Source organism: Dyadobacter sp. SG02, assembly GCF_900109045.1.
Lineage (GTDB): Bacteria > Bacteroidota > Bacteroidia > Cytophagales > Spirosomataceae > Dyadobacter.
This window is the reverse complement of record NZ_FNYL01000009.1, coordinates 115343-173013: the sequence shown is the minus strand read 5'-3', so window position 1 is coordinate 173013 and position 57671 is coordinate 115343. Positions and strand designations below refer to the sequence as shown.

Annotated in this window: 48 protein-coding genes and 1 pseudogene (2 of these 49 running past the window's edge); 21 read left to right on the top strand and 28 right to left on the bottom strand. The window is 51.2% G+C overall.

Annotated features, from left to right (window positions below; genetic code table 11):
* Positions 1 to 419 carry the 5' portion of a response regulator transcription factor gene (locus BMW93_RS21505; protein ID WP_090381149.1) on the bottom strand. It extends 229 nt beyond the left edge of the window, so 419 of the gene's 648 nt are visible here — the first part of the coding sequence; its start codon is at positions 417 to 419; its stop codon lies off the left edge, out of view.
* 242 nt (positions 420 to 661) lie between these two features.
* Between BMW93_RS21505 and BMW93_RS21495 the strand changes: the two genes are divergently transcribed.
* The 4 genes from BMW93_RS21495 (at position 662) to BMW93_RS21480 (ending at position 8512) form a co-directional block, all read left to right on the top strand.
* Positions 662 to 1051 (top strand): response regulator transcription factor, encoded by a 390-nt coding sequence (locus BMW93_RS21495; protein ID WP_090381145.1) that lies wholly within the window; start codon positions 662 to 664, stop codon positions 1049 to 1051.
* A gap of 58 nt (positions 1052 to 1109) precedes the next feature.
* Complete coding sequence (locus tag BMW93_RS21490; protein WP_143061697.1) at positions 1110 to 4403, top strand: hypothetical protein; 3294 nt, start codon at positions 1110 to 1112, stop codon at positions 4401 to 4403.
* A 12-nt stretch (positions 4404 to 4415) separates the two neighbouring features.
* Positions 4416 to 5477 (top strand): T9SS type A sorting domain-containing protein, encoded by a 1062-nt coding sequence (locus tag BMW93_RS21485; RefSeq protein ID WP_090381140.1) that lies wholly within the window; start codon positions 4416 to 4418, stop codon positions 5475 to 5477.
* A gap of 419 nt (positions 5478 to 5896) precedes the next feature.
* Positions 5897 to 8512 (top strand): CshA/CshB family fibrillar adhesin-related protein, encoded by a 2616-nt coding sequence (locus BMW93_RS21480; RefSeq protein WP_090381137.1) that lies wholly within the window; start codon positions 5897 to 5899, stop codon positions 8510 to 8512.
* Between the two features lie 56 nt (positions 8513 to 8568).
* Here BMW93_RS21480 and BMW93_RS21475 read toward each other — a convergent pair whose 3' ends face one another.
* From BMW93_RS21475 to BMW93_RS21415, 13 genes are all read right to left on the bottom strand, one after another.
* A complete protein-coding gene (locus BMW93_RS21475; protein WP_177194160.1) occupies positions 8569 to 9030 on the bottom strand; it encodes a WD40 repeat domain-containing protein in 462 nt (153 codons plus the stop codon).
* Between the two features lie 258 nt (positions 9031 to 9288).
* Positions 9289 to 9918, bottom strand: a complete 630-nt coding sequence (locus BMW93_RS21470; protein ID WP_090381133.1) for a response regulator transcription factor — start codon at positions 9916 to 9918, stop codon at positions 9289 to 9291.
* Between the two features lie 120 nt (positions 9919 to 10038).
* A complete protein-coding gene (locus BMW93_RS21465) occupies positions 10039 to 18132 on the bottom strand; it encodes a T9SS type A sorting domain-containing protein (protein WP_090381130.1) in 8094 nt (2697 codons plus the stop codon).
* A gap of 13 nt (positions 18133 to 18145) precedes the next feature.
* Complete coding sequence (locus BMW93_RS21460; RefSeq protein ID WP_143061696.1) at positions 18146 to 18499, bottom strand: hypothetical protein; 354 nt, start codon at positions 18497 to 18499, stop codon at positions 18146 to 18148.
* A 229-nt stretch (positions 18500 to 18728) separates the two neighbouring features.
* On the bottom strand, positions 18729 to 19358 hold the full coding sequence (locus BMW93_RS21455) for a response regulator transcription factor (RefSeq protein ID WP_229240661.1): 630 nt from the start codon (positions 19356 to 19358) through the stop codon (positions 18729 to 18731).
* Between the two features lie 46 nt (positions 19359 to 19404).
* On the bottom strand, positions 19405 to 20034 hold the full coding sequence (locus BMW93_RS21450; RefSeq protein ID WP_090381123.1) for a response regulator transcription factor: 630 nt from the start codon (positions 20032 to 20034) through the stop codon (positions 19405 to 19407).
* 135 nt (positions 20035 to 20169) lie between these two features.
* Positions 20170 to 21492, bottom strand: a complete 1323-nt coding sequence (locus tag BMW93_RS21445) for a T9SS type A sorting domain-containing protein (RefSeq protein ID WP_090381120.1) — start codon at positions 21490 to 21492, stop codon at positions 20170 to 20172.
* 30 nt (positions 21493 to 21522) lie between these two features.
* Positions 21523 to 22248: a hypothetical protein gene (locus BMW93_RS21440; protein WP_143061695.1), complete on the bottom strand. Its 726-nt coding sequence runs from the start codon at positions 22246 to 22248 to the stop codon at positions 21523 to 21525.
* An 88-nt stretch (positions 22249 to 22336) separates the two neighbouring features.
* Positions 22337 to 23662 (bottom strand): T9SS type A sorting domain-containing protein, encoded by a 1326-nt coding sequence (locus BMW93_RS21435; RefSeq protein ID WP_090381116.1) that lies wholly within the window; start codon positions 23660 to 23662, stop codon positions 22337 to 22339.
* A gap of 87 nt (positions 23663 to 23749) precedes the next feature.
* Positions 23750 to 24427, bottom strand: coding sequence for a hypothetical protein (locus BMW93_RS21430; RefSeq protein ID WP_090381113.1), 678 nt, complete (start codon positions 24425 to 24427; stop codon positions 23750 to 23752).
* Positions 24428 to 24453: 26 nt separating this feature from the next.
* The gene (locus tag BMW93_RS21425) at positions 24454 to 25341 is read right to left on the bottom strand and encodes a tail fiber domain-containing protein (RefSeq protein WP_090381111.1); all 888 of its coding nucleotides are present in this window, start codon (positions 25339 to 25341) and stop codon (positions 24454 to 24456) included.
* Positions 25342 to 25409: 68 nt separating this feature from the next.
* Positions 25410 to 26135: a hypothetical protein gene (locus tag BMW93_RS21420; RefSeq protein WP_090381108.1), complete on the bottom strand. Its 726-nt coding sequence runs from the start codon at positions 26133 to 26135 to the stop codon at positions 25410 to 25412.
* A gap of 596 nt (positions 26136 to 26731) precedes the next feature.
* A complete protein-coding gene (locus tag BMW93_RS21415; protein WP_090381106.1) occupies positions 26732 to 27172 on the bottom strand; it encodes a DUF5990 family protein in 441 nt (146 codons plus the stop codon).
* A 177-nt stretch (positions 27173 to 27349) separates the two neighbouring features.
* Here BMW93_RS21415 and BMW93_RS21410 point away from each other — a divergent pair, with 177 nt between their 5' ends.
* From BMW93_RS21410 to xth, 3 genes are all read left to right on the top strand, one after another.
* Positions 27350 to 27775 carry a response regulator gene (locus tag BMW93_RS21410; protein ID WP_090381103.1) on the top strand — a complete coding sequence of 142 codons (426 nt, stop codon included), beginning with the start codon at positions 27350 to 27352 and terminating at the stop codon, positions 27773 to 27775.
* A 118-nt stretch (positions 27776 to 27893) separates the two neighbouring features.
* The gene (locus tag BMW93_RS21405) at positions 27894 to 28349 is read left to right on the top strand and encodes a PA2169 family four-helix-bundle protein (RefSeq protein WP_090381101.1); all 456 of its coding nucleotides are present in this window, start codon (positions 27894 to 27896) and stop codon (positions 28347 to 28349) included.
* 101 nt (positions 28350 to 28450) lie between these two features.
* Positions 28451 to 29227, top strand: coding sequence for an exodeoxyribonuclease III (gene xth / locus BMW93_RS21400; protein ID WP_090381098.1), 777 nt, complete (start codon positions 28451 to 28453; stop codon positions 29225 to 29227).
* A gap of 34 nt (positions 29228 to 29261) precedes the next feature.
* Here the strand turns inward: xth and BMW93_RS21395 are convergent, their stop codons facing one another.
* Both BMW93_RS21395 and BMW93_RS21390 read right to left on the bottom strand, forming a co-directional pair.
* Positions 29262 to 29609 carry a nuclear transport factor 2 family protein gene (locus tag BMW93_RS21395; protein ID WP_090381096.1) on the bottom strand — a complete coding sequence of 116 codons (348 nt, stop codon included), beginning with the start codon at positions 29607 to 29609 and terminating at the stop codon, positions 29262 to 29264.
* Between the two features lie 110 nt (positions 29610 to 29719).
* Positions 29720 to 32095 carry an ABC transporter permease gene (locus BMW93_RS21390; protein WP_090381093.1) on the bottom strand — a complete coding sequence of 792 codons (2376 nt, stop codon included), beginning with the start codon at positions 32093 to 32095 and terminating at the stop codon, positions 29720 to 29722.
* 160 nt (positions 32096 to 32255) lie between these two features.
* Between BMW93_RS21390 and BMW93_RS21385 the strand changes: the two genes are divergently transcribed.
* Positions 32256 to 33371 (top strand): NAD(P)-binding domain-containing protein, encoded by a 1116-nt coding sequence (locus BMW93_RS21385; protein ID WP_090381091.1) that lies wholly within the window; start codon positions 32256 to 32258, stop codon positions 33369 to 33371.
* A 12-nt stretch (positions 33372 to 33383) separates the two neighbouring features.
* Here BMW93_RS21385 and BMW93_RS21380 read toward each other — a convergent pair whose 3' ends face one another.
* The 3 genes from BMW93_RS21380 to BMW93_RS21370 all read right to left on the bottom strand — a co-directional run bounded on the left by BMW93_RS21380 (position 33384) and on the right by BMW93_RS21370 (position 34805).
* The gene (locus tag BMW93_RS21380; RefSeq protein ID WP_090381088.1) at positions 33384 to 33776 is read right to left on the bottom strand and encodes a RidA family protein; all 393 of its coding nucleotides are present in this window, start codon (positions 33774 to 33776) and stop codon (positions 33384 to 33386) included.
* Positions 33777 to 33864: 88 nt separating this feature from the next.
* Positions 33865 to 34425, bottom strand: coding sequence for a Crp/Fnr family transcriptional regulator (locus BMW93_RS21375; protein ID WP_090381087.1), 561 nt, complete (start codon positions 34423 to 34425; stop codon positions 33865 to 33867).
* 26 nt (positions 34426 to 34451) lie between these two features.
* Positions 34452 to 34805: a helix-turn-helix domain-containing protein gene (locus BMW93_RS21370; RefSeq protein WP_090381084.1), complete on the bottom strand. Its 354-nt coding sequence runs from the start codon at positions 34803 to 34805 to the stop codon at positions 34452 to 34454.
* Between the two features lie 105 nt (positions 34806 to 34910).
* Between BMW93_RS21370 and BMW93_RS21365 the strand changes: the two genes are divergently transcribed.
* The gene (locus BMW93_RS21365; RefSeq protein WP_090381496.1) at positions 34911 to 35666 is read left to right on the top strand and encodes an SDR family NAD(P)-dependent oxidoreductase; all 756 of its coding nucleotides are present in this window, start codon (positions 34911 to 34913) and stop codon (positions 35664 to 35666) included.
* A 41-nt stretch (positions 35667 to 35707) separates the two neighbouring features.
* Entirely contained in the window at positions 35708 to 36478 is a 771-nt protein-coding gene (locus BMW93_RS21360; RefSeq protein ID WP_090381082.1) for an SDR family oxidoreductase, read from the top strand.
* Between the two features lie 96 nt (positions 36479 to 36574).
* Here BMW93_RS21360 and BMW93_RS21355 read toward each other — a convergent pair whose 3' ends face one another.
* The 4 genes from BMW93_RS21355 to BMW93_RS21340 form a co-directional block, all read right to left on the bottom strand.
* Positions 36575 to 37543, bottom strand: a complete 969-nt coding sequence (locus tag BMW93_RS21355; RefSeq protein WP_090381079.1) for a zinc-dependent alcohol dehydrogenase family protein — start codon at positions 37541 to 37543, stop codon at positions 36575 to 36577.
* A 47-nt stretch (positions 37544 to 37590) separates the two neighbouring features.
* Positions 37591 to 37896 carry a helix-turn-helix transcriptional regulator gene (locus tag BMW93_RS21350; RefSeq protein WP_090381077.1) on the bottom strand — a complete coding sequence of 102 codons (306 nt, stop codon included), beginning with the start codon at positions 37894 to 37896 and terminating at the stop codon, positions 37591 to 37593.
* A 140-nt stretch (positions 37897 to 38036) separates the two neighbouring features.
* Positions 38037 to 38426, bottom strand: a complete 390-nt coding sequence (locus BMW93_RS21345) for a tautomerase family protein (protein WP_090381075.1) — start codon at positions 38424 to 38426, stop codon at positions 38037 to 38039.
* 52 nt (positions 38427 to 38478) lie between these two features.
* A complete protein-coding gene (locus tag BMW93_RS21340; RefSeq protein ID WP_090381073.1) occupies positions 38479 to 39297 on the bottom strand; it encodes an APH(3'') family aminoglycoside O-phosphotransferase in 819 nt (272 codons plus the stop codon).
* Positions 39298 to 39537: 240 nt separating this feature from the next.
* On the opposite strand from BMW93_RS21340, the gene BMW93_RS21335 reads away from it, so the two are divergent.
* The 3 genes from BMW93_RS21335 (at position 39538) to BMW93_RS21325 (ending at position 41541) form a co-directional block, all read left to right on the top strand.
* Positions 39538 to 40113 carry a Crp/Fnr family transcriptional regulator gene (locus BMW93_RS21335; RefSeq protein WP_090381070.1) on the top strand — a complete coding sequence of 192 codons (576 nt, stop codon included), beginning with the start codon at positions 39538 to 39540 and terminating at the stop codon, positions 40111 to 40113.
* Between the two features lie 65 nt (positions 40114 to 40178).
* Complete coding sequence (locus BMW93_RS21330) at positions 40179 to 40664, top strand: hypothetical protein (RefSeq protein ID WP_090381068.1); 486 nt, start codon at positions 40179 to 40181, stop codon at positions 40662 to 40664.
* 106 nt (positions 40665 to 40770) lie between these two features.
* Entirely contained in the window at positions 40771 to 41541 is a 771-nt protein-coding gene (locus BMW93_RS21325; protein WP_090381065.1) for an SDR family oxidoreductase, read from the top strand.
* 72 nt (positions 41542 to 41613) lie between these two features.
* Here BMW93_RS21325 and BMW93_RS21320 read toward each other — a convergent pair whose 3' ends face one another.
* Both BMW93_RS21320 and BMW93_RS21315 read right to left on the bottom strand, forming a co-directional pair.
* The gene (locus tag BMW93_RS21320) at positions 41614 to 43755 is read right to left on the bottom strand and encodes a GH92 family glycosyl hydrolase (protein WP_090381063.1); all 2142 of its coding nucleotides are present in this window, start codon (positions 43753 to 43755) and stop codon (positions 41614 to 41616) included.
* Between the two features lie 36 nt (positions 43756 to 43791).
* Positions 43792 to 47970 (bottom strand): two-component regulator propeller domain-containing protein, encoded by a 4179-nt coding sequence (locus tag BMW93_RS21315; protein WP_090381060.1) that lies wholly within the window; start codon positions 47968 to 47970, stop codon positions 43792 to 43794.
* A gap of 419 nt (positions 47971 to 48389) precedes the next feature.
* Here BMW93_RS21315 and BMW93_RS21310 point away from each other — a divergent pair, with 419 nt between their 5' ends.
* The 7 genes and pseudogenes from BMW93_RS21310 (at position 48390) to BMW93_RS21275 (ending at position 53373) form a co-directional block, all read left to right on the top strand.
* Complete coding sequence (locus tag BMW93_RS21310) at positions 48390 to 49760, top strand: Gfo/Idh/MocA family protein (RefSeq protein WP_090381493.1); 1371 nt, start codon at positions 48390 to 48392, stop codon at positions 49758 to 49760.
* Positions 49761 to 49778: 18 nt separating this feature from the next.
* The gene (locus BMW93_RS21305) at positions 49779 to 50186 is read left to right on the top strand and encodes a hypothetical protein (RefSeq protein WP_090381057.1); all 408 of its coding nucleotides are present in this window, start codon (positions 49779 to 49781) and stop codon (positions 50184 to 50186) included.
* 256 nt (positions 50187 to 50442) lie between these two features.
* The gene (locus tag BMW93_RS21300) at positions 50443 to 51312 is read left to right on the top strand and encodes an oxidoreductase (RefSeq protein ID WP_090381054.1); all 870 of its coding nucleotides are present in this window, start codon (positions 50443 to 50445) and stop codon (positions 51310 to 51312) included.
* Between the two features lie 167 nt (positions 51313 to 51479).
* Entirely contained in the window at positions 51480 to 52394 is a 915-nt protein-coding gene (locus BMW93_RS21295) for an AraC family transcriptional regulator (RefSeq protein ID WP_090381051.1), read from the top strand.
* A gap of 99 nt (positions 52395 to 52493) precedes the next feature.
* On the top strand, positions 52494 to 52682 hold the full coding sequence (locus tag BMW93_RS21290) for an SDR family NAD(P)-dependent oxidoreductase (protein WP_090381049.1): 189 nt from the start codon (positions 52494 to 52496) through the stop codon (positions 52680 to 52682).
* A 74-nt stretch (positions 52683 to 52756) separates the two neighbouring features.
* Positions 52757 to 53116 (top strand): annotated as a pseudogene (locus BMW93_RS35895) (SDR family oxidoreductase).
* Entirely contained in the window at positions 53116 to 53373 is a 258-nt protein-coding gene (locus BMW93_RS21275) for a helix-turn-helix domain-containing protein (RefSeq protein WP_310590242.1), read from the top strand. Before BMW93_RS35895 ends, BMW93_RS21275 begins: the two are co-directional and overlap by 1 nt.
* 31 nt (positions 53374 to 53404) lie before the next feature.
* Here the strand turns inward: BMW93_RS21275 and BMW93_RS21270 are convergent, their stop codons facing one another.
* The gene (locus BMW93_RS21270) at positions 53405 to 53734 is read right to left on the bottom strand and encodes a hypothetical protein (RefSeq protein ID WP_090381041.1); all 330 of its coding nucleotides are present in this window, start codon (positions 53732 to 53734) and stop codon (positions 53405 to 53407) included.
* Positions 53735 to 54108: 374 nt separating this feature from the next.
* Here BMW93_RS21270 and BMW93_RS21265 point away from each other — a divergent pair, with 374 nt between their 5' ends.
* Entirely contained in the window at positions 54109 to 56514 is a 2406-nt protein-coding gene (locus BMW93_RS21265; RefSeq protein ID WP_090381038.1) for an ABC transporter permease, read from the top strand.
* A 102-nt stretch (positions 56515 to 56616) separates the two neighbouring features.
* Here BMW93_RS21265 and BMW93_RS21260 read toward each other — a convergent pair whose 3' ends face one another.
* Positions 56617 to 57522: a helix-turn-helix domain-containing protein gene (locus BMW93_RS21260; protein ID WP_229240658.1), complete on the bottom strand. Its 906-nt coding sequence runs from the start codon at positions 57520 to 57522 to the stop codon at positions 56617 to 56619.
* 16 nt (positions 57523 to 57538) lie between these two features.
* A protein-coding gene (locus tag BMW93_RS21255; RefSeq protein WP_090381036.1) for an alpha/beta fold hydrolase crosses the window boundary here: on the bottom strand, positions 57539 to 57671 show its end. 773 nt of this gene lie beyond the right edge of the window; 133 of the gene's 906 nt are visible here — the last part of the coding sequence; its start codon lies off the right edge, out of view; the stop codon is at positions 57539 to 57541.

The following is a 57671-nucleotide window of genomic DNA, read 5'->3' as shown; positions in this document are numbered from 1 at the left end:
CACGTAATGGTTCTTGAAAAGAAAACTTTCTGAGCCGAAATAGCCCGTAACCCGTTGACGACTTCATCCGCATCGTCGATTTTGCTGATAAACCCATCCACTTTGTAGAGCAGCGCCTGTTTCAAAACCACAGGATTCGTAACACTGGTCACGATCACGATACGTGTACCGGGGCAATAACGCCGGATATCCGAGACGAGGAACAATGAATTACAGCCGGGGATGTAGTAGTCAAGGAAAAAGCACACATGACGGAAGGTTGTTTGTATAAAAAAAGAACGTACGTCGGTCTCACTCGTAAATGTGTAGACGGCCGAAAATATGCCCATCCTTTCGAGCAGCATCGAAAAAGATGTAGAAAACAGCTGATGATCGTCAAAAACGACTGCAACGTCGAAATTAAGTAAATTTCTTTCCATGGAAGGGGTGCTTGTGGGTATGGGTATTGACTAGGGACATGCCTGATCGCAGGGCCAAGTACGTAATAACCCGTAAGACCGGCAATACCCTGTTTGAGGTATTAATGGATTTAAAAATACACTTTTTAGCGTATTTCCCGGACTGTTTTTTTGATTGACCTTTGTCTTGCCGGTCACTAATGAAGTGTTGAAATATCAGCCATCCTCTCAATATCTGCCAAGGCAGTGACATCAGCATTAACATGAAACCTACTATTGCAATTATCGATAGATACCCTGTGCTCAGGCAAGGATTGACGTTGTTTCTGGATGGATTACTGGACGACGTTTCGATCACCAGCAGCGACGATTTTCAGAGTTTTTTACAAGATCATCCCGGCCTCAAACCCGACATACTAATCGTTGCCCTCGGGCAGCGCCAATATGAATCCAACGTACCGCTCATCATGATGGTGAAGTTGCTTTTCGACCTTCGTAGAGTGATTTTTTATGACGAAAAAGCCGATTTTGCAATGCTTGCTGATTATATCAGAATCGGTGTTACCAACTATCTCTCAAAGGATTCCGGCGTTGCGGAGCTGAAAAGGGTCGTGCAGGACGTGCTGGACGGAGCATCGACTGTTTCCCGGTAGACACGTGGTTATGCTCCGCGACTGAGTTTTTTCAACTGTTTACCAACTATGTATCTATATGAAAACACTATTCCGATTAATGCTGTTTCTGTCCGCGGTGTCGCCGTCGTTCGGCCAGTCGCCCGGCGGGGTGTCGGCCAACCTGCGGATATGGCTGAAAGCGGACGACGGATTCACGCCGTCGGCCTGGACCGACAAGTCGACTGCCGGTAACACCTACACGCAGACGAATGCAGGGAAGCAACCCACCGCAGTTCCCGCGAGTGCGCTGTTCAATTTCAATCCGGCTGTGGACTTTGGAGGAGAGACCTCTGCGTCGGCAAAGTTCATGGTAGTGCCTACCGGGCGTCCATTCACGGCGGCCAGCACCAATGGGTCTTTTTTTATTATGACCCGGTTCAATTCCGACCAGGTGCCAGCCAATACGGCCGTGTCCCTGGGCCTCGGAGGTACCACTACGACAGCCACCGCAGCTGTCGCCTATAACCCCGTTTTATCCACTTACAACGACAATGCAACCTACAATTACATGACGTGGGTTTATGACGGCGTGAGCGGAAACTTCGGCGTAGCAGCAAGACCGGCCGCAGATAACCTTGACAAGCAGGTTAACCTGGACAGCTACTCGTGGACAGTAGGCAGCAACTATTTCACAGGAGTAAACGGCACCAGCGTTTCCCAGGGACAGTCGGCGGTTCTTGCATCTTCCATAAAAGGGAACCAGGGTTCGCAGCTCGGAGAAAATTTTGGCAGGATAGCCAATGCGACGATACCCGAAGTGATTGGCTATGAAAGGGACCTGACGACAGACGAAAAGCGTAAGGTCAATACTTATCTGGCGATCAAATATGGCGTTACGTTAATCCATGACTACATTTCGCCATCGGGTGCCGTGTTGTACAGCATAGCCGACGTTTACAAAAACCGGGTTACCAGTATCGGATGGGAGTCGTCGGAAGCACTGCAACAGAAGCAGTCGCGCAGCGTACATGCAGGTTACGAGCTGACCATCGGTTTGCAAAACCAGATTGCCGCGAGCAACGCCGCGCATACGGGTACATTCGCGAATGACGGCGCATACGAAATTGTGGGTGATAACGGGCTCGACAGCCTGAACAACATTTTTCCGTCCAATCAGTGCTATACCGAGACGAATATCAATACATTCACGAACCGCGTCTGGAAGCTGACGGAAACGGGGATTGTGGATTCGGTCAAAATCACTTTGCCTGACAGCAGCGAGCACATCGCTGCCTTCCTGGCGAGCGGTGAACCTGTTTTCATGGTGGTAGGGGATGCGGCGGATTTTAACGGAAATGTCAAATATGTCCAAGGCATTAAAATAGGCGCAGATTGGGAGTTCAAATACAACTTTGCATCGTCCGCTACCAGTTACTTCAAGTTCGCGGGCACCGTTACCGCTGGCACATGCATTTCCTGCCTCGGCGGGCCGCAGTTTTCAAGTCCGGGACTTGCGTATGCGTCGCCTTTGTACGGTAACGCCATCCGCACGCAGAATGCCTCGGGCGGTGCCGGGGATATCGTGGTCAACTACGAGCTGAAAGACCCGCACGGCGCGGCTTATTACCCCACGTACTGGCCACTGCCTTTCGGTGACTGGGCTTATGCATACCGCTACGACAATCTTTCAGGCCCCAATTCCGATATGACCTGGGAGATCCGCTTTTCAAAGGGTACCAAACCCAGCTTCCAGATTGCGGGGATCGATGCGTTGTACGAGAACATCGATCAGGTTACCGTCGTCGGCTACTGCGGTGCGCAGCTGATCTTGCCTAAATTGAGTCCCGCAGTCGGTGACAACGCCTACTACACCGCTTCAATGTACAATTCTTATACATTGAATGCCAATACGGCAACGGGGCGGTATTATTACGTTCCCAACAGTCCTTACAGCTTCACCAATGTGAGTTTCGACAAACCGATCGACAGGGTAGAGGTGATTTGGAAAAAGGCGTCCAGCACGTCCGCGAAATACTTCCAGGAGCTTGCAATAGGGAAAATGACCCTGAATTGCCAGAAGCCGGCCACCGCAACCTGTATCAATCCGGATGATATTTACATCGACAGATGGTATGACGCGCCTTCCACCGCGACTTGTGATTCGGTGATCCTGGCAATGAAAATCATCAATAAAAGTTGTTATAACAAAACCATTACGCTCACCGACAACATTGGTGTCCTGGCTTATGTAAAAGGAACCGTGAATGCGCCGGGGCTTACTTATGGATCTATTAATGCATATGACGAAACAGGCACGCTGACCATTACCGACGCGCTGATCACGCCGGGCGAACATATGATTTATGCCAGGGTATATTCGCCCGGCGGGGCCTCGGGTACCTATAACCACCAGACTTCCTTTTCGGTCCAGGGCGGTGGAACAGGCGTTAGCGATGATTTGAGCGACAATGCCGGTTGCCAGCCCACTACCATTACTTTCACACCGTCTGCGCAAACTGTGTTACCGAAAATCACGCAGACCGTCGACAAGCATGTGTATGACGCCGCAACCGGGAACGTGATCCTGACCTACACGGTTCAGTTCGAAAACACCAGTGGCTCGCCCGTCACCGGCGCAACCCTGACCGACTTTGCAGGCGACCAGGCACATTTCGTGGCCGGCTCCCTGAGCTCGTCGATGGGCGGGACCCCTAATAGCTATGGCACCGCGGGAAAGGAAAACGGGATGTTTATTTACGGAATGACCATTCCGACCGGTATTTCAACCATTACTTTCCAGGTGGATACCAAAGCCAGCGCGGATACGATCCGCAATACAGTGATGCTCCAAGGCGATGCGAGCAGCCGGTGTTCGAGCTACGCTTTGACCAGGTCTAACGAGGTAATGTCCATCCCCGGCAGCAACGACCCCGACCTGAAAATCGCCATTCAGCTGGATGCTACCGGTTTCTCCACTGGCCAGGCCCGCGACTTTATTTTACGCCTCGACGAAGTACTGGCCGTAACCACCACATCGGCAGTAACGGTGCGGATCAACAAACTCAGCGGGTGGGACCTTGCAGTGCCTGGGATTACCCTTTCGGCTACCGATCAATCGGGGGTATCCGGCAGCTCGGCAGTGGCCGGAGGAACGGCCAATGAAAACGGAAACTGGAATTTTCGCGAGAATGCGAACTTCATTACCATCACGTTGAAGCCCGGCCTGACTATCGCGGCGAACGGAACGGCGATCCTCGGACTTACGGCCACGCGTAAAGCAGGCACGGCGCCGAGCAGTTCGCAAAACCTTACGGCCACGATTCTCACCGGCTCGGGAGGCGATACTTTTGACGGCAACAACCAAGCGGTTTCCAAAATAACCACCAACTAATCGGAGAAAGACATGGGAAAATATTTCATCAACGTACTCCTGGTAGTCGCTGCGGGTCTTTGGGCAATGCCCCGGGCCGTGGCGCAGGACGTGTCGATCAACATCATTGCGCAGCAAACAGGCATCAACGATGACCTGTGGCCGCTCGATGCAACGGATTGCGCCATTTTGGTAACGGTTTGCAACAACGACGGCGGCACCCGGACATTACCTGCTTATAAGATCCGTCCCGGTATTTCGGTACCGGCGGCCAGCGTGAGCATAAACGGCGTTCAAAACGGGCTGCCGGCCGGCTGGACAATTCTTTCCAATTCAGGGTCTGAGATCCGTCTGTCGAACGGCACCGACGCGCTTCCGGCCGGAGAATGCCGCGAGTTTGCATTGAGCATCACGCCACTGGCCCAAACCATCAGCTCCGAGACCGTTAATTCGGTGATCGAGTTTGCCAGCGGCACAGCGCCGGGAACCGCGATTGGCCCTTCGACAGTGTCTGACATGAGTCCCAACAATACATCCGCAACCGGGGTAACGATTACAGGAGCAATGCCGGTGACGTTAGTGGCCTTCGATGCGCGCGACGAAGGTGGGACAGTGAACCTTGCCTGGTCTACCGCGGAAGAGGTCAATAGCGATCATTTCGAGATTCAGCACAGTGTCGACGGCAGGCGGTGGAAAGCGATCGGTAGTGTTGAGTCCGGCCATAAGAGCGTCACTACCCTGCATTATACCTTTGCACATATTACTCCATCGGACGGCAATAATTACTACCGCCTGAAAATGGTGGATTACGACGGCTCCTTCGCATTCAGTGCGATCCGCAGTGTGCTGACCGACATGGGTATTTCGTTGCTTTTTCCGAACCCGGTTTCGACAGAGCTTTACATTCACGAAGACAAAGTCGCCCCGGTTTCTTCATTGTCGATCATGAATATCGACGGGCGGGTTTTGTTTGAAATAAAACAGGTAAGTAAACCTGCCGTGCATGTCGGGCAACTGGCGAATGGCACTTACCTCCTGCGGATAAAACGGCACGACGGGACCGAGCAAACAGGCAAGTTTGTCGTCGCAAAATAGCATTGAATTACCATTACAGTCTTTATGAGCGGCATGCGGCTGAGTAGCGTCTATCCCCGCAGCGAGTGGGTGTTGCACAAACGGCTTCCGGGTTTCCCGGGAGCCGTTGTTTTTTAGTATTTCAAGCCCTTTGTGCAGCTATTTTTCAGGTAAAAAGTTCGCTTTACGATGCAATTAATTCGATAGGGAAAACCCTGAAAATACCATAAAAGCGGTATTGTGTGAGCCTTCGATTTCCTCCAATTTTGTAAACACAACAGAAGAAGTATCCGCATAATAGTTGAGTAAGGTTAGTTGAAATACCAGGGGGCTACCATGCTGAAAGGGCATGGTGACTAACGCGAAGGTCAGTCTCCCGGGATTCCGGGAGACCTGATTTGAACACTTCATTTTTCCAATCACATTTACTGAATTGATCGATGAAAAAACTTTTACTAGGTTTTTTGACAGGGGGCATTATGTCTTTTGCACAAGTGGCTCACGCACAATACGCCGATGGTACCGGTACCGGGATACATCAGAACAAGATATTCTGGCTGGCCTGGGGAGGGCCTTCGCTGACCAGCTTTCCAGCCGGGTTTACCTCCACCAATATTGTGGCCGGTACGTACATCTGGGACCTCGAACCCGGATTTGTGAGGGTAGTAGGCCAAATGTCGAACATCGAAAGGCCGGTGCTGCCCACGAGCGGCACGCTGACTGTCGCACCTTACACGTCGGGTACCTATGTGGGTAACGGCACTTCCTCGCTCGGCGACGGATTGCAGCTCATGTACCCGGGCGTGAACCCGATTGGTATGGCCACCTACATTTCACCCGACCCGGGGTCCTACAAAGGCGGGGTGATCGAATTTGATATCGATTTGAAATTGCAAATGCAGATCAATGGCGTGTGGACCGACCTGAATTATCCCGGAATGGTGATCGCCGACGCCGAATCCATGGCGTCCGATAATGTGGGTACCGAGTATATTTCGGCCAAAACCAACGGGACCACGGGCTGGCAAATCCTGGACGTGCGGAACGACGCGGCGTCCATTGGACAAAACCCCAACAACTACAAGCTGGAAATTGGCGATGGCGGCAAGTTTTTCAAACTCTATAATAACCTGGTGCGGAACATGGGCGTGCAGGCGGTCATGTATGCCCAGGGAACGAAAACCCTGGCCGACGTCCAGATGCAGGGGCAGGGGAGAACGGCCCTGGCGCTGGGGTTTGTAGCACCTTTTGATTACGGCGATGCGCCCGAGTCTTACGGTGAAGCGATCCATTATATTGATGACCTCGTGCTCAACGGCACGCCTATTACGACGGACGGCGTCTATTCCGTTGCCTCGCAGACTGCGGCCTCTTTGATCACTCCTACCGCCAATGTATACATCAATTTGCTCCCGGATGCGGATGGAGGTCTCAACCATTTCAGTCCAACCGCCGATGTCGACGGCGCGACAACCGTCCCGGATTATGACGGCAGCGGCACTTATACACTCACTATTCCCATAACCAATAATACAGGCCAACCCACCAATCTCGGCGGTTGGATCGACTGGAACCAGAACGGGCTTTTTGATCCGTCGGAAGCAGTGCTGGAAACGCTGCCGGCTTCGGCTACGACGGCTACATTTACCTGGACGGGTCTCTCTACCCATCCAAATCCGTTAAAACCGTTCTTCGTCCGCGTCCGCGTGAGCACCGACACGATCCTGAACCCCAATTCCGGCGCGACCAACGGCGAGGTGGAGGATTACGCATTGTGGGCCACCGCGACGATTTCCGGGAATGTATTCCAAGACGCTAACGGACTCAGCAACGGCACCGTAGATGGCAATGGGACAAATCTGAGTAATGTATTGTATGTCAATCTGGTGGATAACCTGGGCAATGTGGTCGATTCTGCGCCAGTGGGATCGGACGGGCGCTATGCTTTTGGCGGACAGCTGGTGGGCGATTACAACTTACATCTTACCAGTCAGGCGGGTATTCCGGGAACTCCGGCGACTGGTTCGTCACTGCCGGCAAATTTCGTCGCGACAGGGGAAAATCTCGGTGCAGGCGCGGGTAGTGACGGCATTATTAATCAGATATTGCCTGTTACCCTCACTGCCGGACAAATCCTGAGCGAAGCCAATTTCGCGGTTCAACAGCCGCCGGTGAGCGATAGCTATTCATTTGATATCCCGACACCCGCTTTGAATAGCTTGTTACCATTGAACGGAACCGGCGCCGCCGACTCGCCCGGGCCGCTCAGCGCAACCGACCCTGAGGACGGCCAGCTCACGACTGGCAAAATCCTGATAATTAGCGACCTGAGTGGAATGAATGGCAATGAACTCTATTACAATGGAATTGCGCTCGCCGATGGGGATACGATCGCACATTATGATCCGGCGCTTTTGCAGTTAAAATTCACCAGCATTGGTAGTACTTCCCTTGGTTTTGCCTATAATTTCCTTGACAATGCATCGAGCGCCGGCACGGCGGGCAACTATGTCGTCAGATGGATGAAGCCCCTGCCTGTTACACTAATCGGCTTTACGGCAACCCGCGAAGGGGCGACCGTAGACCTGCGTTGGCAGACTACGTCCGAAACCAATAGCGCGCGTTTCGAAGTGTACAGAAGCTACAATGCAAAAAACTGGCAGAAGATCGGTACGGTATCGGCCGCCAGCCAAAGCACGGAGTTGACAAATTATCAACTCACCGATTCCGCACCTTTTTCCGGAGTTAATTACTACCGACTGAAAATAATCGACGCCGACGAAAGCTTTGCATTCAGCCATCTCAGTCAGGTGCGTACATACAGCAGCGTTACCCTGGGCGTATATCCGAATCCGACAAGCGACTTTTTACAAGTGAGTTTGCCGGATGGTGGGGAAATCAAGCGGCTTGTATTGACGAATAGCTCGGGGACGACGGTAAAAGTGACAGCGGGCGACACTATAAGTATCCGGGATTTTGCGGACGGTGTTTACATCCTTCAAGTACTAACCAGGCAGGGAGAATGGGCCAGGAGCACAATTCTGATCAGGCACTGATCAAATTCCATCCGGTAGGTAATCACCGGGATGTGGCGCGGTAACCAACGGTGTAATCACTCTGGAAACCCCTGAAACTTCCACTTCATTAGTCCTCCAAAAGTAGCGGTAGCGATAGTCTGCCCATCGGGCGATATGGCAATGATCCTGGGTGTTTCGTTGCGAAGCTTCATAGGATAATCGTGCGACGCACCGGTTGCCAGCTCCCATGTGCGTACTGCTCCGTATACGCCAGCGGCTATCCATTTGCCGTCGGGTGAAAAGAAAATGCGGCTGGGCGTTTCGTTTTTAAGCTTTGTGAGGTAGTCCCGAAAGTTTTCCGAATCTGCGTCCCAGACCCTTACACCTCCGAAAATGCCTGCTGCAACTAACTTTCCATCGGGAGAGAATACAGGTGACGTGGGTGTCTCATTCACAAGCTTTCCCGGCAACGTTGGCCGCGTACTGCTGCACGAGGCAAAGATTAAATGTAGTGCGAGAGATAATATTAAACTCGTTAGCAATTTGCCGGCTTTCATACGATGTTTCAGGTTATGTAACTTTATGACAACGAATCGTTGGTTTACCCTTATATAGACGGGGATTTTTGTGACGTGTTGAAACCGTAAAGTTTTCATAGCCCGGTGAACCTGAGGGCCTGGTCGGCAATGTGAGCTGCTATTTTCGCCGTGTTGTTGCTATTGAGGCTGCATAGTAGTTTCGTTTTATTAACTTCTATTATTTCGAGCATGCATTTTTCCGGCATTTTCAATATGCGGATTTGACTCAGACGATAATTAAAGGGCGAGAGATTTGTGGAATAATTCAAAGTTATCGGTCACATTCATTTTTTTGTAGATCCGCTTTTTGTAGGTGCTGACGGTGTTGCATTTGAGGTTAAGCGAAAAGGCGATTTCTTTGGTACTTTTCCCTTCCGTAACCTGGGTCATGATAGCCCGTTCGCGTTTGGAGAGCCTGCTGATGGATTCCAGTTCGTCCATATGATGCCCGGCGTCGATCTTGGGTAGCAGCGACGACTGTAATTCCACGCTTATGTATTTGCCGCCGGAGGTTATGATGGTGATCGCCCTGGCCAGCTCGTGGGGTTTGGAATGTTTCATAATAAACCCGTCGGCGCCGGACCGCATGACCGGCAATGCGTACAGCCGCTCGGCGAGCCCAGAATAGAAAAGTATCGAAACGTCAGGCTTCACGGACCTGAGAATATCCACCAGGTTCGGTGTAATAACTCCTTTGATCTTGATCTCGCTGATGATGAGTTCGATATTGGTTTTGCTATTCAATATCGACTGCGCCGTTTCCAGGTTGGCTGCTTCAAAAAGACAGTATTCATCGGAAAGCGATTGCAGGAGGAGTCGCATGCCCGTGCGGAGCAGCGTCTGATCGTCGATGATCAATATGTTCATAGTAAGAGGAGTTTGAAGGATGAATTTTTATGATTGGGAGATTTTGGAACAGACGTTCCAGTGAACCAGCCTTTCAGCCGGCCACCGGAGCGTCTGTAAACCACTAATGAGCTTTAAACATTATTTAATGTGGACGAATTTGTGTGTGTGAACAGATCCGTCTGTGTGTGTGAGGCGCAGGATGTACACGCCCGCGTCGAGTTTGCTTACATCTACCTTACCCGAATCAACCGGTCCGGAGCTGTAAACCTGCAAACCTGCGAGGTTATCGATCCGAATGGCTTTCACCTGTTTCCAGCTGGTCACTTTGAGCGTCAGCTCGTTGCTCACAGGGTTAGGGTAAATGCTGCTTTCCAGCTTGCTTTCGAAACGGACGCTTCTGATGGCGCTGAATGCGAAGGTGCCGTCGGCATCTACCATTTTCAGGCGGAAGAGGTTATCGCCAATCTCCGGTTGGCGATCGACAAATGAGTACGTCTTTCTCACCTTGCTTTCACCTTCCGCTTTCACGCTGCCGACCTGTTTCCACGCTTTGCCATCGATGCTGCGCTGGATTTCGAAACGGTCCGAGTTGGTTTCTTCCGAAGTAGCCCAATTCAGTTCAGCTGCATTTTCACGCGCGGTGGCAGTGAAGGATACAAGCGTTACCGGAAGCGGTTTTTCCCAGCGGATCGTGTAAGTTACCGGTGGCGATTGCTCGCCAGCCTCATCCAGATAAGCATATTCGAACTCGATACTGGTGTAACCCGTACCTGTCAGCTTGATGGCCAGCGAATCAGGATTGTAGTTCGGGATCACTTGCCCAGCCGTCACCAGCACGCCGTTGTAATACAGCTCGCCATTGTCGGGCAAGGTCGTGATCACCACGGTACGGTCTCTGCCCGAACCATCCAGCGTACCATCCTCGGGATCGGTACCTGTCAACTGAGCAGGCGAGCTTGTGCCTGCACCGGTGCTGGTATGGGTACCGTTAAGCGGTATGATCGCATCGGTCACCGGTTGATCGATCAGGTAATCCTTCGGATCGGCCACCGGCGGTTGCTGCACACCAAAGTTGGCATCGGTCACATCGGTAGTAGTCACCACGATGTTTGGCAAAATACCATTCACAGTCCCGTCGCTTCCCGCATTGGTGCCCAGGTGCTCACCTGTGTTATTCCAACCGGTTGGCAGAGCTGGCGTCGTCGAGCCGGCTGCTGTCTGGTGCAATACCACGCTGTAAGTACCAGGAGTAACGTTACCAAAGTCGTAGGACCCGTCAGCCTGTATCGGAACAGTGGCTATCACAGCGCCAGTCGAATCCACAAGCGATGCGTACAATCCTGCCGGTATGGCTGCCGGGCTTGTTGTGTTCACCGTGCTGTCGGTCAATGCATTCGCATCATGGAATACATTACCAGAAAGCTGCACGAGCGGAGTCGTAAATGGCTTGGTTACCGAACTTTCGTTGCTTTCCATACCACCATTATCCGTCACCGTGAACGGTACATCCACAGTCGGGTTACCATCGATTGGGTCAATGAGCACTTCCAGGTCAGTTACCGGAACCGTTACGCCCGAATCCGGGAATACCTGCTGTCCGGCTCCCGGAGTCTCGCCCGGAGCTACGTAGGTTGTTCCGTTGATGGTCACCGTAGTCACGTTTTCAGGGAACTCGGTGAATGTGATCGTTTCCACGGTTCCATCCGTATCGCTGAAATTGAAATCATCGGAAATATCCACGGTCACCGTTCCGCCAGGGTTTGGCGAAGAAGGCAGGTTTTCGTCGGTCGTAACCGGCGGCTGCTGTACACCAAAATTAGCATCGGTCACGTCGGTAGTAGTCACCACGATGTTTGGCAAAATACCATTCACAGTCCCGTCGCTACCCGCATTCGCGCCCAGGTGCTCACCTGTGTTATTCCAACCGGTTGGCAGTGCTGGCGTCGTCGAGCCGGCTGCTGTCTGGTGCAATACCACGCTGTAAGTACCCGGAGTAACGTTACCAAAGTCGTAAGACCCGTCAGCCTGTATCGGAACAGTGGCTATCACAGCGCCCGTCGAATCCACAAGCGATGCGTACAATCCTGCCGGTATAGCTAGCGGGCTTGTTGTATTCACTGTGCTGTCGGTCAATGCATTTGCATCATGGAATACATTACCAGAAAGCTGCACGAGCGGCGTCGTAAACGGCTTGGTCACCGAACTTTCGTTGCTTTCCAGACCACCATTATCCGTCACCGTGAAGGGTACATCCACAGTCGGGTTGCCATCGATCGGGTCAACGAGCACTTCCAGGTCAGTTACCGGAACCGTTACGCCCGAATCCGGGAATACCTGCTGTCCGCTTCCCGGTGTTTCGCCCGGAGCTACGTAAGTGGTACCGTTGATGGTCACCGTGGTCACATTTTCAGGGAATTCTGTAAACGTGATCGTTTCCACAGTTCCATCCGGATCGCTGAAATTGAAATCATCGGAAATATCAACTGTTACCGTACCGCCAGGGTTTGGCGAAGACGGCAGGTTTTCGTCGGTCGTAACCGGCGGCTGCTGCACACCAAAGTTGGCATCGGTCACGTCGGTTGTAGTCACCACAATGTTTGGCAAAATACCGTTCACAGTACCATCGCTTCCTGCATTGGCGCCCAGGTGCTCACCTGTGTTATTCCAACCGGTTGGCATGCCTGGTGTCGTCGAGCCGGCTGCTGACTGATGCAATACCACGCTGTAAGTACCAGGCTCCACGTCTCCAAAGTCGTATGAACCATCTGCATTGACAGGTACAGTTGCGATTGCCGCGCCCGTCGAGTCTATTAATGTTACAAACAGGCCGGTCGGGATCGTAGTTACCGCGCCGGAAGTATTAACTGCATTGTCAGTCAATGCATTGGCATCGTGGAATACATTACCTGAGAGCTGTACGGTCGGAATAGTGAAATCAGCGGTTACGATGCTGACATTACTTTCCAGTCCGCCATTGTCGGTCACAAAGAATGGAATTTCTACCACCGCGCCGCCATCGACAGGATCGACAACCACAGACAGGCCTGTTGCAGGAAGCGTGAGGTTACCAGCCGGCCAAACCTGCTGACCAGCTCCCGGCGTTGTGCCCGGGGCCACATAAGTAGTTCCGTTGATGGTGATCGTGGTAACATCCTCAGGGAACTCGGTGAAGGTAATCGAGGCCACGGTTCCATCAGTATCGGTCAGGCCGAAATGGGACGTCAGGTCAACGGTCGTCGTACCGCCAGGGTTAGGCTGGGTAGGCTCTGTTCCGCCGGTGGTTACCGGGGGCAGCTGGATACCGAAGTTCGCATTGGTCACATTGGTACCTGCCACGGTCACGCCGGTAAGGATACCGCCGACTGCATCATCGCTACCCACGCCCGCACCCAGGTTCTCGCCTGTGTTCACCCATCCCGCAGGAAGGCTTGGCGTAGTAGAACCGGTAGAGGTTTGGTGCAATACGATGCTGTAATCACCCGGCGATCTCACGCCGAAATCATAAGTGCCATCCGCATTCACGGGCACCGTTTTCACGGCAGCGCCAGTCGAATCCACCAGGGTCACAAAAAGGCCGGTCGGGATAGCAGGATCGGTAGCTGTGCTGTTGACAGTCACATCTTTCAACGCATTCGCATCGTGGAATACATTACCTGTCAATGTTACCGGGGCAAAGCAAGCCTCGGGCGCATTGATAGCGACACTGACCTGTTTTACCAACTGGCACTGGCTTGCATTGTCGGTCACGGTCACCGTATAAGTTCTTGGCGAACCGGTAGTGACGGTCGGGTTGGCAATAAATGCATTGGAAAGACCAACAGACGGGCTCCATGCATACGAGTAACTTCCCGAGGAAGTCACATTCAGAGGCAATGTGGCAGAAGTACCTTCGCAAAGCGCCACGTCGCCGGTTGTGGCGGCAATGGTGTTTGGATTAACCACAACTACCACTTCTTTATAGTTGCTGCAACCTGTTGCCGTGTTGGTCTGGGTCAGACGGTAGGTCTGGGTAGAGCCGGCAGCGATAGTAGTAGAGGTTGCATTGGGGCTGGTTACGCCAGCGACCGGGCTCCATTGCCATGTAGTATTCGCAGGTGCGGTACCAGCCAATGAAAGTGTCGCCACGCCACCTTCGCAAATAGCGGTGTTACCAGCGATGGTAAAGTTGGCTGGCGTGTTGACGGTTACTATTACGTCGTCTGTTGTAGTACAGCCGTTTAGGGTAACACTCACCGTGTATGTGGTCGTCACAGTCGGCTTCACAGTTGGCTGGGCCACATTCGCCGCGCCTACAATGCTTGCGCCCGTCCACGAGTATGTAGCGCCTGCGATGGCAGGGGTACCGATTACAGCAGATTCACCCGGGCATAGCGTAGCGTTGCTGCCTGCATTGGCCGACGGGCTCACTTTAACCTGATCGGTGAACACGCAACCGCTAGGCAAGGTCACGGTTACCGAATAGATTGTTTCCAAGGTCACTGTTGCGGTGGGATTAGCCACTGTTGCGCTGCTCAAACCCGTTGCCGGTACCCAAAGATAGGTCGCGCCAGCAGGAGCGGCAGGGTTTCCGGCTGCACCGTATCCGATCGCGATGGGCCCGACAGGACATACATTCTGGTCAGCCAGGTCGAGGCCGGTTACCGGGTTAACGGTCAATGTTACCTGGTCGGTGAGCGGGGTGCTGCATCCGGGGTAGCTCACTTTTACCACATAGGTGGCCGTTGCCGTCGGGTTGAGCACGGTCGGGTTGGCGGCTGTGTTGCTGCTTAGCCCGGTCGCGGGTGTAATGCCGTCGGCCATAAACCATTCATATTGCGCAAAAGGCTCGGCAGCGCGTCCCAGTTGTGCCGGCTCTCCCTGGCAGGTCGTCAAAGCTGCGCCGGCATATTCACCGGTACTTACGGTGTTGCTCAAAACGACCGTGTCTTTGGCGATACAGCCCGACAATGGATCGGTAACCGTTACGATGAAGCTTTGCGGAGTGGCCGAAGCAAATTGTACCTGGGGCTGGGCATCGGTCGGTCCTGTACCATTGGTCCATGCGGCATTGGATGGTTCCCACGAATAGGTCCAGTTAGTGCCCGACGGGGCCGGGGAACCCAGGGTGACAGTAGCTCCATTACAAACCGCACGATCGTTGCCTGCATCGGCAACCGGTGCAGAGACATTGACAACTACGGTTTCGCGGTTCTTGCAACCAGATGCGGTTTCAGTGATCACAACCTGGAACGGCGTTGTACCGGTAACGGTGGCCGTAGGGTTGGCAACAGTACTGCTGCTCAATCCGGTTGCGGGTGTCCACGCATAGGTAAAACCGGAGATAGGCGTGCTGCCAATCTGAATCGTGGTGCCGGGACAGGTATACTTGTCTTCTGCTGAAAAAGCGGGCAATGACCATCCCGGAGGGTTGATCACAATCGATTTCTGGCAAGTGATTGAACCGTCATACTTGTTGGTCACAGTTACTGTAATGGTAGCCTGCGCGGTCGAGGTGATATTTACCGTCGCTGCATGGGCATTGTCCACCAGGTTGGCGGGGCTCCACGAGAAGTTGTAATCCGAAGCGGGGAGAGTGGTTCCCAGTTTCAAGGCCACCGGTCCGAATACTTTCGGGCAGGCCTGGTCGGAAAGTGTTACAATTTCAAAATCGCAACCGCCCGTGCCTGTGCAAGGCTGCACCAGTACACCGGCAGTACAGGAAACGCCGTTCAAAGTAACTGTCCGTCTGAAACGGGTCACGCCGCTGTTACTCTTCAGATAAGCATTCTTGCCGTTGCCGGCAGTTTGCAAAATAACGCCGTCGCCGGAAACTACGCTCCATGTATAGGTTGTACCTGGCGCATTGTCTTCATCCAGATGGTTACTCCATACCGGTCCGCAGACGGTCTCATCCTGATCGCTGATGCGCGAGTTGAGTACCGAAACTTTCACCTCGTCGGTGAATGCGCAGCCATTTTTGACGGCCGTAACAGTATAGTTGATCGATCCACCGGTCACCGCTGCCGTTCCCGCGTTGAAAACCGGATTGGCTACCTGCGAAGCGGAAAGATACTGGCCGGAAGTCCAGGTATAGGCAAATGTCGCATCCGCGGTGCCGCCCAATGTGACAGACGTATTTTTACAAATCGTCTTATCCGTGCCGGCAAACGTTAATGCGCTATTTGGCGCTGTTACCGGGGTTACGGTCACATCGTCGGTCGTTACACAGGTGCCGCCGCCTTTTTGCTGAACGGTGACGGTCAAACGGTATACGGTTGCAGCAGTCGGGTTGGCAATGGGCTGTGCACAGGTGGTGCAGCTTAGTGACGACACCGGATCACCCGAAATGCTCGTCCAAACATATGAAACCGAAGGGCTGGAAACGGGTGGTGCACCGATCTGAACGCCACCGGCACCCTGACAGATAGACTTGTCGGTACCTGCATTGGCGATAGCGGGAACGATTGTAACCTGGTCGATATCCACGCAGCCAGCCGCGTCGGTTACCTGTAACGTGTAGGTTGTAGTGGCGGTAATACCCGGAGTGGTCCACGTGCCGGTTGAAGCGAGCGGCGTACCATTGCTGGTGCTGCCTTCATACCACTGAAAAGTGTAGGCGGGTGCTCCACCGGAAGCAGTTCCTGCCAGCTGTACCGTATTCAAACCGGGCCCGCAGACAAACCATTGCGGCCCGTCGGCATTGGCGATCGGCGATACATCGGTACCGATAATTACCGATGCCACCCCGGAACTATCCACTGTGATGAAACCGCAAAAACCGTCGTTGACCTTCACGATCCGGCGGTAGTAAGCCGAAGTGTTCCTGGCCAGCGGCTGCAAATCCTTGAATACCTCGCCGGGCATATCCGCCCACGGCCCCGTCGCGCTTTCGGCAATTTGCCATTGGTAAAGCATTGTTGTGCTGTAACCGGACGGCGAAGTAATAGCAGCAGGGCTCGCATTGATTACCTGGGGAATTCCCAGGATACAAGCCTGTTGGCTGGCTGGTGAAAGCGTGGTCGTAGCGAATTGGAGATTATCGGGAACGGGATGGGCCGATAGCTTCCAGACATACTGAGAGCGGATATTTCCATTCGCCGTCGGTGTGATCGCATACCTGCAAGGGCCGAACTGGGCGTCGGTGGCATAAACCCCACCCGCATAAATGTCGCCAGTGGCGTCTACACCAACGGATAGCCCGTCTTCAAGGCCAAGGGTGGCGCTTGCCCCTCCCGCAGTTTTGATCCATACGAAACCCGCGTCGGTGGTGTACTTGCTTACAAAAATATCTGTGCTGGCAATGTTGGTGCCCCGGTTGGTTACCTTAACGACCCCTGCTCCCGGGTCCCAGTCGCGGTCCAGGAGTGCGGGCGCATTGGAATAGCGGCCGGTAGCCAGCAGATTTCCGGCATTGTCGAGGGTAATGTCCCCAACAGCATTGCCCTGGAACATTCCCCAGACGTAATTCCCGCTCCCATCCCATTTGGTGATGAAACCGGCTGCGGGTATGTCGGTAGTACCCGGACCTGGGTCCAGGTCCATGGTGCCCGACGCGTTTCCTCCGATATAGATATTACCCGCACCATCCGCTTCGATTTCCGATACGCTGCTGGTGGCGGTATTTGCAATCGTCTTGACCCATTGAAATGTTCCGGCGCTGTTCAATTTTGTGATAAACGCCGTTTGGGTCGTCACCGCAGGAAGAGAAAGGGCGCCAAAATCGGAAACTCCGCCATTTGCGCCCAGAGTACCTCCGACAAACACGTTGCCATTTCCATCAACAGACAGTGAGGTTCCATTGTCGTTGAACGCTGCCCCCATTCGTCTGGCCCATATAAATGAGCCGTCGGAAGCCAGTTTTAAAACATATGCGTCAATTGCCGATGCACCCGGCGATGTCAGCTCGGACACCCCTGCACCCGGGTTGAAGTCGACCGTATTGGCAAAGAGCCCGGCTACATAAATATTGCCGGAACCATCGGTTTTGATCTGGTTACCTGCCCCGTTGCTTCCTGCGACAGCGGAGGTGTCTCCCAATCGGGCAGCCCATAAATAGTTTCCGTTGCTGTCGAGCTTGAGTATAAACGTTTCAGTGCCGTTTGACGCTCTGGTCGAAAGTTCTGCAACGCCACTACCCGGGTTGAAGTCGGCGGTTCCCCTGAATGACCCGGCGATAAGCAGGTTTCCTGACGCATCGACCGTGATGGAAGAACTGGTGAACTGAACCGTAGCACTGATCTGTTTGACCCACACCAGGTTTTTGTTTTTATCCAGCTTCTGGATGTAGGCATAAGCCGGTAGCTCCTGCCGTCAAAGGGGTTACGCCCGGACCGGGATCGAAATCGACGGTTTCGAAGTAATTCCCGACCATATAGGTGTTTCCTGCCGGGTCGGTAGCGCCTCCCCGCGGGGTAGCTACGGCCCCTGCTGTAACCAGGCCGGGTTCTGCTACCCACACATGACCTACGTCCTGCGTTGCTTGGGCCCGCGCCTGGCCGGATTGCAGCCAGAGCAAGAAAAGGCAACATAAAGCTGCCAGCCCGGCATTGCGGCCCGATCGTGCTGGATTGCCCAATCGCCTGGCAGTCAATGCTAACTTGATAAATAATTGTTTCATCATTTAATGTAGAGTTTGGTTCGTTAAAAGCGCCTTGGCGGCATACATTTTCATTTTATCATAGGCAGTCACTGGGTTGAGGTGGACGATTTCTCGGAGTTGTGTGTGTATAATGCTTGAAATCTTGTCGGCGGCAGATCCGGGACAGCACAGCGATTCCTCCCGTCCCTTTCGGACATACGGGCCGGTAATCGCCTTTCCAGGTATTCGAGAAGTACAACCGGGACGAGTATCAATCCCCGACTTTCTTGGATAGTTCGAGGACGCTGGTGACGCCCATTTTTTGAAATATCCGGGCCTTGAAGGTGCTGACAGTATTGGAGCGAAGGTTTAAATCCAGCGCGATCTCCTTCACCCATTTGCCCTTTATTAACATATTCATCACTTCCCGCTCGCGTTCCGATAGTCCCAGCGGTGTCTTTCGGGTTTTGCCGCCAGAGATTCCTGTTGAAACCGTATCGAGCAACCTTTCCTGAACCGTCAGACTGACATACCGTTTTTTCTTCATGACCGTCGTGATGGCGGTGATCATTTCGTTTCTTTCCGCGGACTTCGATAAATAGCCGTTCGCACCGGCGGTAATATATTCCAATGCATGTGTCTGCTCATCCGCGGCAGAGCACATCAGGATTACCACTTCGGGCCGCCATTGTCTGATGCGTTCGATCATCAGCTTTCCCTTTCCTCCGGGTATATCGATATCGAGTAAGATCAAATCGAATGGAGATCCCTGTACATGCGCTATTCCGCTTTCAAAACTGTCTGCTTCGACAATGGTTGTCTGGGGATACAGTTCGTTCAGCACGATTTTTTGACTCATCCGGACCAGGAAGTGATCCTCAATTAGTAGAATTTTCATCATTCAAAATTTTTGTTGGTACGGGTGCAGTAATCAACTATTCGGTTTGTCAGTAATTGGGTTTCTTGTTGACTAAAACCTTGTTGAGCTTGATGGCCAGATCCACTACATTGTCTACTTCGAGCTTTTGGAAGATTTTTCGTTTGTAGTAGCCTACACTTTTTGAGCTGCCCCCGGCGATGACAGCGATTTCCTGATGCGACTTGTTGGTGACTAACAGATCGGCCATCAACTCTTCCCTTTTGGTCAGCGTCTGATTAAGAGGCTTTTCGGTAATGTGGGACAGTAATTGTTGTTGAATGTCGGAACTGATATACCGCGTGTTATTTTCGGCCCGCCGAAGGCCTTCATGGATTTCTTCCGGCAATGACTTGTTGGAAAACAGCGCCGTAGCACCAGCCCGGATAAACGTATACATGAACTGGGTCTGATCGCCGAGGTTGACCAGGATCGCCGTGTGCGGATTTGCATTCTTGAAATTGCCGAGCAGAACCGTGTCTTTCGCGTCGGCCGCTCCGGCGTCCAGGATCATCGCCTGGCATTCATATACGGGTGAAACCTCAATGGCATTCCGGACTGTGGTAGTTTCGACGATAATGCCATCCGGGTACTGTTTTTTGACAACAGCACGTATTGCCATCGAAAATAAATGGTTATCGGTAACGATTAATATCGTCATGAGCAGGTAGGGTTATTCATGAAAACGGGTGCTGCGCGTGCCGTCGGTTGAAGGTGTGACGGCCAGGGGCAAAAAAATGCTTGAAGGGCGTTCATCAACGATCCGGACCTCAATGGTGATCCGGATCGCATGACGTCACCTTGTAATGGCCACTTTGTGTGTGTTGATAGTGCCGTCAAACAGGGCCAGGGTAACGATGTAGGTGCCCGGTGCCAGTTTGCTGACATCGACGCCCTGATCGGAAACCTTTTGCTGCTGGAGTACATTCCTGCCCGACGTGTTCCTGATCGATACTTCCCGGACCCTGGCATAGTCGTTCACCAGAAGTTTGTCTGATACCGGGTTGGGGTAAGTGCTGATGGCGGCACCGTCGAATCTGACGTTACGGGCAATGCTATACGTGAACGTATTGTCCTTGTCGACCATCTTCAACCGGTACAGGTTCACTCCTGAAAGCGGGTTATTGTCTACAAAAGAATAGTCTACCAGTACGGCACTTTCCTCCGAGGAGGCAACGGTCCCGATATTGTTCCAGTTTTTACCGTTCGCGCTGCGTTCCACATCGAACCGGTCGCTGTTGGTTTCTTCGGTGGTAGTCCAGGTGAGTAAAGTTGTCTGCCCTTCGGCAACGGCCGCGAACCGGGTCAGGGTTACCGGCAGCGGAACGACAAGCGAGGCAAATGTGTAGGCTGTGTAAGTATCGGGGGCCAGGGGATTTACGGTCGTGATCGAGCCCGCGGACAGGTCGCTGGTGCCGCCTAAAACCGACGTGACATCGGTTTTCGAAGGGATAGCCTCCCATTGGGTCCCATTCCATCCAACAATGGTCAGTTTGCCGAGTTGTCCACCGGTCAATGTGGAAATGGCGCTGCCTGCGTCCCAGGTCAATGTCAACGGGGTCGCATTTGCCCCGTCGATGTCCCAGTATTCGACAGTGCTAACGACCTCGACGTTAAGTCCCATGCTGCTGGTAGCGAACGGCCCTCCGGAGGGAAGCGCGGCATAGTCCGAGCCTGTGAACAGGTTACTTGTAACGGCGGTATTGGCGTCGGCATGAAAATAGGCGCCCATGACGCCATCTGCCGAAGCCGCAAACTGACCCAGCGAACCATTGTCTCCGACAGGGAAAATAAATTGCCCCGCCCCGTACTTACGCACATAGCCGTCCACATAGCCCGCATCTGAAGCACCTGTGGAGGTAAGGTTATCACCCGCGAAATTGAGCACGCCGAAGTTGCCTGCTGCGCGCTCGGTCAGGATAACGCCCGGCTGGGCGCCACCTCCGCCTGTAACGAAGTTATGGTTGCTGAAAAAGGTCATCTGGGCACCGCCGAAGATCGTCGTATTGCCCTGGCTGCCTTCCTGCGCCTGGGCAACTACGCCCGGCAAAAGCAAAGTACCAAGCAGTGCCCTGCTGATCCATCCTTTTCGGGACGCATTGGTATATCGTTGTTTCATTATAAAGTCCGTTTAATGGCATTTAGGGATCTAGTTTTTATTACAATCGATACGGGTACCGGAGAAGAAAATCGCGGCAGTAGTTACCGAATCAGGCTTGACGCCGCTGACATGATCGGAATTTATTTGAAACGTGACCTTGTCGCCTGCTGTAAAGTAATTGGCAGATGTTACATCCTGCCATGCCCCGACTCCGTAAACCAATTCGGGCGAAACAGTGTGACTTAAAAGACCCTTGGAAGCGGAAACCAAATCAATAGAGGTATTTCTGGAACCCGTAGTGCCGATAGCAACATTGTAAGTACCCACTGAGCCGTGGAAGATGTAGAATCCATTCTCAGGGATGGTATATTCCCCGGTTGCACTATCATATGCGCCGGACGGAGAGTAAACAACGTTATTAGCAATCAGCTTGACTGGCGTATATACGCCGGTATTGACAACCGGCGTGGTTGTATTATCGCCCTTCGCATCAAAGCTGGCGCACCCGGCTCCGCTTGTTTGCCAGCTGCCGCCCCCGTTGGCATCGGAGGTAAATACTTTTCCGGCACCCTGGGTTCCATCCGTGATGGTCACCTGTCCGGTTGTTTTGTTAATGGAGGTTTTTCTTCCGGGGGTAGAAGCTTCTACTTCCAGGTTATTATTCGGGTCAATGGTCGTAGGGTTGCTTCCGATTTTGACCTGTGCGAAGGAGACTGATGATGCCGCAAGTCCCACTGTTAGTACAAATGCTGAAAATAGTGTAGATGTTTTCATAACGGATTTGTTTAATGCAAATAGTTGGAGAGGAATGATGTAAGCAGGTCCCGGGTTACAAACTATAACCCGGGGCCTGCTTTCGATATCACCTTGTAACGATTATTTTGTGTGTGCTGATAGTGCCGTCAAACATGGTCAATGTGATGACGTAAATGCCTTGTGGAAGCCTTGTTACGTCAATTCCGGCAGAAGACGGTTGTTGACTCGCAAGGACTTTCACACCGCTAGCGTTATGTAAATCTGCTTGTTTGACTAATTGATGGTCGCGGATCAGAATCTTGTCTACTACCGGGTTCGGGTATGGTACCAAACCGATGCCGGCTACTATTTCCGCCGAACGGATAGTGCTATACGCGAAGGTTCCGTCCAGGTCGACCATTTTTAGCCTATAAAAATTTCGGCCTGTCAGCGGATTGGTATCTGTATGGGAATAATTGACGAGCACTTTGCTGTCACCCTGGGAAGAAACCGAGGCAATGAGGCTCCATTGCTTTCCGTTGCTGCTACGTTCGATATCGAAACGGTCGCTGTTGGATTCCTCGGTTGTCGACCAGTTGAGTACGACAGTCCGGCTTTCGGTAACCACTGTAAACCTGGTTAAAGTGACCGGCAGCGGAAGGGTAAGCGATGCGAACGTATAGGCCGTATAGGTATCGGGGGCCAACGGTGAGGTTGTCGTGATAGAACCGGTTGTCAGGTCGCTGCTGCCGCCCAATACCGATGTAGTATCCACTTTGGATGGAATGGCTACCCATTGTGTCCCGTTCCATCCGACAATCGTCAGCTTGTTGAGCTGGCTGTTTGTCAATGTACCGATGGCACTTCCGGCGTCCCATGTCAAGGTCAGCGGCGTAGCATTCGCTCCATCGATATCCCAATACTCAACCGTGCTCACAACATCGACATTGGTACCCATGCTGCTGGTGGCAAAAGGGCCGCCGGTGGGGAGTGCAGCGTAGTCGGTTCCCGTGAAAAGATTGCTGGTAACGGCCGTATTGGCATCTGCGTGAAAATAGGCGCCCATCACGCCATCGGCCGAAGCCGCAAACTGGCCCAGCGAACCATTGTCTCCGACAGGGAAAACAAATTGTCCCGCCCCGTACTTACGCACATAGCCGTCCACATAACCCGCGTCTGAGGCACCTGTGGAGGTAAGGTTATCGCCCGCGAAATTGAGCACGCCGAAGTTGCCTGCTGCGCGCTCGGTCAGGATCACGCCCGGCTGGGCACCGCCACCGCCGGTAACGAAGTTATGGTTGCTGAAAAAGGTCATCTGGGCACCGCCGAAGATCGTCGTGTTGCCCTGGCTGCCTTCCTGCGCCTGGGCGAGGTTTCCAACTAAAAGCAAGGCTGTCGAGGCAGCCAGACTTATCCATCCTTTTCGGGATGAAGTGGTATAGTTTTGTTTCATTGTAATGTCTGTTTAATGCTTTGAATGGATGTTTGCGTTCGAAAGCAACTTACTTTCAAACCCGCGATCAGCTAACTGAAAGGCCTATCAAAATGGCCCGACAGCATAGGTTTCCGTAAATCGCAGTTCGCCGGAAAAGAAACCGGTTTGAAACCAGAAGTAAAGCGTTTGAGGACCCGCAACCGTAACTCTGAACGATGGGGTTGTATGGTATGCCCCACCGGCAATAACCATCCATTCCGCTGCCACGCCCACCGCATCATAAGTTGAAGGGCTGGTCGACAAAGCGGTATTGATAAAAGCCTGGTTACCGACAGGGTAAACTGTGGAAGCTGTCGGCATCGTCCATTGGGCGGTAACCATGTAAGTACCTGCCCTGGGCAACGTGATCGTTGCACCTGAATAGGTAGCAAACGTTCCCGTATTGGTGACCGTTACCTGATTCCCCGTAGTTCCGTTGACCATTGCCCCGGCCAATGGATTTTGCCAACTGGTACCGCCGGCTGCATCCGAAGTCAATACTTTTCCGGCGCCCTCAGTACCGTCGGTAATGGTTACCTGGCCCGTTGTTTTGTCTATTTTCGTCTTGCGTCCGGGGGTAGAGGCCTCCACTTCCAAATTGGAGTTGGGCTCGATAGTCGTCGGGTTCGTTCCAATTTTCACCTGTGCGAAAGCGGTGGAAGAGCCGACAAGCATTGCGGCGGCAAATAGCGCTGAGGTTAACTTTGTCCTGGAAATTTTGGATAATAGAATTTGTGTTTTCATATCGATGAGTTTTAAAATATCAGCATTTACCGGCTCACGGATTTTGTATTCTCCACACCACTAAGCAGCCGTTCCAGCTGTGATATACGGTTATTGAGTTCGGAGTAAGAGGCTTCTTTATGTTTTAGTTCTGCGCTCAGCTGCGCTTTCTGGCTTTCTAGAGCTTCTACTTTCTCGTTCAACTCTTGCACCGATTTAACCAGCATGGGAACCAGCTTGCTGTAATCCACCTGCCAGGGGTTAGCTTTGGCATCGGCACCGCCAACGGAAACGGCTTGTGGGTAAACTTTGTGTAATTCCTGAGCCAGTACACCGGTGGAAAGCGTTTTTTTGGAATCTGCTTTGAAATTATAATCATACACCCTGACGGCTTTCAACGCTTCCAGCCCGAATTTCGTGGTGTGGATGTTTTCTTTCAGGCGTTGATCTGAAGTGGTCATGTAAACTACTCCCGCTGCGCCGTTGTATCGGATTGAGCCAACACTAGCCGGAACGCCATCCACAGTAAAAATGGCGAACGAATTTTCGATGGTACCTGAAGGCTTGGCAAGATGGAGCGGGGCGCCGCCTCTGCGCTGGATGCCGACCCACAAATCCGCACCCGTAGCGTATACCTGCATACCGTCTATATTGGATGTCCCGGTCCAAATGTCGCCGGATTGTGTGCCTGGACCTGCCAGGATCTTGGTAGTTCCGCGAACATCCAGCCAGGCTTGCGGCGCTATCGTATTAATGCCAACGGCACCAGATTGCATCACGACCGCATGCGCGCTACTAGCGCCCTCTACATCCAGATTGGCACCTGGGGTGATCGTAGTCGGGTTTGCCCCGATTTTAACCTGGGCCATGGAGGCGGTCGATGCCGTGGCAGCTACGGCGAATGCGATCGCCGATAACAAATACTTTGTTTTCATATCGTTGACGTTTAGAAATTGTGGAATTGCCTTTTACGTGCACAGAGGATATTCAACCGCCCGGTGCATCAATCTATTTTGGTAACGGTCATGTAAGCACGTCCGCAGGTACCGGTCCAGATGGGGTTCACGGGAGGATTTCCGTCCGTCTGCATCGTGTACCCTTCCAGCGAGATGCCGTCGCCAGTTGTTAATCTGCCCGTGTAAACGACAGATTGCCAGTCCCCGGCCGTCGCGCCCATCGGGCTGGTTCCCTTGAAGATGGGACCGCCATTTTCCGATACTACCCATATCCTCGTCCACAGTGTGACACCGGCGCCGGTGGTGCTGATGCAAGAAAGCCCTACCTGGACCGAGTACGTGCCATCCGAAGGCACAATAAATCTTTTTGCCCCGCCATCCCAGGACGCTGCCCCCAGGGTCGGGACCAATGGCAGGCGCTGGCTGGGTTCATCGTGTGTAGTAAATGTCGGAATGGTGGCCAGGCCGGTAATGGCCCCGCTGAATGCTGTCACCGGTATCGCAAGGTCCGACTGGCTCCGCCAGGTAGCAACTCCGTTCGCGTCGGAAGTAAGTACTTTCCTGTCGCCCTGGGAGCCGTCGGCGATTGTCAATTTACCCGTGGTTTTGTGGATACTGATTTTTTTGGTCGGATCGGAGCTTTCGACTTCCAGGTTATTGTTCGGATCGATTGTGGTCGGATTCGAACCAATTTTAACCTGGGCAAAAGTGAGTGATGACACAGCCAATACCGCATTGAGCAGCAGCGTAGAAATTAGTCGACGTGTTTTCATATAACTGATTTTAGATTAACAAATGCTTTTCGTGTAAGCGACCAACCGGTCATGAGGCATTGATCATCCGCTTGTCCCGAATAGGCCTGTAATGCGGAGCGCCGGCTCAATCCTGACCTTTTGGTCTGGAACAAACATAGAGAGACTGTCCCGAACCGACCCGTCGAGATCTACAAAAACAACCCAGATATAGATCTACAAATGTAGTAGCAAGTCGACGTTGAGGCTTGTTGTTATTGGGCGTGCCCCTGACAGACCCGGATTGCGGGGACGGATAGCGGTGGCGTCAATGTGTCGCCCCGGCCACAATTATGGGTAGCGAGGTAAAGTTCCGCGCAGTCCGGCAGGAAACTTTGAAACCTATAACCGGGAGTTATACGTAGGGGAATGTCTACAAATTAATTTTATGTTAACTGCGCCCAAATGTGTCGAATAGCAGGCATCTGACACCTGGTGGAAGCCCACCTGCGGAATATCCGGATCGCGCATCGAATGCCGGGCATCGAATGCCGGGCATCGAATGCCGCGCAGCAAAAACAATTGCTGGAAGGCAACGGCTGAATAGGCGCCGGTCGGAAGAAGATTCTATTTTTAGTCTATGATGGTTTAACGTGCCAACCCGCAAAAGGGTTAACTGTCGCACAGTTTGGCCCGCCATCCCGACCAATCCCGGGAACGCTAGTTTGCAACATTGAGTTGTCAGGTAACGATTCGATTTCCTTCCAGGTAATTCCTGTCAAAGGAATTTTAAGCCGTCGCGCCCAAATCGTATCGGATTGGCCAGCGTATGTGCCGATGTCGATATAAACAAACTTATTATCTGCGGAACCTTGAACAAAACTGCCCGATAATTTGGGGAGTTGATCTTTTGAGCTATCACCTTTCACCTTAACTGTAAACGTAAAGGTTAAATCGTTGGAGGTGGCAATTTGCTTTTGAACGGTTTCGTAATTCGTACCAGCCCCCTTTTGCAGGCCAAAAACCACGTCTGGCGTGGGTTTGATAAGGATGATTTGCAGTGTTATTTCGGATTCCACTTTGTTTTCGAAAAAGTCAGTTATTTAAATGGCGTAGCACGAGCCGGGCATAAAAACCTGAGGGGAATTTTTATTTTTTCTGCTGGAACTGCGGCCTGGTTTTATTCTATTGTGAAGTTAAAAAATAAAAGTTAATACTTTTAAATCCGTTATTTGTGGTAGTCAAACGTCTTCCGCATGTCACTGAAAGGGCCAATTGTTATTATCGATGATGATGTCGACGACCAGGATATGATCGGGGCGATGCTAGAAGAGCTTGCGCTCGTTAACCCGAGCCGCTATTTTGAAAATGGCCAGGCTGCATTGGACTATTTGTTGACTACTCCGGAAAGCCCGTTGCTGATTTTGTGCGATATCAACATGCCTGTCATGAATGGACTCGAACTGCGCGATCAGATTGACGGTGACCCCTATTTGAAAAAGAAGTCGATCCCATTCATTTTCCTGACGACCTCCGATAGCCCTGTACTCGTGCGCAAGGCTTACAATGGCACCATTCAGGGATATTTCAAAAAATGTAACAGCTTCCAGGAAGGCAAGGGCCAACTTCAATTGATCGTCAATTACTGGAAAGACTGCCTCCATCCCAATAATTGCAGGTAATCCCAGGATCCGGATTGACGCACCGGCAACGCTACCCCCATTGGTCCTGACTTAGACTACCAATCTCCTCTGGCATGGTATTTGGCATACTGATGCCTCACAACAAACAGAGATCAATATGGGAACTAATGACAACGTAAGTGGTATTATCGGCGAGTTGATTGAGATTAACAATGACCGGGTCGCCGGCTTTGAGAAGGCGATTGAAGATATCGAGGACGAAAACATTGATTTGAAAACGATATTTGAGGAATATGCCCAGCAAAGCCGCAAGTATGTACAGGAGCTATCTGCGATTGCCGGCACTGCCCCGCATCTGGAAGAAGATAAAAGTGTCAGTGGTACATTGCACCGGGCCTGGATTGATATCAAATCGTTGTTCGGCGGTAGCGACCGTGCCAGCATTCTCTCCGAAGCCGAGCGTGGCGAAGATGCCATCAAGAAAGCTTACCAGGATGCATTAAGCAACAACGAACTTGGTATGCAGGCACTGGAAATTGTCAGAGGGCAGGCGCAGGGAATCTACGCTGCACACGACCGGATCAAAGCTTTGCGAGATACCGCCAAAGCCTGAGACCGGTAAACAAAAACCGAAGCTGCCTCGATTGAGAGGCAGCTTTTTTTGAGTAATGCCTTGATTTACACGGGATTTAGCGATCCATCCAAAACTCGCGCATGAAGATTGCCACATTTAACATCAACGGTATTAACGGGAGGTTACCGGTGCTGCTACGATGGCTCGCGGAAGGGCAACCCGACATCGTTTGCCTCCAGGAGCTGAAAGCGCCCACGGATAAGTTTCCCGCGGCAGCGCTCTCTAAGATAGGCTACAACGCCATCTGGCACGGGCAAAAAATGTGGAACGGGGTAGCGATCCTTGCCAGGGATATGGATTTGCAAGAAGTCCGCAACACACTTCCCGGTGATCAGCACGATGACCATAGCCGGTACATTGAGGCGATCGTCGGCCGGATGCTGGTTTGCTGCCTGTATCTTCCCAACGGCAACCCGGCGCCCGGCCCGAAATTCGATTACAAACTAGCCTGGTTTAAAAGGTTAAAGAAGCACGCAAAGTACTTGCTATCCGAGCAGGTGCCGGTCGTTCTGGCGGGGGACTATAACGTTATTCCAACCGCGCTCGATGTATACAAGCCTGAGCGCTGGGAGGATAATGCTTTGTATTTTCCGCAGGCCCGAAAGGCGTACAAAGACCTTGTGGGCCAGGGTTGGACAGATGCTATCCGTCACCTTCATCCGCAGGAAAGAATTTACACATTCTGGGATTATCTGCGCAATGCCTATGAACGGGATGCCGGCCTTCGTCTGGACCACCTGTTACTAAGTCCTCAAATTGCGCCAAGGCTTGTCGCGGCAGGGGTGGACAGCAACGTCAGAGGATGGGAGAAGGCAAGTGATCACGCGCCGGTTTGGATCCAGCTTTTGGATCAATGAAAGTCTTGATATATTCTCGTTTCATGTGAACATGTCACTCTGCGACTTTAATAACGAACGCGGTCAGTTCCGCCATCTTGCCATCCTCGAAACGCCAAACGTCACAATAGGAATAATGGGTCAGAATCCTGTCCTGGTCCTTTAAATCGATTTTGCCGATTGCGGTAACATAATCGCCTTCTGCGATCAGATTTTCAACCTGGAATTTTGGTGGCTCCAAATAGGTTTCGGCCATGTATTGCCGGACAGCTTCTTTTCCCGTAAGCGTTTGCTCGCCGACGAAAGTCCATACGACGGTATCCGTGCAGAATGCTAAAAATCCTTCGTTGTCGCCGTTCGTTACTGCGGCATTGGCTGATTGCAATACTTCTTTATTATCCATCTTAGTGTAAATGCTTGTTTGACATTTTATCGGTCGCCCCACGACGACGCTGCAAGATAGGGAGGTGATTTCGGATTTACGATGGCAAAATGTGGACGAGATCTGCGCAATTACTCCTTCAATCTTACAGCTAGGTTTAAGTTAACAGCCCTGCTAATTTGTAAACAAACCGTTGTCGCAATGATCAGTACGGAAATGATCGTTGCGGCGACGAATGGCTGAAAGGAAATGTCGACCCGGTAAGCAAAGGTTTGCAACCATTTGGAGGCTATCAAAAGGGAGGTTGGCCAGGCTATCAAATTGGCTATAAGCATGATATAAAAGAATGGCGTTCCTAACGTAACCATAAGGTCCCTTCCTCGTGCACCGAATACTTTCCTGACGGCAATTTCCTTCATTCTGAGGTGGATCGCTTGCGCTGCCGAGGCAAAGAAACCCAGGGAGGCGATGAGCAGGGCCAAAATCGAAAAGTAAGTTAATATCGATTGCGACTGCTCTTGTTTAGCATAGACCTTACCATACAGCTCGTCGAGGAAGTGGTAGTTGAAATTATCCCCATCCAACTTATTAATGCTGCTCCATTCGCGGCCGAGGGTGGCCAGTACAGCCGGTATTGCATTGCCTTCGACACTGATCATAATTTGCGTCTTAGGAACTCCAAGCGGGTTGTTCATCAGATACACAGTGGGTTGAACGTACGACTCGAAGCCGGATGATTTTACATCTTTGGTCACGCCGATGATCCTGTAATGGCCGCTGCGGCCTTGGATCATCGTGCCGACAGGATTCGCCAGCCCCATCTTTTTGGCCGCAGTTTCGTTGATGATTGCATTGGCGGAGTCTACGGGGAATGAGGAGGAGAAAGTTTGACCTTGTTTCAACCGGATGTTCAGGGTTTCAAAATAGTGGTAGCCAACCGCGACGGTCTGCATGGCATGTGTTCTGTTATGCACCACATACTCGTGGGAAGCCGGCATGATCCCCCCTGGAACATGGGACGATACGGCGACGTCTTTCACACCGGGAATCGCTTTTATCCGTGCATCAACGGATTCGAAACTTGCGGGGGTGTTATAAATCGCGAGATTATCGATATATAACACCTGCTTCGCCTGAAAGCCCGGATCTTCCGATTTCATGAAACTGACCTGCTGATTGATGACGATCAGCACGATGACAAAGCCGATGGCAAATGTAAATTGCAGTACCGGGATTACGCCTTTCGCCCAGGAGAACTTTCCGCCTTTTTCGAACTGATTTCCCCTTAACACCTCGGCAGGCCTGAATCCGGCCATCACCACGGCCGGATAGGCCCCGGCCAATAGCGTTAATGCTACCACAGCAAGCAGAAGCTGCATGGCTATCACGCCGTTTATTCCGGAAATCGACAGGTTTACATCCAGCAGTTGATTAAAATAGGGTAAACCTAATGCTACAATCCCGATCGAGATAACGAAGGAGACCATGCATTGGAAAAAAATCTCTGTCAGGAACTGAAAGGCGATCTGTCGTCTGCTAATACCGCTAACTTTCTTGATACCAACTTCTTTGGAGCGCCTGTTGGCCTGCGAAACATACAAATTTGTGAAATTTACACCCGTAACAATCAATATGATCAGCGCAAGAACGATGAGGCCTTTTACAATTTGATCGTTGACGTGAGAACCGTAATGAGGCTTCAAATGCAGATTTTTTAGCGGGTCTAAAAAAATCGTGGGCGCATTCGACATGGCGAGCGCTTCCCTGGCGACGAGGCTGGTGTCTGCCAAAGCGGCTTCCCTGTAAATCGTATCGATCTTTTTTGAAAGCAGACCGATATCCGTACCGGGCTTTACTAACAGGAAAGTCTGGTAAATCTGGTTGGCATAGCTTTGGTCTTTGCCCTGCGTGATATCCTCGCTGAACCCGATGCAGTCGAAACTGAAATTGGTGTTACCCGGCGCATCATCGGCAACCCCGGCAATGGTCATCGGCATCCCGTTCCTGGACATCATCATGACCGTCTTATTTTGAACATTGCTTTCGCCGGGAAAAAGTACCCCGGCAGTACGCGTGGAAAGCAAAACCGTAGGCGCGGCATTGTTAGACGTCAGCTGAAAACCCCTGGGTTTAATTCCCAACATACCGGCCAGCGAATAGTCGGCGCCCACCCAATTTTTGATCAAGAACCTGCCCGAATGCGTGAAGAACGGTATTTGAAACAATGCTGTATTCATACGGCCCGTTTCTTCAACTTCCGGACACGCGTTTTTGATAGCCGCGGCCAATTTTCCCGGCGTGTAAGGCGAAGCTCCGTTAGGCATTTCCCGCTCTACCAGGAAAATCCGGTCAATATTGCCGTTCCACTGATCGTAGCTTGTTTCATTAGCAACATACAACGAGACGAAAGTAAACGTGGCCAAACCGAGCGCAAGCCCGGCAATGTTCAGGAAATTATACCCTTTGGATTTAAGAAAGGCCCGTAATGCAATTTTAAGATGAACCATCTTCACAGGTTTTTAGTAGAATAAAGCGAATAGCTTCTATAAGGAAGGATGCTTCGTTAATATACTAGTATTTACTAATATATTTAAATTTATTATATAACAAATCGGCTTCTTCCGGATTAAGTGAGATATAGTTAGAACGACGCGTAAAAAGTTATAAATGCCAGATAGAATTCGATACAAGACAAAGATCATGGTCATTGGTGCCGGCCAGGCCGGTTTGTCAGCAGCTTATCATTTAAAGAAATTGGGGTTGGAGATCGGACCTGACTTCATCGTACTCGACGCGGCTTCCGCAGCGGGTGGTGCATGGCAATATCGTTGGCCGTCGCTCACGCTTAGTACTGTGAACAAAATCCACGATTTACCGGGAATGTCTTTCGAAGAAACCCTTGACAAGGCTAGTGCGACCGTGCAAGCCAGCATCGCAGTGCCTCATTACTTCGACCTGTACGAGCAAAAATTCGGCATCCGGGTATTTCGCCCGGTGAAAGTAGAGAATGTGTATCTCCACAACGATCGGTTCTACATTGATTCGCCGAAAACGCTGTTTTCAGCAATGGGGATCATTAACGCCACCGGTACATGGGAAAACCCTTACATTCCGACCTACCCGGGGGCTGACCTCTTCGTGGGTGAACAGCTGCATACCAAAGATTTTAAAACTGCCGACTATTTCAAGGGAAAGCGCGTCGTTCTGGTTGGCGCTGGTATATCTGCAATCCAGTTACTCGACCAGATTTCAAAAGTTACCACTACGATCTGGGTCACCCGCCGCGAGCCCGTTTTTAGAGAAGGCCCTTTTGACGATGTTGCCGGCCACAAAGCCGTGGCGATGGTGGAAGAAAGGGTAAGAAACGGTCTGCTGCCTTCCTCTGTCGTTTCCGTAACCGGGCTGCCTCTATCGCCGGAAGTCGTGGACATGAAACGGAGGGGCGTACTCAACCGCTTTCCAATGTTCAGCGAGATCACCCGGACCGGTGTTAAATGGGAAGATGGCAGGGAAGAAAAGGCGGATATCATTCTCTGGAACACCGGCTTCCGAGGGGCGCTGGACCATTTGGAATCCGTTTTGCCCAGAGAAGAAACCGGTGGCATTATCATGGCCGGTCGGCTGGCAACGATGGTCGCAAAAGAACCCCGCATTCATTTACCGGGATACGGTCCGTCTGCGTCCACCATTGGGGCCAACCGTGCCGGGTTGGTGGCAGCCCGGGAGTTGATGGCGACTTTGGGTTTGGCAGAACGGCCGTATGACATTGTTGATAAAAAGTAGCTGCGGCAGATACTATTTCACCACAGTAGCTTCCAATTCCACATTCAACGTTTCGTACAGGCCCACTACCTGCATCAGCGTGACGGTCTGCTTCATGCCGTGTTTCGCCACGAAATCTTTGAAGAGGTCAAAACAGTTGCTGACAAATTCTTCGGAGGATGTCGAGTAAATCGTCAACCGGGCGATGTTGCTGCAATCGTAACCGGCCTGGCTGATGACCGTTTCCAGGTTATGGATCGCTATGCCCAGCTGGGTGCGCATATCGGCATTGCTGGATGTGCCATCGGCGTGTACCGCTGCCTGACCGGCAACGTACAACGTTCCCTTCACATCTTTAACTTCCACGGCCTGAACATAGCTGAGCGCATCTTGCCATTCCCATGGATTAATGATTCTTTTTTCCATTTTATTGTGAGTTGATTTTCAATGCAAACCTAGCGGAATGCCGGAAAACCCTCACGTGAGCCATCGCACGTCTTTGGTGTGACGTACCTCACATCCTGCTCAATGTCTCGCGGGAAACACCCAGGTATGCAGCCAGTTGTGTTTTGGGCAACCGTTGCAGCAGCGAAGGGTGCTGACTGACAAGCTGCTCGTAGCGCTGCCGCGCGTTCGAAGTCAGCAGGGAAAGAATGCGGCGCTGCGATGCCAGAAAGCCGGCCATTACTTTTTCCAGAAAGAAATGCTCGATTTTGGGCAGACCCGCGCGCAATGCATTGAAATCATCCAGCGACAAACAAAGCGCCTCGGTGTCTTCCAGGCATTCCATCGAAAGTGTGGCTCTCGTGCGGGTATAGTATGCCTGAAAATCATTGTCCCACCAATCCTCCATCGCGAATGCGAGAATATGCTGCTTGTCGGTCGCCTCGTCGGTATATACCAGCTTCGTAAGCCCGGAAAGCAGGAAGTAGTTGTAGGGTACCGGCTCGCCCTGCTGCACCATGAATTGATGTTTTTTGAATTTTTTGAAAATGAAATGCTTCCCGACGAATTCGAATTCTTCGTCGGTCAGGGGCAAATGCTTTTCGATATGATGCCTCAGTTTTGAATGCATGGTCCGAATGATCTGATAAAAACGGGCTATTCTCCAATAATCTTTTTACGGTGCTGCATTCCCCATTCGGTCAGGTTGTCGATGATCGTCTGCAAGGTCAGGCCATGCTCGGTCAGTTCGTACTGGACCGTCACCGGCTGGGTGTCCAGCACCGTACGTTTTACCAGCTGGTTGATTTCCAGTTCTTTCAATTCCTTGCTCAGCATTTTGTTGGAAATGCCGTCCACATCGTTGAGGATATCGGAAAACCTTCTTTTGTTGTAATAGCAAATGGAAGATATGATACAAATCTTCCATTTGCCGCTCAGGACGTCCATGGAATCCTGGACAGCCATCATCTCCTTTTTGTGTACGTCGTTCTGACGTGGTTCGCACTGCATAAGTTACCTTGTTACCTCGATGTTACTGTTACTTTTCATCACAAAGTTACGAAAAGTAACTGAGTCAAGCTAATTTTGTATTCCAAACTTAAAAGGAGTAACAAAGTGGACAAATTAGCAAATAAAGTGGCCCTGGTAACGGGCGCTTCCAAAGGTATAGGGGCTGCAATAGCCAAACAATTCGCAGCAGAAGGTGCCAAAGTGGTCGTCAACTATGCATCCAGCAAAGAAGGTGCAGATAGGGTAGTGCAGGCAATCACCGAAAACGGCGGCAGGGCGATCGCCATAAAGGGCGATGTCTCCAATCAGACCGACATCGCCTGGATCTTCGAACAGACAAAGGCGGCATTCGGAGGATTGGACATTCTCGTGAATAATGCGGGCATCTACCAGTACGAGCCAATTGAGCAGGTTACCGCCGAAACATTTCATGAGCAATTCAATATCAATGTGCTGGGTTCGATACTAGCCATTCAGGGTTCGCTGAAACTTTTCGGAGAGGAAGGGGGCAGCATCATCAATATCAGCTCCGAGGCCGGCAAGACACCGCTTCCGACCGGCTCGGTTTACTCGGCTACCAAAGCTGCGCTGGATGCCATTACCATTTCATTATCGAAAGAATTCAGTGGCAAAAACATCCGGATCAACTCCATTTTGCCCGGTGTCGTGGAAACCGAAGGCTCCCGCAGCGCAGGCTTCATAGGCAGCGAAGCCGAGCGAAAGCTGGTGGCTAGTACGCCGTTGGGCCGGACGGGGCAACCCGACGATATCGCGAAAGTGGCTGTATTCCTCGCCTCCGAAGACGCAGCGTGGATTACGGGGGAGAAAATATCCGTTTCCGGTGGCATTTACGGGCTGTAATACCCAATGTACAGACCGATTAACTTTTAAAAACAACAGAAATGAACAAGCTAGAAAACAAAGTCGCCGTCATTACCGGCGGTAATAGCGGCATAGGCTTCGGAATCGCCGAGGCTTTTAAAAATGAAGGTGCAAAGGGCGCCATTACGGGGAGGAACCAGGCTACGCTGGATTATTCCACCAAGGCATTAGGCGGTGGCTTTACCGGCATTCGAGGGGATGTCACCAATACGTCCGACCTGGAAAATATCTTTAAGACAACTGCTGAACAGTTCGGCAAAATTGACGTACTCGTGGTCAATGCAGGCGGTGTAGTAGACGGCATTCCAATGGGTTCGATCAGCGATGTGACCGAAGAAGGCTATGACCGGTATATGGACCTGAACCTGAGGAGCGCCTATTTTACCATCCAAAAGTCGCTGCCATACCTGAACGACGGCGCGTCTATCATCCTGATCGGATCAAGCGCGGCCCATCGCGCCGCTCCGGGGATGGCGATTTACAGTGCCGCCAAAGCGGCGGTTATCTCACTGGCCAAAGGTCTCTCGTTGGATTTACTTTCCAGAAAAATCCGGGTGAACACCCTTTCTCCGGGCTCGATCGATACGCCTGTTTTCGGAAAGCTGGTGCCCGAAGAGCACCTGGCGCAGGTAAAGCAATCATGGATCGATCTTATCCCCGTCGGCAAGCAGGGCCTTCCGTCCGATATCGGAAAAGCAGCGGTATTTCTCGCTTCGGACGATTCGGCTTTTATTGTCGGCACCGAAATTCTTTCCGATGGCGGTATGACCAATATCAGTTTGATGAAATAAATCATGAAGCTCAAACCCGGCGTGGAAATTTGAGGAGACGGACGACGGATCAGCACCGGCAAAGTAACGTTTGCCGGTGCTGATCACTTCCATGGTTCAATGGCCTATCTCTATACCAATTTTCCCATAGAAATTTTCATCACCTTCTTTAAATTCAAGCAGGCCGTGTGCCTTACCTATTTCCGACAACAGGAAAATTTTGTTTAGGACAGGCCGCAGCTTTCCGGACTCTACCAGCTTTGTGAGTTCATTCAATTTGTTTCTGTTTTGCCTGGTAAATACGAAATGGTAAGTTGCATTTTTCCCCCACGCGTGGATCATGTTTTGCGGTTTTTCGATATCGACAATGGTAACTACCTGTCCCATCTGACTAAGAATGAGCCCGCTATCAGAAAGCGTGTTACCTCCCAGGGTGTCAATGACGACATCAACTCCATTACCACCTGTCATTCGCTGAATAGCATCAATGTAATTCTCGTTTTCGTAGTCGATCACATGGTCGGCGCCTAATTCGAGAAGGAACCGGTGATGGACTTTTCTTGCCGTGGTGAAAACAGTCGCTCCCATTGCTTTGGCGATCTGAATGGCCGGTATTCCTACGCCACCGGCTCCGCCGTGAATCAGGATAGATTGGTTGATCCTCAGCCGTGCCCTGGTTACCAGCATTTCCCAAGCCGTTCCGGCTGCCAGGGGAAGCGTCGCAGCTTCGAGATGGCTAAGGTTTCTGGGTTTCAGACCGATGATAGATTCATGCGCGCAGTGATATTGCGCATAGCTTCCTTGTCCCTTGAAGATCTCAGGTGTATAGTAAACCTGGTCACCAATCCTGAAATTTTCTACGCCTGGGCCGACTTCTGCAATTTCGCCGGAAACATCATGACCTGTGATGACAGGCAAGGATAATTCATTTTTATAATCCCCCCGACGGACCTGATAATCCAGTGGGTTCACCGATGTTGCAAATACTTTGACCAAAACTTCCCGGAAGCCTGGTTTTGGCGTCGGCACGTCAACAATTTCGAAATTCCCGACCGGGCCGAACTCATTTAAAACAGCTGCTTTCATTTTTAATTTAGGCATTTAGGTAAATCTCTAATTTATCGATCAAAAAATTATAGGTTTTCCTTGATATGCTTCGCTAAATCCTGGATCGCTTGCTCGTTCCTTCTATAATATGTCCATTGATCCTTCCTGGTGGCGATCAGGATATTCGCGGCCAACATTGTTTTTAGGTAAACAGACACCGTAGGAACAGACATCCCTGCTTTTTTAGCAATATCAGAAACACATACGCCTAACTCTGGCTTGTAATCGGTCAGTTCCTCCGCAGGAAAATGCGCAAAAGGCTCTTTTAACCATTTAAGTATGCTTAAACGCGTCTGATTCGACAGTGATTTAATGACCTCTAATAATATCATGACGCAAATTTAGGAAATTGCCTAAATACCTACAAGCCTTTTCTTTGGATTGCAATTTTTTCAATGAAATTCTCACTCGGGCGATGCCTGACATCCATATGAGTCCATTTGTCATTCGCCGTAAAGACGGGTTCCAGCTATCAAATAGATATTTTGTAATTTAAAGTCAGTTCATCGCCCGGCATCCCTCGAATCCCCCAGTTATGTGGTGGAGTTTCGGTGAGTGTGATTTCGACATCATTTGGCCCAATGCCGAGCATCTGCTCAAATCTTTGGAATATGAGATGGTATAAATGCTTTTTCACTTCCACGGAGCGGCCCTCAAACAGTGCAATTTCAATAATCGTGTAGCGGTCGCTTCGGTCTTCCGGGTAAAAGAAATCGCCCTCGTCCAGGTAGATGAACCGATGGAATCGCTTGTTTTGCGGATAATGGAATGCCTCTACAATGCAAGCATGCAGCGTTTCTGACATTGCCTGCCGGATAGGGGCCAGATGGTGTCTCAACCCATAAATTTTGATTTGTGACATGATTGGTTTTGCTGTTTTAAATTTTGAATGTCGGTAGTGTTGCTTTGCATAACTATCCCCAGGTGAGCGGGTCAAGTTTCAGATAGAATGCCAAACGTTCAAGGTCAGGAATCGGGATGTTGTGGATATCGAACAGAATTTGCAGCGCTTTTTCGGCCTGGCGCTGATCCTCCCAGGTTTCACGTGTGTTACCGATCATCAAGGCCAGGTCCTGGTAGCGGTCAGAAAGGCCCAGCCGGCCCAGATCGATGATGCCCGTGCAAATTAACGTTTTAGGATCTACCATGATGTTAGGCATGCAGGCGTCACCGTGACAAACCGCCAGGTCCGTGGTTTCCTGCATGATCCGGAGCGGGACCTGCGGCCGGATTGGGTCAAGCAGCTGTTCAAAAGGTGTGTTCTTGTCGGCATCGTCGAGAAAATCCTTGTTAACCGCATTGCGCTTTACAACATCGTCTGCTATTTGAACTGTTTGTGAAACCCGTCTTTCAAACGGGCAGTTGTCCGAAGGGAGCTGGTGCAAATGCCGGAACTTTTCAGCAATCGAAGGCCATGCTTTCAATAAATCGGCTGGCGGGAGCGCACTGGCCGAAACCCCGGGTACGCAGCTTGTGATCAAACAGGCATACTGATCTGATTTTGACCAATCCAGCACCTGGGCTGACCCGATCTGCTGGCCGGATAGCCAGTTAGTACGCAGATACTCAGCTTCCAGCGTGTGGATGCGCGATTCATTGGCTACCTTGGCAAATGCGGCACCATCGCTGCGGCGAAATACCATGTCGCCCGACTCGCCATCACCCACTACCTGCCATTCTAATTTGCCAGGTAATTTTGGGAGTAGCTGGCGGGCTTGTACTTGAAATGCCATTTCAACTGTTTAAAAATTCATCAACCCGGCAATTATAATCGATGCCTTCCAAAATCGCATTATTCCCTGCCACGGCATTCACCATTTTAATACCCTGCTCTGTCGGGCAGGGGTAAATTTTTCCCCTACCTGAATCTTTTGTCCGTTATTGATCGGCACCTGCCGAGAGACCAAATTTGCCTCTGTTCCGAAGTCTATACAGCTAATTAAATCAAGAATAGGACTACCTTCGCCCACACCATGCAGCAGATCCGCGATTATTTCGAACGCATTACACCGATGTCCGACCAGGAGTGGGATTTCTTTTCGTCCAGGCTCGTCCGGCAATCATTTGCTAAAAAGGCGACGATCCTCAAAGCCGGCGAGGTGGAAAAATATCTTTCCTTTGCTGAAAGCGGCATGTTGCGGTATTTCTTGCGTCGCGGGCAGGACGAGCTCGAAGAGCTCACCTACGATTTTTCCTTCGCGGGCGAGTTTGCGAGTGGGTACAGCTCTTTCGTTACCCAATTGCCAGCACAATTCTACATCGAATCGCTTACGCCGGTGACGCTCTGGCGCATCAGTTTTGAGGATCTGCAAGAAGTATACGCGCATACACGGGTGGGCAACCATATCGGGCGCTATGCGGCGGAGCAATTGTTTCTGGAAAAGGCGAAACGCGAGTTGTCGTTTCTGGCCGAATCGGCCGAGGAGCGGTACCTGCATTTGCTTACCGGCCAGCCGCAACTGATCCGGCAAATCCCTTTGAAATATCTGGCGTCTTACATCGGGGTCACGCCGCAGGCATTGAGCCGCATTCGAAAGCGAATTACTTAACCCGGGTTCATTTTACCGCACCGGGATAGTCCTGAAATTTGTATTAAACAAAATCAGAAACGACTATGAAACCGGAAATTATTTTAATTGCAGTGACGCTGATAGCAATGCTGACCAAAAAATTGCGCGAGGGAACATACGCACCGACCCGGGCCGCGCGTGCAGGCATGGCCGCAATGCTCATCCTGACAGGGACCGGGCATTTCCTGTTCACCAAAGGCATGGCTATGATGTTACCCGCATTCCTGCCGGGAAAAGAGGTAATCGTTTACCTTACTGGCATCGCCGAATTTGCGGCCGCGGTCGGCCTGCTTACAGATCGTTACAGGACCGCCACCGCCTGGGCAGTGATCGCTTTCTTCGTTCTGATCACCCCGGCCAATATCTACGCCGCGTTACACCACGTTGACTTGCAAAAAGGCACCTATGGCGGTCCTGGCCCCGAGTATTTGTGGTACCGGATTCCGTTGCAACTCTTCTTTATCGGCTGGGTATATTTTTCAAGCCTTGCCGGCGAAACTAAGCGTGCGATAGCAGGGAGCTTACGCTAAATGGTTGCTATCCAATGTTATTCGGTCACTCATTTCAAATCACAGAAATCAGATTGGCCAGTAGTATGGAACGCGTTACAGCGACTTTGTTCCAGAAATTTAACATATGACACATCGGATAGCGATAGTGACTGGCGCCAGCAGCGGGATTGGCGCTCAAACGGCCATCAGGCTTGCGAAGGACTTTGACGGTATCGTTCTCGTAGCGAGGCGTGGCGAGCTACTGGGACAGATCGCAGGCGAAATTCAGGGCGTAGGAGGCGCGGCATACACAATCGTGGCCGATCTTCATCAACCCGCCGCGGCAGAAGACATTGTTCGCCAGGCCATCGGGCGGTTTGGTCAAATCGATGCTTTGGTGAATGTCGCCGGGGCTGTGCCGCAAATGAATGTACTTCAAATGACTGACCAACAGTGGGATGACAGCATGCAGGTGAAATTCCATAGCGCCAGAAGGCTTGCCGTCCATGCATGGCCATACCTGATGCAAACCCGCGGCTCGGTCATATTTTTGTCGGGCACCGCAGCCGAAAATCCCAAACCGGCTTCGGCAGCGATCGCTTCGATCAATGCGGCAATCAATGCATTGGCCAAGGCATTTGCCGAGCAGGGGATTCAGGATGGGGTTCGGGTGAATGCAGTTCTTCCCGGGCCTATCTGGACGGACAGGAGAAAAGCCTTTCTTGAAAAATCGGCAGTTGCTTCCGGCGACGCCCAGGAAGAAATTTCAAGAAAAATGTTGGCCCAGTTTGGAATAGAAAGATATGGTGAGCCGTCGGAAGTCGCTGAGCTGATTGCTTTCCTGTTATCCGAACAAGCCAGGTTCATTACCGGCACAGCGATCCGCATCGATGGGGGAGAGGTGAAAGGTATTTGAGAACGCGGTAGTTTTTGAAATAAGGCCAGTGCCGTAACCGCTACCGCGTCACCAAACTACCGCGTCACCAAATTACCGTGTCACCATTTCGATTTCCCCGCCATCGCGAAAGAGCGCGTGCGGCACGAAATAGCCATTGGTTTTCTTGCCGTTTACCTTGACCTCGGTTAATGCCCTCCCTTTGCCCGGTTTTTTAATAATCAGCATTTTGCCCGTGCTTGTTTTCCATTTCACTTCGTCGAAAAGAGGCACGGTGACAATGTATTCGGGGTCGGTGGCGGAGAATGGGTAAAGCCCCAATGCGCTGAACACGTACCAGGCCGACATTTCGCCGGCGTCGTCCATGCCGCAAAGCGCCAGGCCTTCGTCGCCGATGCCGTAGAGGTTGTTGAGAATATTGTCGAGCACCGCCTGCGATTTTTCCGGTTTGCCGATGAAATGGTAAGCAAATGGCGCCTCGTGGTCGGGCTGGTTACCGTGGCAGTACTGGCCTACCATCGTTTCGACATTCCGGGCAATGTGCTTCGGGTTCCAGGGAACGGTAAACAGGGAGTCCAGCTTCGATTCGAACCCTTTCGGACCGCCGTAAAGCGCGATCAGGCCGGGCATATCGTGCGGCGCGAAAAACGACACCTGCCAGGCATTGGCTTCACGGTACATGTACTCGTAGTAAGGGTATTGCGGATCGAACGGCTTGATCCACTCGCCATTGGCCAGCCTCCCGCGCATGAAGCGCGTGGAAGGATCGAACATATTCCGGTAGTTTTTCGAGCGGGTCATCAGCACCTTGTAATTGGCCGAATCGCCCAGGCTTTTCGCGATCTGCGCCACCGAGTAGTCGTCATACGAATATTCCAGCGTTTTGGACACGCCCGCATTCGCCTTCGTTTCGACGTGCGGGTTAGCCACATCCGGGTCGGAGATGTAGCCCTTCTCAATGTATTCGGCCACGTGCGGGCGCGCGCCGCCCGGTGTGTTGGCATTTTTCAGAAGAATTTCATAGGTTCCTTTTACATCAAAACCGTCGATCCCGCGCAGGTAAGCGCCCGCAATAGACGACGCGCCATGATCTCCGTGGAAAAATGTAGGAATGAATCCTTTTTTGTCGCCAACATCCTTCATGGATTTGATCACATCCAGCGTTACGTCAGGCGAAATAAGCCCCAGCAGCACATCTTTGTTCCGGTAAGTATCCCAAAGCGAGGGCTCGGTATAGTAACGGAAGCCGGTTTTGACTACATTTTTCTTCGCATCAGTAAACTCGCCGTTCACATCACTGCGCAATGCGGGCCACAAAAACGACCGGTAAAGGCACGAGTACAGCATTTGTTTCTGCTTGTCGGTACCGCCTTTGACCTGCACGGACGACAAGAGATTCTCCCACGTGCGCGAAGCGTCCGCGCGAACGGTTTCAAATGTTTTACTCCCAATTTCCTTTTCTAGATTCTCCTTTGCATTGGCCGTGCTTACAAACGAAATACCAATTTTGAGCTCGACAGGCCCTTTTTTGTCATCGGCTAAATGCACGATCGCGTAACCGGTTTTCGCGCCTTCCTCTTTTTCTTCCAGTTTTTGAATGGGCGTGTTCAGGGTTGCATAAAAGTAGATTTTCTCGCCCGTCTGCTGAAAACCTTGGATCGCATTGGCACCCACCTGCTCGATATTCCAGTTCGATATTTTGTTGTTAGCCTTTGCCAGATCGAACAGGATCTGCCGGTCTTTGCCATTCTGGTATTCATAGCGATGGAAACCGGCCCTGAGCGTGGAAGTCAGGCTTACATTCACGTGATAATCATCTAAATACACCTGATAATAGCCGGGCGAAGCACTTTCTTTGGCATGACTAAACTTCGAGCCAAACTTTTCACCCGGGTTCGACAGCGGCAACACAGGAATGTTGCACAGGTTCCAATGGCCCTTGTTGGTGTGGGTAAAAGCCAGGATCACATCGTCCTCGTACTCATAGCCGGCCCCCGAACCATATTCAGTCATCGGGCTGAGCTGCACCATGGCATTTGGCAAAGAGCTTCCCGGAAACGTCAGCCCGGCCCAGGAGCGCCAGCCTTCCGGCAACTGATAACCCAGAATTTTGGGATCGGTGAGCGGCGCAGTGCCGATAAACGTGTTCACGTACTTGGTGTAATGCTGGGCCGCGCCGGGAACGGCTGCCAACAGGGGTATCAACCCGCTGCACAGGATTTGGGAAAACTTCATTAAAATATAGCTTCGGTTTTAGTAAATACGTTTTGGTCAGGACTCATTGCGCTTCAAAGCCTGCATGAACTGCAACGGCGATTTGCCGTACTCTTTTTTGAATACCCGCGAAAAATTGGAACTGCTCTGCAAGCCAACCCGCTCCACGACTTTGTTCAATGCTATGTCCTCGTGGGTCATGATTTCGATCGCTTTTTTCAGCCGGATGGTCCTGATGAAATCGCCGACAGACTGGTCGGTAATGCTTTTAATCTTCTGGTAAAGCTTCGTTCGGCTCACATACAGGTTTTTGCACAAAAAGTCGACGTCCAGTTCAGGCTCCTGCATGTGGTCTTCGATCACTTTCAATAGCGACTCGAAAAACGCTTTGTCTTTCTCGGAATGGACCAGTTCGGTGGCCTGTGAAAGGTAGTTATTCGTGAATTTTTGTTGCAGCTTTTCCCTCTGATCGAAAATGTTGTTGACCGTCAGCATTAACAGGTCCACGCTGAGCGGTTTGGCAAAATAAAAATCCGCCCCCGATTCCATTCCCTCGATCTTGCTATCGAGCGCATCTTTGGCCGACAGGATAATGAACGGAATGTGGCTGGTTTCGAATCGCTCCTTCACCTGCCTGCAAAGGTCGATGCCGCTGATCCCGGGCATCATGATGTCGCTGATAATCAGATCCGGTATCTTATCTGCCGCGAGCTTCATAGCAGCATCGCCGTCCGAGGCTTCGTACACAAAATACTGTTTTTCTAGTTTTTGTTTTAAAAAGATGCGCAGTTCGGCATTGTCATCAACCAGCAAAATGCGTTTTCGGGTTGAGGGCGATGGTTTTTGTTGGGCGTGAGTCGGATCGGCTATCGGAAGCAAGGTCGAGTTATCGATCGCTTCGAGCCGGACATGCGGCTCTGATTTCGAAGGCGCGCGCTCTGCCTGGGTCCAGTTCTGCTCGCCCAAAGGTATGCCGATGATAATTTCCGTGCCTTTGTAATGCTCGCTGTATACATAAATATCCCCTTTATGTAGCTGTGTGAGGCTTTTAACCAGGGCCAGACCAACGCCCGAGCCCATATGGTCGCGGCTGATCCGGTAGTAACGTTCAAAGATGCGGCTGATCGTATCGGATGGTATCCCCACGCCCGTATCCGCGATCCGGAAATAGAGGTATTTGTCGGCACGGTGCGTTTCATGCAGCAGCTCAAAACCCTGCTCGAACGAAGGCTTGAACTTGTTGATATCCGTGAAAATCTCTAATGTAATTTCACCGCCCGGTTCAGTGAATTTGAACGAGTTATTGAGCAGGTTCAGGAGTATTTTTTCCAGCACCTGCACGTCAAAAAGACCGGTCAACGGCCAGTAGGTACTCTTTTGGGCGTGGTCAACCAGGGTTAGGGTAATGCTTTTACCAAAGGCCACGAGCTGAAATTCGTCCACCAGTTGCTGGCAAAACTGGCTGATCGTCACAGGTGCCACTTGCAGCTTAATGAGGCTATCGGATACCTTTTTGAAGTTCATCAGCTCGCTGATCAGGTTGATGAGCCGTTTGGCATTCCTATGCATCAGCTGATAGGAGTGGTCCAATACCGTATTGCTGTTCTGGCTGATCAATGCTTCCAGCGGCCCGAGGATCAGCGAAAGCGGCGTGCGGAATTCATGGGAAATATTGGTAAAAAACAGCAGCTGCTGCTGGTAGAGCTCCTCCCGCTGCCTGTGGATTTCCTCGCGTTTCTGTTCAGCGATAGCGCGCACCTCGACTTCCCTTTTCAGCCGGTACCAACGCGCCTGGTAAATGTAAATGCCTGCCAGCATTGAAATAAGGAGCAATGCGTATATAAACTTGGCCAGATCAGACTTCCACCAGGGAGGTGTGATGGTGATCAGGGTCGTTGCCGGGTGCGTGCTCCATGTGCCGTCGCTATTGGTGGCTTCCACGATGAATTTGTACTGACCATAATTGAGATTGCTGTAAACGGCACCGGGATTTCCCCCGTCAGTGTAATTCCATTGCTGATCAAATCCGATTAGTTTGTAGCGGTATCGACATTTAAGCGGATTTGCGAAATGCATGGCCGAAAAAGTGACCACGAAGTTATTTTGCAGGTAGTTAAGGGTGAGATCTTCTCCGTATCCGGCCGCATGATCGATGACGTTCCCCACATTTTTAGCATCACGATATTCGGGTCTTCGGTTATTGATCAATATTCCCGTCAATGCGGGACGGGCCTCGATGGCGTTAGTGCGTATCTGGCCGGGATGGAAGTAATTCAGGCCGTTGATGCCGCCAAAGTACAATGTCCCGTCTTTCGAGGCAAACGAAGACCTGATCTTAAAGCTGTTGCCCTGCAATCCATCATCTTTGTCGTACCGCGTAACTTTGTCTGTGTTGGGAGCCAGACGCAACAGGCCGTTACCTGCAAGCCATACGCCGCCCTGATTGTCCACTTCAATGCCTTCCACATCATTAAAAACCCCATCTTTTTCTCCAAAATGGGCGAAATGGAAGGAATGATCGCTTTTACGTACAGTCAGCCGGTTCAAGCCGCCGCCGATGGTGCCGACCCAATAGGTGCTGTCATTCTGCTTTTTGATAACCGCCGTATAGTCGGAACTAAGGGAATTAGGCTTATCGGAGGCCCGGTACAAGTCCTGTTTTAAAATATTGCCCTGAGCATCAATAGTCATATGCTTTAAACCCTGCCTGCTGCCGACGAGCAATTCCGGCTTCTGCTGCTCTGCCAGGATAAAATTTCCCTCAGGATATTCTTTGACCTGGTACTTTCCCGCAGCGTCCTTCCATATTACGCCGAGGTGTTCCAGGTTTCCAAACCAGATATTTCCAAAATAGTCGGTAGCCAGCGTCACGATCGAGTAGGTGGGGAATTTTTCGGAACCGTCGGGTTTCCACAGCGTTTTTCTGTCTCGCCTCAAAACCTGGATGCCCCCGCTCGTCCCAATCCACAAATTATCGTCGCGATCGAAGTTCAGGGCGGTGATTGAGTTGTTAGTTAGCATCGTCCCCTGACTTCCCGTACCATAGCGTGCAACTACCCGGCCGGATTTCCGCTCCAAAAGGTTTAGCCCATGCGCGTCGGTTCCGATCCAGAGATTGTCCCCGTCCTCGATGATGGCCCGTATATAGTTGCCCGTTATCGACTGTTCGTCGCCTGGTTCATGGCGAATGGTGTAGAATCGTTTCTGATTCAGGTCACAATAATTCAATCCGCCCCCGGCGGTGCCTACCCAAAGACAGTCCGACCGGTCGATAAAAACACGGCTGACCGCATTTGAATTCAGGCCACGCGGCGTTTCATCCTGGTCGATTTTTTGAACTAAATGAAAGTCGGCGCTGAGCCGGGTCAGAGATGAACCGGTATTGAGCCAATAATCCCCGGTAGTTCCGGCCGCAATGCCTCGGATGTTCGCGCAACCCTCGCAAGTAAACTGCGTTTTTATCCTGGCGGGATTTTTACCATCGATAAGAAAAGCGCTTTTGCCGGAAGCGGCAAGCAGATTATTTTTCAAATCAAAAAAAAGCGCTTTCACATCGTTTGGCAGGCCAGGCACTAATACCCGGGTCAGTTTTCGTTCGCCGTCCAGCCGCCAAATGCCCTTGTTACTTGCGAAATAGAGTACACCATGACGGTCGGCTTCCATATCTGAAAAATGAACATCGGGCGGAACGGACAATGCCTGCTTTTCCAATATATTTCCCGACACACGGTACAAACTGACTTGATAGTCCGCGAAGATGTACAGCAAGTCAGTGTCGGTCTTGTAATGTTTCCAGGAAACGAGGCTTTTGCCGGTACGGCCAACGGTATAGTCGGTATATTTTTCAACCGCCGGGTCGAAAGACTGCAAACCGTCCTCGGTACTGAGCCAGATGACTCCCTTTTTATCGGGAAATAACCGGATGATCCTGTTCTTGAATGCATTGTGCAGCGGTCGGTTCCGGTTGTAGAATTTCCGCATGGCGTAACCGTCGTTCCTGTCAAGCCCGAAGTTGGTCGCCACCCATATATATCCTTTGCCGTCCTGAACGATATCATTTACATCGGTATGCGAAAGACCTTCGTCAACCGTGAGATATTTGAACGAATAGGGAAAACTTTGGCCGCGCGCATCCTGAGCCGGAGCCGCCATGGCACCCACGATGAACAGATAAACCGCGATACACAATTTAGAAAATGACGGCAAAGCACTGTTGTTTTGATGGTTATCAAGCATACGCGACACTGCATGGTTAGCCGATTCGTATCCTATCGATTATTGGCAGAGTACTATTTTGAAACAAAAATAACCAATCGTGTGAAGACGGACACCGTAGAATCTGAACTTGTACCTGAGGTAAAAAAAAATGTACAAAATGCCAAGGCTGAATAGGTTTTGAAAGAGGCTGTATTTACACTGCATTACCCGTTAAAGCAGTCGCACTGCACAAATGAACGATGTGTCAAAAAAGTTGAATATTCAGGCAAGGCATCAAACGAATGTAAGACGGTTATTTGCATTGTATTTGTTTTACGCAAAATAATCATCGAATACTGATATCAATCTGCCGGACTCCCGGGGCCGAAGCGAAGAATTAACTGGGCGGTTGGCCCCGCGGGTTTATGCAGCATTACAGTATTCATAGCCAGAACCCCATGAACTCATTCAACATTAACAGACGCCGTTTTTTGCAAGGCGCCTCAGCTTCGCTCGCACTTTCTACATTGGGTGCTTATGGAATGGATGTAATCAATCCGGCTAAAACTTTCCGGGTGGCACTAATCGGCACGGGCTGGTACGGCAAAAGCGATTTGTTCCGGCTGATGCAAGTAGCGCCGGTGGAAGTTGTGGCATTGTGCGACGTGGACAAAAACCAGCTCGCCGGCGCCGCAAAACTTGTAAGTGAGCGCCAGAAGTCGGGCAAGGCGCCGAAGCTATATGGCGACTACCGCAAATTGCTGGCTGAAAATGAGCTGGACATCGTGCTGGTCGGAACGCCCGACCACTGGCACGCATTGCAGATGATCGATGCGGTGAAGGCGGGTGCGCACGTGTATGTGCAAAAGCCGATCAGCGTCGATGTGATGGAAGGGGAGGCTATGGTTGCCGCGGCGCGTAAATACAAGAAAGTAGTGCAGGTCGGCACGCAGCGCAAAAGCACCCCGCATTTGATCGAAGCCAAAAAGAATATTGTCGATGCCGGCCTGCTGGGCAAGGTATCGCATGTGGAAATGTGCTGCTACATCCACATGAGAGCTAACGGCAATCCCCCTGTGACCGCTGCACCGGATTTTCTCGACTATGAAATGTGGACCGGCCCCGCGCCGCTGCGCCCGTATGACGGACTACCGCACCTGCGCTGGTGGCGTACTTTTAATGAATACGGAAACGGGATTATGGGCGACATGTGCATTCATATGTTCGATACGGTGCGGTGGATGCTGGGCCTGGGATGGCCGTCCAAAATATCTTCGCAAGGCGGCATTTATGTGCAAAAGGAAGGTAAATCCAATATCACCGACACCCAATCGGCCGTTTTCGAATATCCGGATCTCAACTGCGTATGGCAGCACCGGACCTGGGGCGCGCCTAACAATCCGGACTACCCGTGGTCATTCACGCTTTATGGGGATAAAGGCACGCTTTGGGCAAGTACCATGCGCTATGACTTCATCCCTGCCGAAAAGGACGGACAGAAAATTCACAGGGATGTTATTTACGAGCGGGAAAAATATCCCGAAGACCTGACCGAAGCCAACATCGAACTCAATGCCGCACCGGCCACCCGGCTGCACATGCTTGACTTTCTGGCCGGGATCGAAAAAAGCAACAGACCGGTGGCCGACATCGAACAGGGCCATATTTCCACGGCAAGCTGTCTGCTGGCAAACCTGGCGATGCAGCTTGGCAGGCCCGTCGTCTACGATCCTGTCAAGCGCGAGGTCACCGGCGACGCGGAAGCTACCAGGCTATTATCGCGTGCATACCGCTCGCCGTGGGTCCATCCTGACGTATCCAATATTTAAACCTCCACGAATACCCTTATGAAAACTTCCGACATTATTCCTATTCTCGGCAAATCGCCGATAGGACATGCTAAAATTCATTCACAGCAAACACTGAGTAACCTGATTTGTAAGCGGCTCTATCTTTCAATTCGCGAGCACTCGCCCTGGAAAGGAACGCTGGTTTTGGATGTGACCAATAACTCCCGCTCTTCGGACCCTCAAACGTTAAGCGATTTTAATGCATACCTGGAATCCATCAATGCACTATCGGAAATTTCGATCGGGCATAAGCGGGCATTTGTTCAGCTTTACGCACGCTGGCTCTCAGAGCTGGGGCGTCAACCGGACCGGCTGCGGGTTATCTATGATAAGGAAACAGGTTTTGTCGAGTACGAGGTAAAGGTGGAGATGCAAAAGGAAAAAATTGTCATACAGGTTCGCTGAGCTCCTTCCCGTTCTGAAATAAAATTTAAAAATGTTCAACTGGCTTCGGAAGCCAGTTTCCCCCTGGCGAAAGACACGTCAGGGTTTATTTTTTGCAGCAAGGATGCCCGGCACGAAAACCCATTTTAGTACCCGGCTTGATTCCATCCACCGCGATCTTTGAAATTCATAATACCAGCTTTGTTATTGATATAGCCCAGCCTGCCGGTTGTGACCAATTTTGTTTCATCAAACAACAACAAAAATGGATCGCAATATGAAAACGCAAAAAACATGGTTCATCACCGGGGCTTCACGGGGCTTCGGGTTGGAAATTACAAAAGCAGTGCTCGCAGCAGGCGATAAAGTGGTGGCAACGGTGCGCAGTAAGGCAGCGGAGTTTCAGGCTGGATTTAATGGTAATCCTGATTTGCTCGTAGTGACAATGGACGTTACCAATGAGCAACAGGTATCCGGCGCGGTGTCGGCGGCGATCGGGCAGTTTGGGAGGATCGATGTACTGGTCAACAATGCAGGTTATGGTTTGCTGGCTGGCGTGGAGGAAGCTTCGAATGAGGAAGTGAAGCAGAATTATGAGGTGAATGTGTTCGGGACTTTGAATGTGATCCGCGCGGTGCTGCCGTCGATGCGGGCCAGACGCTCGGGTCATATTATCAACATTTCGTCGGTTGGTGGGTTAGGCGCTTACATCGGCTGGGGGCTTTATGGCTCGACGAAGTTTGCCATCGAAGGCATTACCGAGGCATTGGCGATGGAAGTGGCGCCGCTGGGCATTCACGCCACGGTGGTGGCGCCCGGATTTTTCCGCACCAATTTCCTGGATGAATCGTCGCTTTTCAGCAGCGCGCGCATCATTCCCGATTATGCCGAAACCGTGGGCGCCATGCGTGACTTCGCGGCCAAAGTGAGCTACAAGCAGCCCGGTGACCCCGCCAAACTGGCGCAGGCATTCATCACGCTGGCGAACGCGGAAAATCCGCCTGTGCATTTGCCCCTCGGAAGCGACACGCTCGACAGGTTCCGCTCCAAAACAGCCGCATTTGAAAAGGATATCGAAAACTGGTTTGAAGTCATCACCGGCACTGACCACGACGATGTTCACGCCCATGCAGACGCGGAGGCCTAGCAGCCGATTCCCGCGAGAAACTCGCCGAACTCGCCGCCGACTATCGGCCTGGGAGGACACTACATTAAGTTGTGATTTTAAACCATAAGCAAAAGCACCTGGCAACCGTCAGGTGCTTTTGCGCGTATTTTGAATAAATTTGTATCAACCTCTTACAGCCGGCTACGATGAAGACGACCCTGGATAGCAAAGTGATAGATACCCTGCGCGATTTGCCCGATATGATCCCCGTTTTCCGCGAGTATTACGAAGACTGGACGATCCGGGTTTTCAACCGGGAGCAGCACGAATGCAGGAACTATCTGTCGCCAAACCGCCGGGAGTTTTACAAAATCCTGCTCATTACCAAAGGCACGGGCGTTTTTACGATGGGCCTCAATACCTATTACATCGAGGAACCTACGTTGTTGTTTATCCATCCCAACGACATTATTTCGTGGAAAAACTTGTCTGACGAGTCCGGCGGGTATTATGTGTTGTTTAAAAAGTCGTTTATCAACCAGCATTTACAGCTGAAAGCGGTGATCGATAAATTTGCATTATTCTCTGAAAAGTCGAAAAGCGTGATCCGCCTTACCGATGACGAGGTGCCGCGGATCAGCCAGTATTTCGAGAAAATGCAGGAAGAGGAAATCGGTAGAAGTGCATTCGGCGAGGACGCTATGCAGGCGTTTTTGCAGCTGCTCATGGTCGAAAGCATGAAGGTGGCCCGCTATCCCAAGCCCGACGAGGTGACGGAGGATTTTACCCATATCCACCATTTCTTCAATTTGCTGGAAAAAGAGACGGCCGGCATTAATTATAGTTCGCCTATCCGCATTAAAACCGCCAAGGAATTTGCCAGCAGCCTGCAACTGCATCCCAACTACCTGAACCAGCTTTTAAAAAAACACACCGGCCAGAATGCGAGCACGCACATCCGCAACCGCATCCTGGACGAAGCCAAAGCATTGCTCGTGCAAACGGATTGGAGTTTGCAGGACATCAGCCATAGCATAGGTTTCGCCGAGCAACCCAGCTTCAATCTGTTTTTCAAGAAAAATACCGGGTACACCCCTGCGGAGTTTAGGAGGAGTTTCTGATCGCATCTTTGAATTTCATAATACCTGCTTTACAATTCGTAAAACTCCCGCCCGCCTCTCTGGCGAACTTTGATTTATCAAAACAAACAGAGAGACACAATGAACAAGTCACTATTGATCATCGGCGCAGGCACCGGATTGAGGCGGGCCGTTGCCGAGCGGTTTGCGGCAGAAGGTTTTACGATCAGCCTGATCAGCCGAAATGCTGCTAATCTTGAAAAAGTAAAGGCAGGGCTGGGCGAATCCCGGCGTAGTAAGCTGGTACCCACTTTTTGGATACAACATTGACCAAAACGGAAACAATGCGCTGACTTCCACACCCCACTTTTGTATCAGCATTAGGTAATGCATTGAAACAAATAATGGAGGTAACAATGGAAAATGAAAATTTGGCTGGAAAAGTCGTTGTCATCACAGGCGCCAGCAGCGGTATCGGCAAGTCTGTCGCTCTTCATCTGGCAAAGCACGGAGCGTTCGTGGCATTGGGTGCGCGCAGGATGTAAAGGCTTGACGAAGTTATTTCGCAAATCCGTTCAATTCAGGGAAAGGCAACGGCGTTCACTACCGATGTGACGAAGAAAGATTCAGTCGACGCATTGATCCGGCATACTTTGGATGCTTTTGGAAGGATAGACGTAATGGTCAACAATGCGGGTGTGATGCTACTTTCCAAACTGGAAGAATTGCAGGTGAATGAGTGGGAGAGAATGCTTCGCATCTAGTGAAAAAGGAACATCACCCGCAGGTTTTTCAAAGCATTTCCGAACTATTGAGGACGCTCGGACTGCCCAAACCCATGCAGCAGCACATTCACGCAAAGTTGATCGAAAAAGCGAAAGACATTTTGAGCACCAGCAACCTGTCTGTCGCAGAAATAGCCTATCAGCTGGGGTTTGACTACCCGCAGTCTTTTAATAAACTTTTTAAAAGCAAAACCGAGATTTCCCCACTGGAATATCGGCGGGGATTTAGTAATTAAGTGCAAGCTTATGCTTTCCCAAAACGCATACCTAAAATACCGGTAAAGTGAGATCCTGAATGAGAGCTATTGCCGTAAAGAGCACCAGTAAAAGCAACATGCCGGAAGTGCATACAGGCCAGGCGACCAAAACTCTTTGACGATATGATTGTTCCGAGAATCGCCAAATGGATATCAAATGAGCAAGCACTAATGCGGGTACTGAAATCAACCAGACCGCAAAGATGGCCGGAATTAAATTGAAGAGATACTCCAAAATCCCGTCGTCGCCTGGACTTTCAACCAAAGGCATCGTTAGTATTTCGACGAGGTAAATGAATGCTAAAACGGCGGCTGTGCGCCAACCCCATTCTTTAATCATAAAATAATCTTTTTCGAATATACGGAAAGCCGTTCAAAACCCTAGCAGAGGCGAATCCATCATGTATTGCAGGTTATTTTTCTAAATGTCAATTAAACTATAATAGCTTGAAACCTATGACTATCTATTAAAAAGTTTTTCCTTGAAAAACGCCCGTACCATGTCATGAATAGTGAAGCGAGGTTGATGGTTGCAAATGTACTATCCGTGAATAAAGTCCATTACCGGACAAATATGTCCAAAACCGCACATTTTTATTCTGTGAAAGGGGGTTACAAATGATCGAAAAGCGGTTTTGCCTTCTTGGTACGGAAATTGGACTGACGTAGTCCGGCGGACATTACCGACCCGTCCCAACATCCTAACTACCCATTATGCTCTATAATTATTTCAAAATCGCATGGCGTAATTTGCGGAAGAATCGGGCTTACGCGGTCATCAACATCAGCGGACTTGCGCTGGGCCTGGGTTGCGCATTATTGATCTTCGCGCTGGTCCGTTTTCACTACCAGATCGACCAGCATCACCGCAATTACGACCGGATATATCAGATCACTTCCCGCTTCACATCGTCGTCGGGCGCATTCAACATCCAGGGCATTCCTTATCCACTGGGTCAGGCTATCCGGAACGAATATCCCGACATCGAGCGTGTGGCGATGCTGGAAGAATGGTATTCGCCGATGGTGGCGGTGCCGGTTGTCAACCAGGCTGACAAGAAAATCAAGGACAAAACACACCACGGCGCGTTCGTGGAGCCGGCCTTTTTCAATATTTTCGACTACACCTGGATAGCCGGCGGCCCCGACGAACTGAGCCAGCCAGGCACCGTGGTGATGAGTGCCGAAATGGCCCGCAAATGCTTCGGCTCCACAGCCCATGCCATAGGCCGGCTCGTGCGTCTGGACGCGCGAATTCCCGCGCGCGTGGTGGGCGTGTTTGCCGACTACCGCGACGACACCGACCTGGCTTATTCGGTGATGGCTTCCTGGCCATTGGTGAAGGAACAGCTCAATGGCCGCCCCGAAGATCAGCCTTTCGACAATACCAATGGCAGTACCCATTGTTTCGCCCTTTTCAACGACCGGTTCACCCTCACGGACTGGAACCGGGGGTTGCCATCATTTGTCAAAAAATACAATCCTGCGAAAGCGAAAGAAACGTCATATCCGGCGATGCTGTTCAGTGGCATGCACTTGTCGCCCGAATACGGGGGCGTGAGCCGCGGGTTGCTATGGTCGCTGGCACTGATCGGCATACTTTTGATCGGTACGGCAAGCATCAACTTTGTAAACCTGGCCACCGCACAGGCGCTTAACCGGGCACGGGAAGTAGGCGTGCGCAAAGTGTTGGGCAGCACCAAAACGCAGCTTTTCTGGCAGTTCATCGGTGAAACGACCCTGATTGTCCTGGCGGCGCTGGGGCTTGGGATATTAATTTTCAATTATGGTCAGATATTGGCGCAAACTTATCTGCACGGTCCGTTCCGGTTTACATTCTATTTCTCACCGGAGGTCGCAGGCGGGCTGGTTTTGCTGGTGCTGGCGGTTATTTTGCTGGCGGGCTTGTACCCGGCATTAGTGATGGCGGGTTTTCGTCCGGTGGTAGCTCTGGCCGGGCGGCTTACCACGCAGCAAGCAGGCAAGTTTTCGCTAAGGCACGGGCTGGTGGTCATGCAGTTCGCCATTTCACAAATGCTCATCATCGGGCTCATTGTGGTTGCCAACCAGCTGCATTATGTACAGACTAAGGATCTCGGCTTCCGGAAAGATGCCATTCTAACCGTAAGCTTGCCCAACGTGCCTTCGCAGGACGTCGGAAAAATGCGGGCTTTCCGTAACCTCACCAATGCACTTCCCGAAGTAGCCAATGTGAGCTATTCGATGGGCGGTCCTCCCCAATCGGGCTGGACGAGCCAGACGAACATACGCTTTGACAACCGCCCGGAAGAAGAGCCCTATAACCCCCAGCAGGCCTGGATCGATGCCGATTATGTGGGTTTATATGGTTTGAAATTGATGGCGGGACGTAACCTGCAACCGTCCGACACCGCCCGCGAAGCGCTCATTAACGAAACGCTTATGAAGCGCCTGGGTTTCACCCGACCTGTCGAAGTGGTGGGTAAACACTTGCATAAGGCGGGTTTTGCGCCGCTCGAAATTGTAGGCGTATTAAAAGATTACAACCAGTCGGACCTCCGCCAGCGCATTAACCCGATGTTCCTGACTACCGTAGCCACCGGCTACTATTCCGCCAACATTCAGCTCCGGTCTGCCGATTACGGCCGCGCATTGAAACAGTTGGAAAAGGCTTACAACCTGGTGTATGCCGATAGTTTTTTCGAGCCGAAGTTTGTGGACGACCAGATCCGGGAGAATTACGAGCAGGAGCGAACAATGGGCCGGTTGATCAACTTTTTCACCGGCATTGCGCTGCTTATTGGCTGTATGGGTCTGTACGGGCTCATCCTGTTCATGGTTGTGCAGCGCACCAAGGAGGTGGGTGTGCGTAAAGTGCTGGGTGCGAGCGTGGGCAGTATCCTCTGGCTATTCAACCGGGAGTTGCTGCAACTCGTCGGCATTGCATTTCTCCTCTCCGCGCCGGTGGCCTGGTGGGTGATGAAGGGCTGGCTGAGCAACTTCGAATACCGCATTTCCCTCAGTCCCGGCATTTTTCTGCTGGCATTGCTGGCAACGCTCATCATCGCATTAATCACCGTGAGTTTCCAAAGTGTGAAAGCGGCGGTGACGAATCCGGTAAAATCTTTGCGAAGTGAGTGATATGGAGCAAAACTGACCCAACTGGTGTACGCAATGCAGGTTACCGAAAAGGGCCACATACGTGACTCGCAAATAGTACACCGATTCAAAGCAGTTTCAAGCCTAAAAGTTTGCCCGAAAACCCGAAGGAGATTCCCCCGTTTTCGTCTGAAACAGCCTGCTGAAATATGCCGGGTCATTATACCCGAGTTCGTAAGCAATTTCTTTGGCTGTTAGCGAAGTATGGACTAACAGGCGTTTCGCTTCCAGGATAATTCGGTTTTTAATCACCTCATTAGGCTGTGGTAACCGTAATCGGTTGAACTTGTGCGTGATCGTTTTGGGCGCCATGCAAAGAAAATCGGCGTAATCTGCGACGGTGTGTTTGGATTTATAATGCTCCTCTACAAGCCTGGTGAATTTGCGGAAAAATTCCAGATCACTTTGCTGATCCGTCACATCATGGGTCAAATGCTGCCGTTTCCAGGAGCGCGTTGCGCGGATGAGGAGTTGTTTAAGGTAAGTCCGCATCATTTCTTCCAGCGAGCTGTCATTCAACTGAAATTCCTCGATCATTTCCTTAAACAAGCCTCCGAGAAAAGCGATTTCGTTTTCCAGGAGCTCCACTTTGGGCATGTTCCGGATGTTGTTGAACAATAAACCATCGCACGCAACTTCCTGATCGTGAATCTGAATGCAGTAAAAATCACGGTTGTAGAAAATAAAATAGCCGCTTTCCTCGCCTGCTGCTTCCAGTTCAAGATATTGGTTTGGGCTGATAAAAAACAATGTAGGCTGCCGGGTATCGTAACACGCAAAATCGACCCTAAGCTTATAACCAGCGGGCAGATAGAGGATCTTGATGTATTCTTTATAGGCTGGTCCGTTGATGATCTCCGTTTGCTCCTTGCTTACTTGCAGTAGTCCCAGCGTCTTTAAATTGTTATTGAAAACAGTACTCATGGCTATATACGCTTTCTTTTTTGTTTCAAAATAGACAAAAACCAGTGAAGCAATGATTTGCTTCACTGGCGTCATCTGTTAATTAGTTTCTTGCAAACTTTTCAAGCTCGGAGTTGAATTTATCCATTTCTTCCAAAAACAACCCGTGTCCGCCTTTTTCAAATTTCACGATGTAAGATCCTTTGATGGCTTTGTTGAGCTGCTCAGCCTGGGCA

What these genes read in the sequence shown, in the direction of transcription:
- BMW93_RS21495 (WP_090381145.1), top strand. Translation starts at nt 662, where the DNA reads ATGAAACCTACTATTGCAATTATCGATAGATACCCTGTGCTCAGGCAA.
- BMW93_RS21490 (WP_143061697.1), top strand. Translation starts at nt 1,110, where the DNA reads ATGAAAACACTATTCCGATTAATGCTGTTTCTGTCCGCGGTGTCGCCG.
- BMW93_RS21485 (WP_090381140.1), top strand. Translation starts at nt 4,416, where the DNA reads ATGGGAAAATATTTCATCAACGTACTCCTGGTAGTCGCTGCGGGTCTT.
- BMW93_RS21480 (WP_090381137.1), top strand. Translation starts at nt 5,897, where the DNA reads ATGAAAAAACTTTTACTAGGTTTTTTGACAGGGGGCATTATGTCTTTT.
- BMW93_RS21475 (WP_177194160.1), bottom strand. Translation starts at nt 9,030, where the DNA reads ATGAAAGCCGGCAAATTGCTAACGAGTTTAATATTATCTCTCGCACTA.
- BMW93_RS21470 (WP_090381133.1), bottom strand. Translation starts at nt 9,918, where the DNA reads ATGAACATATTGATCATCGACGATCAGACGCTGCTCCGCACGGGCATG.
- BMW93_RS21460 (WP_143061696.1), bottom strand. Translation starts at nt 18,499, where the DNA reads ATGATGAAACAATTATTTATCAAGTTAGCATTGACTGCCAGGCGATTG.
- BMW93_RS21455 (WP_229240661.1), bottom strand. Translation starts at nt 19,358, where the DNA reads ATGATGAAAATTCTACTAATTGAGGATCACTTCCTGGTCCGGATGAGT.
- BMW93_RS21450 (WP_090381123.1), bottom strand. Translation starts at nt 20,034, where the DNA reads ATGACGATATTAATCGTTACCGATAACCATTTATTTTCGATGGCAATA.
- BMW93_RS21445 (WP_090381120.1), bottom strand. Translation starts at nt 21,492, where the DNA reads ATGAAACAACGATATACCAATGCGTCCCGAAAAGGATGGATCAGCAGG.
- BMW93_RS21440 (WP_143061695.1), bottom strand. Translation starts at nt 22,248, where the DNA reads ATGAAAACATCTACACTATTTTCAGCATTTGTACTAACAGTGGGACTT.
- BMW93_RS21435 (WP_090381116.1), bottom strand. Translation starts at nt 23,662, where the DNA reads ATGAAACAAAACTATACCACTTCATCCCGAAAAGGATGGATAAGTCTG.
- BMW93_RS21430 (WP_090381113.1), bottom strand. Translation starts at nt 24,427, where the DNA reads ATGAAAACACAAATTCTATTATCCAAAATTTCCAGGACAAAGTTAACC.
- BMW93_RS21425 (WP_090381111.1), bottom strand. Translation starts at nt 25,341, where the DNA reads ATGAAAACAAAGTATTTGTTATCGGCGATCGCATTCGCCGTAGCTGCC.
- BMW93_RS21420 (WP_090381108.1), bottom strand. Translation starts at nt 26,135, where the DNA reads ATGAAAACACGTCGACTAATTTCTACGCTGCTGCTCAATGCGGTATTG.
- BMW93_RS21410 (WP_090381103.1), top strand. Translation starts at nt 27,350, where the DNA reads ATGTCACTGAAAGGGCCAATTGTTATTATCGATGATGATGTCGACGAC.
- BMW93_RS21405 (WP_090381101.1), top strand. Translation starts at nt 27,894, where the DNA reads ATGGGAACTAATGACAACGTAAGTGGTATTATCGGCGAGTTGATTGAG.
- xth (WP_090381098.1), top strand. Translation starts at nt 28,451, where the DNA reads ATGAAGATTGCCACATTTAACATCAACGGTATTAACGGGAGGTTACCG.
- BMW93_RS21395 (WP_090381096.1), bottom strand. Translation starts at nt 29,609, where the DNA reads ATGGATAATAAAGAAGTATTGCAATCAGCCAATGCCGCAGTAACGAAC.
- BMW93_RS21390 (WP_090381093.1), bottom strand. Translation starts at nt 32,095, where the DNA reads ATGGTTCATCTTAAAATTGCATTACGGGCCTTTCTTAAATCCAAAGGG.
- BMW93_RS21385 (WP_090381091.1), top strand. Translation starts at nt 32,256, where the DNA reads ATGCCAGATAGAATTCGATACAAGACAAAGATCATGGTCATTGGTGCC.
- BMW93_RS21380 (WP_090381088.1), bottom strand. Translation starts at nt 33,776, where the DNA reads ATGGAAAAAAGAATCATTAATCCATGGGAATGGCAAGATGCGCTCAGC.
- BMW93_RS21375 (WP_090381087.1), bottom strand. Translation starts at nt 34,425, where the DNA reads ATGCATTCAAAACTGAGGCATCATATCGAAAAGCATTTGCCCCTGACC.
- BMW93_RS21370 (WP_090381084.1), bottom strand. Translation starts at nt 34,805, where the DNA reads ATGCAGTGCGAACCACGTCAGAACGACGTACACAAAAAGGAGATGATG.
- BMW93_RS21360 (WP_090381082.1), top strand. Translation starts at nt 35,708, where the DNA reads ATGAACAAGCTAGAAAACAAAGTCGCCGTCATTACCGGCGGTAATAGC.
- BMW93_RS21355 (WP_090381079.1), bottom strand. Translation starts at nt 37,543, where the DNA reads ATGAAAGCAGCTGTTTTAAATGAGTTCGGCCCGGTCGGGAATTTCGAA.
- BMW93_RS21350 (WP_090381077.1), bottom strand. Translation starts at nt 37,896, where the DNA reads ATGATATTATTAGAGGTCATTAAATCACTGTCGAATCAGACGCGTTTA.
- BMW93_RS21345 (WP_090381075.1), bottom strand. Translation starts at nt 38,426, where the DNA reads ATGTCACAAATCAAAATTTATGGGTTGAGACACCATCTGGCCCCTATC.
- BMW93_RS21340 (WP_090381073.1), bottom strand. Translation starts at nt 39,297, where the DNA reads ATGGCATTTCAAGTACAAGCCCGCCAGCTACTCCCAAAATTACCTGGC.
- BMW93_RS21335 (WP_090381070.1), top strand. Translation starts at nt 39,538, where the DNA reads ATGCAGCAGATCCGCGATTATTTCGAACGCATTACACCGATGTCCGAC.
- BMW93_RS21330 (WP_090381068.1), top strand. Translation starts at nt 40,179, where the DNA reads ATGAAACCGGAAATTATTTTAATTGCAGTGACGCTGATAGCAATGCTG.
- BMW93_RS21325 (WP_090381065.1), top strand. Translation starts at nt 40,771, where the DNA reads ATGACACATCGGATAGCGATAGTGACTGGCGCCAGCAGCGGGATTGGC.
- BMW93_RS21320 (WP_090381063.1), bottom strand. Translation starts at nt 43,755, where the DNA reads ATGAAGTTTTCCCAAATCCTGTGCAGCGGGTTGATACCCCTGTTGGCA.
- BMW93_RS21315 (WP_090381060.1), bottom strand. Translation starts at nt 47,970, where the DNA reads ATGCTTGATAACCATCAAAACAACAGTGCTTTGCCGTCATTTTCTAAA.
- BMW93_RS21310 (WP_090381493.1), top strand. Translation starts at nt 48,390, where the DNA reads ATGAACTCATTCAACATTAACAGACGCCGTTTTTTGCAAGGCGCCTCA.
- BMW93_RS21305 (WP_090381057.1), top strand. Translation starts at nt 49,779, where the DNA reads ATGAAAACTTCCGACATTATTCCTATTCTCGGCAAATCGCCGATAGGA.
- BMW93_RS21300 (WP_090381054.1), top strand. Translation starts at nt 50,443, where the DNA reads ATGAAAACGCAAAAAACATGGTTCATCACCGGGGCTTCACGGGGCTTC.
- BMW93_RS21295 (WP_090381051.1), top strand. Translation starts at nt 51,480, where the DNA reads ATGAAGACGACCCTGGATAGCAAAGTGATAGATACCCTGCGCGATTTG.
- BMW93_RS21290 (WP_090381049.1), top strand. Translation starts at nt 52,494, where the DNA reads ATGAACAAGTCACTATTGATCATCGGCGCAGGCACCGGATTGAGGCGG.
- BMW93_RS21270 (WP_090381041.1), bottom strand. Translation starts at nt 53,734, where the DNA reads ATGATTAAAGAATGGGGTTGGCGCACAGCCGCCGTTTTAGCATTCATT.
- BMW93_RS21265 (WP_090381038.1), top strand. Translation starts at nt 54,109, where the DNA reads ATGCTCTATAATTATTTCAAAATCGCATGGCGTAATTTGCGGAAGAAT.